This window comes from Glycomyces amatae, assembly GCF_020991375.1.
GTDB lineage: Bacteria > Actinomycetota > Actinomycetes > Mycobacteriales > Micromonosporaceae > Glycomyces > Glycomyces amatae.
This window is the reverse complement of record NZ_JAJLQZ010000003.1, coordinates 114,448-172,118: the sequence shown is the minus strand read 5'-3', so window position 1 is coordinate 172,118 and position 57,671 is coordinate 114,448. Positions and strand designations below refer to the sequence as shown.

Here is a 57,671-nt window from a genome sequence, read left to right as displayed (position 1 = left end):
GGGACGGCTCCGGGCACGCCGGAGGCCGGGCGGCGCCCGCCGCCCGGCCTCCGGACGCACCGGTATCACCCAGAATCGGCTTCCGCATGAGCCTGTTCGGCTCGGTGAGGCCGCCGGCGTTCACGAAGGCCGTCCTCGGGTTCGGATGAGCGGGATCGGGGAGTTCTGAGTGTTCCGAGGCTTCGATCGCCCGCCGTGTGCGAGGCTCAGGTGACAGTGGAGGTGGTACCGCCGCGGTCACCGCCGACAACACCGGGCGATCACCGAGGATGCTGATGGGCGAGGACGAGGACGCCGAACTGGCGTGGCCCAGCGGTGCCGAGCCGCAGTACCGCTGCACGCCCGGCGGTGCGGACGCGCCGCTGGTGCTGCTGCTCGGCGGCACCGGGTACATCGGCGGCAGACTGCTGCCGCGCCTGCTCAACGCGGGCTACCGGGTCCGCCTGCTCACCAGGAACCCGGAACGGGCGCACCGGCTCGCCGTGTCCGGAGCGGTGGAGGTGCTGAGCGGCGACGCCGCCGACCGGCGCGCGGTGGCATCGGCGATGCGAGGCGCGCAGGTCGTCTACCACCTGATCCACTCGATGACCGGCGGCCGGGACTTCAGGCGGCTCGACCGGATGATCGCGCGCAACGTCGCCGACGCCGCCGCGGCCGCCGGGGTCGGGCGAATCGTCTACCTCGGAGGCCTCGCGCCGCGCTCGGGGCCGCTGTCGGAGCACCTGGCGTCGCGCCGCGAGGTCGGCCGGATCCTCGCGCGGTCCGGAGTGCCGGTGCTGGTGCTCCAGGCGGGCGTGGTCATCGGATCGGGGTCGGCCTCGTTCGAGATGATCCGGCACTTGACCGAGGTGCTGCCGGTGATGCCCGCGCCGCGCTGGGTGCGCAACCGCATCCAGCCCATCGCGATCCGCGACGTGCTCCACTACCTGCTGCGCGCGGCCGCCGTCCCGGAAGCCGGGGTGTTCGACATCGGCGGGCCCGACGTCCTGCGCTACGACGAGATGATGAACGGCTACGCGCGGCTCCGGGGGCTGCCGAGGCGGCGGATCTGGGCGCTGCCGGTCCTGACCCCGCGCCTGGCGTCCCACTGGGTCGGGCTCGTGACGCCGATCCCGCGAAACCTGGCCCTGCCGCTGGTCGATTCGCTGCAGCACCACTGCGTCATGCACGACCACCGCATCGACCGGGTCGTCCCCCCGCCGGACGGCGGCCTCACCGGCTACCGGGAGGCGCTGCGGCTCGCGCTCGGGCGCATGGAGGTCGACCGTATCGAGACCAGTTGGGCCGACGTGAGCGTGGCCGGGGCGCCGAGCGACCCGCTGCCGAGCGACCCCGACTGGGCCGGGCGGGTCGTGTACACCGACGCGCGTGAGCTCGTCACGGCCGCGAGCCCGGAGGCCCTCTGGCGCGTCATCTCGGGCATCGGCGGCGCGAACGGCTGGTACTCGACCCCGCTGCTGTGGGCCCTCCGCGGCTGGGCCGACCGGGCCGTCGGCGGCGTCGGCCTCAGGCGCGGGCGCCGGAGCCGGGCGGACCCGCGGGTCGGCGACGTGATCGACTTCTGGCGCGTCGAGACGTGCGAGCCCGGCCGCCTGCTGCGACTGCGCGCCGAGATGCGGCTGCCCGGCCTCGCCTGGCTGGAGCTGTCCTGCGAGGAACGGCCCACGCGGTACCGGCAGCGGGCGGTCTTCTTCCCCCGCGGCCTCTCCGGACGGCTCTACTGGTTCGCGGTGCTCCCCTTCCACGGCGTCGTCTTCACCGGAATGGCCCGCCGGATCGTCGCCATGGCCGAACGCGAGCGCCGAGGCCCCGGAAGGGCGGGGCCGGGCAGCGGGGACGGACCCCGGACACGAAAAAATGCCTCCGGTTGAGCCGTCCGGAGACCTTCCGGCTCCGAATACTTCAAAGCAACTCCGTCATCGATGAGAAGGAGTGGTCAGGACCGATGGACCCAACCAGTGGAAGACCGGCCCGCCCGGCCGCTCGACGCCTGCGACGGGACGCGCGCCGCGGCCACGAGGGCGGCCGCAATGGCCGATGACGTCGTACTCCTCGACACGGCGGGGCGGCCCGCGGGCACCGCCCCGAAGGCGAGCGTGCACCACCGGGCGACGCCGCTGCACTTGGCGTTCTCCTGCCATGTGACCGATGCCGACGGCGCGGTGCTGGTCACGCGCAGGTCGCTGTCCAAGGCCGCCTGGCCCGGGGTGTGGACCAACTCGTTCTGCGGGCATCCGCGTCCGGACGAGGCGTTCGAGCACGCGGTGGTCCGGCACGCGGAACACGAACTCGGCCTGCGCCTCACCGCGATCGCACCCGTGATCCCCGACTTCCGGTACCGCGCGGTCGACGCGGGAGGCGTCGTCGAGAACGAGGTCTGCCCGGTCTACACCGCCGTCGCCGACGGCCCCGTCCGCCCCGACCCCGGCGAGGTCATGGAGTTCGCATGGGTGGCGCCCTCGGACCTGGCCGCCGCGATCGCAAGCGCCCCTTGGGCGTTCAGCCCCTGGCTCGTGCTGCAAGCAGTGCACTTGGACTTCTTGACGATGCAGAGGAGACCGAAGTAGATGTTGCTCCGAGAAGGCCGCCCGACCGGGCTCGACCACGCCGTCGACGCTCTGGTGGACGCCGCGCTGCGGCGCCTGGTCCACCGCAGCGGACCCCGCGCCAGACCCATCGCCGAGGCGGCCGCCCGGACCGCCATCGGCGGAAAGCGGTTCCGGCCCCGGCTGGTCCTCGAGTCCTATCTCGCGTTCGGCGGTGAGCGGCCGCCGCCCGACGCCGTCGCCGCCGTCGCCGCGGGCTTCGAACTGCTCCACACCGCCTTCGTGATCCACGACGACGTCATCGACAGGGACGTGGTGCGCCGCGGCAGGCCGAACGTCGCGGGGTCCTTCTGCGAACGGGCCGCCTCCGCGGGCGCGGGCGCGGCGGCGGCGACGCGGTTCGGCGAAGCGGCCGCGATCCTCGCGGGCGACATCCTGCTGTACGAGGCCACCCGCGTCATCGCGGGCGCGCGGGTGCCCGCCGCGACCATGGACGGACTGCTCGACCTCCTCGACCAGGCGGTCCTGACTTCCGCGGCCGGAGAGCTCGCCGACGTCGAGCACGCGACCCTGCCCGAGGCGCCGTCTCCGGACGCGGTCCTCGCCGCGGCCCGCGACAAGACCGCGGTGTACTCCTTCAGCGCCCCGCTGCAGGCCGGTGCGCTCCTCGCAGGGGGCGGCGAACCCGCGCTGGAGCCGCTCGCCGCCGCGGGCGAGTCGCTCGGGCTCGCGTTCCAGCTCGTCGACGACCTCATCGGCGCGTTCGGCACCGTCGAGCAGGCGGGACGCGCGCCCGGCGGCGACCTGCGGGAAGGCAGGCAGACGGTGCTGATCGCCCTGGCACGGCGCGGCGACCGCTGGACCGACGTGGCGGCGGCCCTGGCGGCCGCGGGCGACGGCGACCGCGGCCTCGCGACCGTGCAGGACGCCCTCGCGGCCAGCGGCGCGCGGGCCGAGGTCGAGCGGCTGGTCGACCGGACGCTGGCGCAGGCGCAGGAGCGGTGGTCGCGGCACCCGCTGCCCGAAGCCGTCGAGGCGATGCTCGCCCGCCTGGCTCACGGCATCCGGGGGCGGATGCCGTGAAGCGGGCCGGAGGACTCGACCTCTACAACCGCACCGCCTGCCGTGCGGCCGAAGCGGTCATCGACGAGTACTCGACCTCGTTCGGACTCGCGTGCCGGCTGCTGGGGCGGCGCGTGCGGCGGCACGTCCGCGTGGTCTACGCGCTCGTGCGGGTGGCCGACGAGATCGTCGACGGTCCCGCGGCCGAGTCCGGCCTGGACCGCGACCGGACCCGCGCCGTCCTCGACCGCCTCGAAGCCGAAACGCTCCAGGCGATCGCGGAGGGGTTCAGCGCCAACCTGGTCGTGCACGCCTTCGCGCTCACCGCGCGCGAATGCGGCATCGGCGCGGCGCTGGTGCGGCCCTTCTTCGCGTCCATGCGGACCGACCTGGTCGTCGACGAGCACGACGACCGGTCGCGCGGCGAGTACGTGCACGGGTCCGCGGAAGTCGTCGGCCTGATGTGCCTCCAGGTGTTCGTCAACGCCGGCAGCCCCGGCCCGGAGCCGCCCGACCCGGTCCTGCGCGAGGGCGCGCGCAGGCTGGGGGCGGCGTTCCAGGAGATCAACTTCCTCCGGGACGCCGACCACGACCGCGCCCGGCTCGGGCGCGACTACCTCGGCGCGGGCTCCTCACCGCGGGCGAAGGCGGAGGCGCTGCAACGCGTCGACCGCGATCTGCGGATCGCCTGCGAGACGATCCCGCTGCTCCCCGGGGACTGCCGGGCCGCGGTCGCGGTCGCGCACGACCTGTTCCAGGCGCTGGCGCTGCGGCTGCGCGCCGAGCGCGGCGGCCGGGTCCGCGTGAACAACTACCGGAAGGTCGCCATCGCGGCGCGCGCGGCGCTCGCCCGGGCTCCGAAAGGCAGTGCGGGCCATGAGTGAACGGACCGCCGTCGTGATCGGCGCCGGCATCGCCGGACTCGCCGCCGCGGGGCTGCTGAGCAGGGAGGGCCACCGCGTCACCGTCCTGGAAGCGAGGGCCGAGACCGGCGGTCGCGCCGGAACCTGGGAACGGGACGGCTTCCGGTTCGACACCGGGCCCTCCTGGTACCTGATGCCCGAGGTGTTCGAGCACTTCTTCCGCCTCATGGGAACCGACGCCGAGACCGAGCTCGACCTCGTGCCGCTCGCGCCGGCGTACCGGGTCTACGCCGAAGGCCGCGGCGACCCGCTGGACGTGGCCGCCGGCAGGGCGGCGACGGCGCTGTTCGAGCGCGTCGAGCCGGGGGCCGGAGCCCGACTGGAGTCCTATCTGGAGTCCGCGCGGGAGGCGTACGAACTCGCGGCGGGCCGCTTCCTGTACGACACGTACGCCTCGGCGTCCGGACTGCTCGACCCCGCGCTGCTCCGGCGCCTGCCGAGGCTGCTGCCGCTGCTGGCGCGCCCCCTCGCCTCGCACGTCCGGCGGCGCTTCGCCGACGAGCGCCTGCGGCAGATCCTCGGGTACCCGGCGGTCTTCCTCGGCAGCTCCCCGTACCGCGCCCCGAGCCTCTACCACCTGATGAGCCACCTGGACCTCGCCGAAGGCGTCCGGTACCCGATGGGCGGGTTCGGGACGGTGACCGCCGCGGTCGAACGGCTCGCGACCGCCGCCGGGGCGAGGATCGAGACCGACGCCCCGGTGGCGCGCATCCTGACCGCGAACGGCGCCGCGCGCGGCGTCCGGCTCGCCGACGGCCGGGAGCTGGCCGCCGACCTGGTCGTCTCCACCGCCGACCTGCACCACACCGAGACGGCGCTGCTCGGCGAGGGCGAGCGGACGTACCCGGAGTCGTGGTGGCGGCGCCGCGGACCCGGCCCCGGGGCGCTGCTGGTCATGCTCGGCGTGCGCGGGGCGCTCCCGCAGCTCGCCCACCACACGCTGCTCTTCACCGAGGACTGGCGCGAGAACTTCGACGCGATCTTCGGCCGCGCGCCCCGCATCCCCCGCCCCGCCTCGATGTACGTGTGCCGCCCCAGCGCCACCGACCCGTCCACCTCGCCGCCCGGCCACGAGAACCTGTTCGTGCTCGTCCCGGTCCCCGCCGACCCGGCGATGGGACGCGGCGGCGTCGACCGGGGCGGCGACCCGGCCGTCGAGGCGGCGGCCGATCTGGCGATCGCGCAGCTGTCGCGGTGGTGCGGGATCGACGACCTCGCCGAGCGGGTCGTGGTGCGCCGCACCGCCGCCCCGGGCGATTTCGCGGCCGACCTCCGCGCGTGGCGCGGCGGCGCGCTCGGGCTGGAGCACACGCTGCTCCAGAGCGCGATGTTCCGGCCGGGCAACGCGTCCCGGAAAGTGGCCGGGCTGATGTACGCGGGCGGTTCGGTCCTGCCCGGCATCGGCCTGCCGATGTGCCTCATCTCGGCCGAGCTCGTGGTCAAGCGGCTCCGCGGCGACCGCTCCGCGGGCCCGATCGCCGAACCGCCGCGCACCGAGGCCGCAGGCGGGCGGCGGTGACGCGCATGAGGGACGAGGCCGATGTCGTCGTCGTCGGGTCCGGCCCCGCGGGCTGGGCCGCCGCCGACCACTGCGCCCGGAACGGGCTCGACACGATCCTGGTCGCCCCCGACCCGGCGCGGGCGTGGACGCCGACCTACGGATTGTGGACCGCGCAGGCCAGCCCGCTCCCTCCAGGGGCCGCCCTCGTCGAACCGACGGCGCTCCGGGCCTCGGGCCGCCTGCTGGACCGCGGGTACGCGGTCCTCGACAACGCCGCCGCCGCGGCGGCGTACGCGGCGACCCCGGTGCGCGCGATGGCGGGCAGGGCCGTCGCCGTCGGCGGCACGGCGGTCGCGCTGCGAACGGGCCGCCTGCTGCGATGCCGCCTGGTCCTGGACGCGAGGGGACCGCTCCGGCACCCGGGCGACCGGATCGAGCAGACGGCGTACGGGATGGTGTTCCCGCAGGAGGCCGCGGCGCCGCTGCACCGGCCCGGCGAGGCGGTCTTCATGCGCTGGGACCGCCGACGGAGCGGGTGGCCGACGTTCCTGTACGCCGTGCCGCTGCCCGGGGGCCGGACACTGCTGGAGGAGACCTCGCTCGCGCGCAGGCCGGGCCTGCCGCTGCCGGAGCTGAAGCGGCGCCTCACCGCACGTCTGGAGACGGCGGGAGTGGACCCCGGGGACCGCCTCGGCGCCGAACTCGTGCGGTTCGCGATGGACGCGCCGCCGGTCGAGGAGCGGGACGGCGCCGTGCCGTTCGGGGTCGCGGCGGGGATGATGCACCCGGCCACCGGCTACAGCGTCGGGGAGGCGCTGGAGACGGCGCCGCTGCTCGCGGCCGCGGTCGCCGAGGCCCTGCCGCGCGGGACGCGCGCGGCGCGGGAGGCGGCCCGGACGCAGGTATGGAGTGCCGAGGCGCGCCGCGCGCACCGACTGCGCGCATGGGGGCAGCGGACGCTGCTGCGGCTGCCGCCGCCCCTGGTGCCGGAGTTCTTCGACGCCTTCTTCGCCCTCCCCGAGCACCGCCAGGACGCCTTCCTGCGCGGGCGCGGCGATCCTCAAGGGACGTGGAAGGCCATGGCGGCGGTCTTCGGCTCGGCTCCGCCCCGCCTGCGCCGGGCGATGGCGGCCGCGGGGCTGGGCGCGGTCGCGGCCCGGCCCCGGGAGGCGCGGACGTGAGCGGTCGCCGGGGCGCCCCGGACTCAGGCGCCCCCGCCCGGCCGCAGGCGCCGCGCGGCCCGGCGCAGCAGCGGCGACCGGCCGCGGTTCGCGACGGTCCAGAGGTCGTGGCCGGCCAGGTTCCAGTGGCCGAGCAGGGCGTTCGCCGCGCCGAACCCGGTCGTGGCCGCCCGTTCCATCAGCGCGACCGGCAGGTCCACGCGGATGCCGTCGCCCGCGAGCACCAGGGTCGGATCGGGACCGGTGACCGTGGGCCGCTCGGCGAAGGAGCCGGGGGCGAACAGCGGGCAGTCGTCCGCGAGCACGTGCTCCTCGTGCAGGACGCGCGCGTCCCGCAGCTCCGGGTAGACCGCGCCCATCTGCTCGACCAGCGCCCGCGCGAGGGCCTCCCGGCTCGAGCCGTGGTCGACCGCGTAGGCGTGCAGCTCGACGACCGATCCTCCGGTGCGCTCGCGCCAGGCCCGGGCCTCGTCCTCGAACAGGTCGAGCACGCTGATGTTGTCCAGCAGCGTGAAGCCCGTGGTCCCCAGGAACGGGGCGCGGTCCCCGCGGACCGCGCGGTCGAGCCACACGCGGCTGACCAGGAACGGGGGTGCGTTGCGCAGCGCAGCGACGCGCCTTCGCCATGCGGGGTCGCCGAGGCCGGGCGAGGCGTCGACGAGGCCGCGCAGCGCCCGGACGTCGGCGGCGAGCACGACCGCGTCCGCCTCGGCGGCGCGGCTCCCCGCGTGGACGCGGTAGCGGCCGCCGGTCCGCTCCACCCGCTCGACCGGAGTGCCCAGGTGCACTCGTGCGCCGAGGCTTTCGAGACGGCCGCGCAGCGGCCCCCACAGGGTGCGCGGGAACGGCCCGTCGGGCACGTCGAACAGCAGGCCCTCGCTCGAACCGAGGAAGTAGATGTGGAACATCGCGGCGAGCTCGGCGGCCGAGAACTCGCGCGGATCGGCGAAGAAGCTGCGGGAGAACACCTCGAACGCGAGATGGCGTGCGGCGCGCGGGAACCGGATGGCGTCGAGGTAGGCGGCCGCGTCGAGCGCGTCCAGGTCCTCATAGGTCCGCGGGACCGACACGTCGAACAGCGGCATGGCGGCGCGCGGGCGCATCCTCCGCAGGTCGGCGAGCGCGAACGTCCTGCTGCGCATCACGAAGGCCGCGACGCTCCACGGCGGCGTGAGCGGCAGCCCGGCGAAGGACTCGGCGGCGCCGTCGGCGTGGAGCAGCGGGTAGTCCGCGACCGGCCGCAGCATGCCGAGTCCGGGGTCGGCGCGGCGCAGCAGCGCCCGCAGGTTGTAGTACTGGCGGAAGAAGGCGTGGAAGCCGCGGGTCATCGTGGCGGCCGCGCCGCCCGCGGTGACCGGCCAGCCGCGCAGCCGCCCGCCGAGGTCGTCCTCGCGCTCGTACAGGTCGACCGACACGCCGCGCTCGGCCAGGGCGACGGCGGCGGCCACGCCCGCGATACCGCCCCCGACGACCGCGGTGCGCGGCCGCTCGGGCAGCCCGCCGGCGTCCGGGAGGCCGACCGGGCCCGCCAGCAGCGCCGCGGCGCGGTCGCGGCCCGGGCGGTCGACCGCGGCGCGGTCGCGGCCCGGGCGGTCGACCGCGGCGCGGCGCGGAGCCGTCACGGCACGGGTACGGATCATGGTCCAATGGTGCCAGTCGGCGCCCGGCATGTCCGCCGAGCGCGCCGGCCTCGGTGCCCGGGGAATCGAGGACGGACGGAGCGATCGGATGTCACTGTTCACGCGACGGGGCGAGGGCCTGCCGCTGACCCGGGTGGACCCGGGGGAGTGGGCGGGCCAGCGGCCGACCTACCGGGACGCCAGGCCCGACCTGATCGAGTCGGCGGCCGAACGCGCGGCCGCCCGCCCGTCCGGGAACTGGTTCGTGCTGGCCCCGAGCGGCGCGATCCGGTCCGATCGGCCCTACGGCGGCGCGATCGGGCGGCACGAGGTCGTGGCCTGGCGCGGCGAGTCGGGGCGGCTGATCGCCGGCCCCGGGGCCTGCCCGCATCTCGGCGCCCCGCTCGCGCAGGGCCGGCTCGACTGCGGCACGCTGCGCTGCCGCTGGCACGGCCTGGCCCTCGACGGCGACGGCGGGCCCGGATGGCGCCCGCTGCCCGCCCACGACGACGGCGTGCTGGCCTGGGTGCGGCTCGACGGGTTCGGCGGCGAGCGGCCCCTGCCGGAGCCGGTCATCGCCCGCCGCCCCGACCCCGCGGGGAGCGTCGCCGCGGTCGCGACGCTCACGGGGATCTGCGAACCCGGCGACGTCATCGCCAACCGGATGGACCCGTGGCACGGGGCCTGGTTCCACCCGCACTCGTTCACCAGGCTCACCGTCGTGTCCACTCCGGACGACGCCGCGGACGGGGACGCGGAGGCGGACCGGTTCGTGGTCGACGTGACGTTCCGCGTCGGCCGTCGCACCGGGGTGCCGGTCCGGGCCGAGTTCTTCAGCCCCGAGCCGCGCACCCTCGTCATGCGCATCGTCGAGGGCGAGGGCCGCGGCAGCGTGGTCGAGACCCACGCCGTCCCGTCCGCGCCCGGCGTCGACGGGCGGCCGCGCACCAGCGTGGTCGAGGCGGTCGTCGCCACCTCCCACCGGGCCGGGTTCAAGGCCGCGCGGCGCGTCGCCCCCGCCCTGCGCCTGCTGATGCGCCGCGCGGCGGTGCGGCTGTGGCGCGAGGACCTCGCCTACGCCGAGCGGCGCTACGCGCTGCGCTCGGGAGACCTAGGCGCGCAACGGCCCTGAATCGCCGGGCGCGGCCCCGGCGCACCGGAGGCCCGGTGGACCCGCCGGCCCTGGCGAACGGCACCGCCAGGGCCGCGGCCGCCCACCGCCTGGATCGACCGGTCGAGGTCCGATGTGGAGAATCACCGCCCGCCCACGACGCATCGCTCCGGCCCGTCAACTGCGACCGCACCTTCACCGGCATCGACCTGGACGCGTGGGCACGGCAGTTCCTGCGCGCGGTGGACGAGGTGCTGTCGGCCGACCGCGCCCCACGGTCGCGAGTCTCGACGCCGGCACCTACCAGGAACTGATGCGGGCCAAGAGCGTGCTCGCCCAGGCACTCGCCCGAGGCGTGCGACCCGTTCTGGAGGACCAGGCGGGCGGCGACCTCACCGAGGCCCGCGACCGTTTCGAGCAGTCCGTGCTGAACGCGCTCTCCTCCGCCTACGACATCTCCGCGGTCGGCGGGTGCCGTGATGCGCTCCCAGAGCCCGCCGCCGATCTCCCCGGAGGTGTCAGCCGCCGATGCGGGCCAGGGCGCCGGGGCCCAGATGAGCGGCCAGGAGGCGCAGCGCCTGCTTGACCTCGTCGAGCCGGTCGGGGTCCTCCAGCGCGGCGGCGAGCACGTGGTCGGCGTCGGCGGCGCGGACTTCGGCGACGCGGGCCGAGACGGCCGCCGCGGGGCGGATGAGGGTGCGGCGGCGATCGGCCGGGTCGGTGTCGGTCTCGACCGCGCCGGCCTCGCGGAGGCGGGCGACGCAGGCCGAGACCCTGCTCTGCGGGAACCCGGTCCGCGCGGCGACGTCCTTGACCGGCGTGCCGGGGTGGGCCCTGATGTCGGCGGCGACGATGACCACCGACTGCTCGCTGGTGCCGTAGGCGCCGAGGCCCTCGGTGGGGATGGCGGCCTCGCCGAGCTTCATGAGGGTGCGGCCCAGCAGGGCCAGTTCCATGCCGTTCACGCCCGCCATATTACATCAAGTCTGATGCATCACAGAGGTTGCATCAGACTTGATGTATCAGAAATGATGTATTAGGTTCGTGTGCGTCAACCACCCCCCGCGCAAGGAGGACCCGCCATGGCCACCGGCCTGCTTCCCGTCGACGGCGCCGCCATCCACTTCGAACGCCGCGGCACCGGCCCGCTCCTGCTCATCGCCCAAAGCGGCGAAGGCGACGCCGGGCGCTCGACCGACCTCGTCGACGCCCTCGAGAACGACTTCACCTGCCTCGCCTACGACCGCCGCGGCCTGTCCCGCAGCACCCTCGACGACCCGGCCCGCCCGGTCGCCATGGCCGACCACGCCGACGACGCCCACCGCCTCCTGGACCACCTCGCCGACGGCCCGGCCCTGATGCTCGGCTGCAGCTTCGGCGCGGTCATCGGCCTCCACCTCGCCGCCGACCACCCCGACCGGATCGAGGCCCTCATCGCCCACGAACCGGTCGCCCCCTGGCTCCTCGACGCCGAAGCCGGCGCCCACCGCGCCGAACTCGCCGACCTCCAACGGCTCTACGCGACCGACGGCCTGGCCGCGGCCCTCCCCGCGATCGCCGCCTCCCTCGGCATCGACCCGACCAACCCCGACGCCGAACCCGACCTCACCCCGCACCCCATGGACGCTCGGCGCAGAGCGAACTTCGCGCACTTCATCACCGCCGAGCTCACCGCCGTCCGCACCGACCCCGGCTGCCGCGACCGCCTGTCCGCCAACGCGAACCGCATCATTCCCGCCGCCGGGGTCACCACGCCCCGGACCGCCTTCGACCACCAGGCCGCCGTGCGCCTCGCCGAACTGCTCGACCGGCCGCTCACCGCCTTCCCCGGCGGGCACAACGGCAACCTCACCCACCCCCGCGCCTGGGCCGAACGCATCCGCACCGCATTCCACCCGAGGTAGCGGGACGCGGACGCCAAGGGGCTCGAGCCGACCGCTTGAGCCCCGACTGCTCGATCCACTCCTTGTTCCCCTGATGGGGCTGCATCGACGCCATCGCCCTCGAACCGGCCTCGCGGCCTTACGCATGGGACGGCGTGGCCCCGGGGGCGGCGCGGACGGCCGCCGGCGTCCCTCCGGTCCCGGGCGGTTGCGCCGGCGCTGCGGCCTGCCCCGCCGCATCGTGCGGATGACGTCGCCGCCACCGAGGATCGATAGGCTGGGAGCGTCGCGCGGCGCCGCGCGACGCTCCCAGTTCGCGAGGAGGACGGACCCGATGGAGGACGCGCGTGGCGAACACGAGTGCTGACAAGCCGAACATCCGGCAGGTCGCGCGGCTCGCCGGGGTCTCCCACATGACCGTGTCGCGGGTCCTCAACAACTACCCCCACATCAAGGACACGACCCGGCGCCGCGTCCTGGAGGTCATCGAGGAGCTCGACTACCGACCGAACATGGCCGCCCGCGCCCTCGCGACGCAGAAGAACCAGCGCATCGGCGTCCTCGTCGAGAGCGCCGTCGAGTTCGGCCCCACGAGCACGCTGCGCGCGCTGGAGTTCACCGCGCGCGCCGCCGGCTACGCCGTCAGCTCGATCGCCCTCAACGACGACGAGATCTCCCCGCAGGAGGCCGTCGACAACCTCACCACGCAGGGCATCGACGCGCTCTGCGTCGTCGCCCCGCGCTCGTCGTCGATCGCGGCCCTGCGCAAGATCTCGATCAGCATCCCCGTGCTGGTCGTCAAGCCCGACAAGGACCCGGCCTTCCTCACCGTCTCGGTCGACCAGCAGGGCGGGACGGCGCTCGCCGTCGACCACCTCGTCTCCCTGGGGCACCGCGACATCCTCCACCTGGCCGGGCCGCTCGACTGGCTCGACGCGCGCGCCCGCGAGCGCGCGTTCCACGCCCGCGCCAAGTCGTGGGGCGTGCGGGAGCGCCCGATCGTCGTGGGGGACTGGACCGCCGACTTCGCCTACGACTTCGCCAAGGGCATCCGGGACCTGCCCGACTACACGGCGGTGTTCGTCGCCAACGACGACATGGCGGTCGGATTCGTCCACGGCCTGCACGAGCGCGGCTTCTCGGTGCCCGGCGACCTCAGCGTCGTGGGCTTCGACGACGTGCCGCTGTCGGCGCACGTGCTGCCGCCGCTGACGACGGTGCGGCAGAACTTCCGCGCGCTGGGCGTCGCCGTCGTCGACCTCCTGCACGCCGCCATCGAGGAGCGCGAGATACCGAGGGTGACGAGGATCGCCGCGGAGCTCCTGGTGCGGTCCTCGACGGCCGCGCCCCGGGAGGCGGGGCGATGAGCGCGGGGCGGCCCGTCGTGGAGATGCGGGGCATCACGGTCGAGTTCTCCGGCGTGCGCGTGCTCGACGGCGTGGACCTCACGCTGCGCGCGGGCGAGGTGCACGCCCTCATGGGCGAGAACGGCGCCGGGAAGTCGACGCTCATCGGGGCGCTGACGGGCACGTTCCCGATCCTCTCGGGGGAGGTGCGCATCGAGGGCGAGGAGCGGATGCCCACCGGTGTGGCGCGCAGCCGCGCCGAGGGCATCGCGACGGTCTTCCAGGAGACGCACCTGAGCCCGCACCTCACCGTGGCCGAGAACGTGATGATCGGCAACGAGGTGCGCGGTCCGCTGGGCATCGACTGGAAGGCGAACCGCACGCGCGCGGCGGAGGTGCTCGCGCGCCTCGGGCTCGGCGACCTCGACCCCCGCAGCCCCTTGTCGGCGCTGCCGCCGGCGGTGAAGCAGCTGGTGGCGGTGGCGCGGGCGCTCGTGGTGGAGCCGCGGGTGCTCATCCTCGACGAGCCGACCTCGAGTCTCGACGCGGCCGAGGTGAACACGCTGCTGCGCGTCGTGCGGGGCCTGCGCGACCGCGGTGTGGCGATCCTGTTCGTCTCGCACTTCCTGGAGCAGGTCTTCGACGTGGCCGACAGGATGACGGTGCTGCGGGGCGGCCGGTTCATCGGGGAGTTCCGCTCCGGCGAGCTCGACCGCGCCGACCTCATCTCGAAGATGATCGGCGAGGACATCGAGGCGCTCAAGGCGCTGCGCTCGGAGCGGCTGGCGCACCACTACGCCGCGTCGGGCGACCCGACGCTGCGGGCCTCGGCGCTCGGTCGGCGCGGCACCATGGACCCCACCGACATCGAGCTGTCGCGCGGGGAGGTCGTGGGCTTCGCCGGGCTGCACGGTTCGGGCCGGACCGAGCTCGCCCGCCTCATGGGCGGCGCGGAGCGGGCCGACAGCGGCGAGATCTGGGTGGACGGCAGCCGCGTGCAGCTGCGGAGCCCCGGGGCGGCGCTGCACCGCCGCATCGCCCTGTCGACCGAGAACCTCCGCGAGGAGGGGGTGATCCGCGGCCTGACGGCGCGGGAGAACATCGTGCTCGCGCTCCAGGCGATGCGCGGGTGGTCGCGCCCGCTGTCCCGCGGCGAGCAGGGCGCGCTCATCGAGACGTACCTCGAGGCGCTCCACCTGGCCCCCGGGGACATCGACCGGCCCGTGGAGGAGCTGTCGGGCGGCACGCAGCAGAAGATCCTGCTCGCGCGCCTCCTGGCGACGCGGCCGCACGTGCTCATCCTCGACGAGCCGACGCGCGGGATCGACATCGGCGCCAAGCTCGACATCCAGCGGCGCGTGGCGCGGCTGGCGGGGGAGGGCGTCGCGGTCGTGTTCATCTCCTCGCAGCTCGAGGAGGTCGTGCGCCTGAGCGACCGGATCGTGGTGCTCAAGGACCGCGAGAAGATCGGCGAGCTCAGCAACGGCCCCGGCGTCACGGTCGACACGATCGTGGAGATGATCGCGGCGGACCTGAACGACGCCGACGACTGAGCGGATCACGATTGTGACACGGGTCTTGCCTCCGCAGTTTTGTTCCCGGTAACATAAATCTCGCGACGCAGCCCCTGCGTCGCTGCGATCGGCAGCGGACCCCCGCGGTCCGGGCCGCCGGACACCCCTGCGTCCGGCATCTCAAGGAGGAGAACCATGTCTGCACGGCAGCGCATCGCCAAAGCACTCGGCGCGGCGACCGTCGGCGCCCTCGCGCTCGGCCTCACCGCCTGCGGCGGCGACTCGGGCGGCGACGACCTGACGACCATCGGCTTCGTCGCCGTCGGTCCCGAAGGCGCCTGGCGAGAAGCGAACGAGACCAACATCCAGGACACGTTCACCGAGGAGGCCGGCTACGAGCTCAAGTACGCCCCCGCCACCAACCTCGACCAGAAGTCGCAGATCGACGCCTTCACGTCGTTCGTCGACGAGGGCGTGGACGTCATCCTGCTCTCGGCCACCGAGGCCACCGGCTGGGAGGACTCGCTCAAGCGCGCGCAGGAGGCCGAGATCCCCGTGATCCTCCTCGACCGCGGCATCGAGCCCGACGACACCGACCTCTACGTCACCCGCATCGCCCCCGACAACATCGAGGTCTCCACGGCCGTCGCCGACTGGGCCGTCTCGGCCTTCCCCGACGGGGCCAACTACTTCGTCCTCGAAGGCCCCGCCGGCGTCTCGGTCGTGAACGAGCGCAACGAGGGCTTCGACGCCGTGGCCAGCGGCCAGCCCGGCCTGGTCAAGGTCGGCGCGCAGACCGCGAACTGGTCCACCGAAGAGGCCAAGGGCGTCGTCGAGACCGTCCTGAAGTCCAACGACAACGACGTGCAGTTCATCTTCGCCCAGAACGACGAGATGGGCCTCGGCGCCGTCCAGGCCGTCCAGGAGGCCGGCCTCACCCCCGGCGTCGACGTCAAGATCGCCACGATCGACGGCACCAAGAACGCCCTCGAATCCCTCGCGGCCGGCGAGCTGAGCTTCGTCGCCGAGTACAACCCGCTCTTCGGCGAGACCGCCCTCGAGGTCGTGGAGAAGGTCCTCGACGGCGGTGACGTCGAGTCCAGCATCGTCGTCCCCAGCGCGACCTTCGACTCGCCCGAGGCGGCCGAGACCGCACTGCCCGACCGCAAGTTCTAGCCCCAGGAACGGCAGTCCCCGGCGCGGGGTCCCTCCCGGACCCCGCGCCCCAGACCACCCCCGCGGCGCGGCTGCGGCGACAGGATGTGGAGCACCCGATGCCAGAATCGCTTCCGATCGTCGAGATGGTCGGCATCTCGATCGCCTTCCCGGGCGTGAAGGCCCTCGACGAGGTCGGGCTCCGACTCTTCCCCGGCGAGGTGCACACGCTCATGGGGGAGAACGGGGCCGGGAAGTCGACGCTCATCAAGGCGCTCACCGGCGTCTACAAGATCGACGAGGGAGAGATCCGGATCGCGGGCGAGCCGCGGCGCCTCGGCGGGACGGCCGACGCGCAGAACGCGGGCGTCTCGACCGTCTACCAGGAGGTCAACCTCTGCCCCAACCTCACCATCGGCGAGAACGTCATGCTCGGCCACGAGGTCAGGGGCGCCGCGGGCATCAACTGGAGGGCGACCCACCGGGCGGCCCGCGAGACGCTCGCGAAGCTCGGCCTCGGCCACCTCAACCCGAAGCACTCGCTCTCGGCGCTGCCGCTGGCGCTCCAGCAGCTCGTCGCCATCAGCCGCTCCATGGTGGCCCGGTGCAAGGTCCTCATCCTCGACGAGCCGACCTCGAGCCTCGACGCCAACGAGGTCGAGCAGCTGTTCACCGTCATCCGCGGCCTGCGCGACCAGGGCGTGGCCATCCTGTTCGTATCGCACTTCCTCGACCAGGTCTACGCGATCAGCGACCGCCTCACGGTGCTGCGCAACGGCCGCTTCGAAGGCGAGTACCGCACCAGCGAACTCGACCGGGCCGACCTCATCTCGAAGATGATCGGCAAGGACATCGCGGCCCTGAAGTCCCTCGACGCGAAGGCGTCCCGCCGCGTGCGCACCGACGACGCGCCGCTGTACGCCGCCAAGGGCCTCAGCCGCAAGGGCGCGATCGAGGAGCTCGACATCGAACTCCACCGCGGCGAGGTCGTCGGCCTCGCGGGCCTCCTCGGCTCGGGCCGCACCGAACTCGCGCGCCTCGTGTACGGCGCCGACCGGCCCGACACCGGCGAGGTGACCCTGGGCGGCGAGAAGACCGAGATCACGACGCCCGCGAAGGCGCTCGCCCGGCGCATCGCCTTCTCCAGCGAGAACCGCAGGGACGAGGGCATCGTCCGCGACCTCAGCGTCCGCGAGAACCTCATCCTCGCGGTCCAGGCCCGCCGCGGCTGGGCGCGGCCGCTGCCGCGCCGCGAGCAGGACGCCATCGTCGCGAAGTACATCGCGGCCCTCGGCGTCCGCCCCGCCGACCCCGAGCGGCCCATCCGCCTGCTCTCCGGCGGCAACCAGCAGAAGGTCCTCCTCGGCCGCTGGCTCGCGACCGAGCCCGACGTCCTCATCCTCGACGAGCCCACCCGCGGCATCGACGTCGGAGCGAAGGCCGAGATCCAGGAGTACGTCTCCGACCTGGCCGACGAGGGCCTCTCGGTCCTCTTCATCTCCTCCGAGATCGAGGAGGTCGTTCGCCAGAGCGACCGCATCATCGTCCTCAAGGACCACCGGAAGATCGCCGAACTCGAAGGCGGCCGAGACGTGTCCGCCGAATCCATCGTCACCATCATCGCCGAGGACGGCCTCGGCGACCCGAGCGCGGACACCGCGGTCCGCGAGGAGGCCACCGCATGAGCGCGAACGCGCACCGCCCGGCCGAGGCGCTCAAGGGCCTCGTCCGGCGCCAGTACTTCTGGGGCATCGTGGCCATCGCGCTGCTGCTCCTGGTCAACCTGATCAAGGACCCCGGCTACCTCGCCTTCTCGATCGGGTCGTCCGGCAACCTCGTCGGCAACGTCATCGACATCCTGCGCGCCGCGGCCCCGATCATCCTGATCGCCGTCGGCATGTGCCTCGTCGTCGCCACCGGCGGCATCGACCTCTCGGTCGGCTCCGTCATGGTCGTGGCCGGGGCCGTCTCGATGGAGTTCCTCAGCGGCGCCCCCGACACCGTCGGCTCGGGACTGGCCGCGATCGGCCTCGTCATCGCCGTGAGCGCCGCCCTGGGCGCGGTCAACGGCGTGCTCGTCTCGGTCGTGGGACTCCAGCCCTTCATCAGCACCCTGGTCATCATGCTCGCCGGCCGCGGCCTCGCCAAGGTCATCACGGGCGGCCAGAACACCGCCGCCACCAACGAGTCCTTCCGGTGGATCGCGAACGGCTACGTCCTCGGCCTCCCCGTCGTCTTCCTGCTCGCCCTGCTCCTGGCGCTCGCCATGGGATTCCTGGTGCGCCGCAGCGCCCTCGGCCTCATGCTCGAGGCGATCGGCATGGACGCCAAGGCCGCCCGCCTGGCGGGCGTCAACCGCCGCGCGCTCCTGTTCACCGTCTACATCCTCGGCGGCGTCCTCGCGGGCTTCGCGGGCGTGTTCGCCACGGCGAGCGTCATGACCGTGGACGTCTCGCGCACCGGATACCAGCTCGAACTCGACGCGATCCTCGCCGTGGTCATCGGCGGCACCTCGCTCGCGGGCGGCAAGTTCAACATCACCGGCGCCGTCGTCGGCGCGATCCTCATCGCCACCCTCGACAAGACGGTCGTCTTCCTCGGCGTCTCGTCGTCCGCGACCCCGGCCTTCAAGGCCGTCGTCATCGTCGTGCTCTGCCTGCTCCAATCCGAGCGGGTGCGGCGCGCGTTCCGTCAGCGCCGGGCGGCGACCGCCCGCCCGGCCGAGCGAGAGGCCGTGGCCGCATGAGCACCCTCACCGCACCCCCCAGCGAGGCCAGGGGCGCCCGCGCCCTCGCCAAGCGACTGTCCCTCCACCTGGACACCCTGCCCACCGCGGCCGCCGTCACCATCTTCATCGGCATGATCGTCTACGGCGAGGCCGCGTACGGGCGGATCGTGCAGTTCAACACGCTGTCCAACCTGCTCATCAACAACGCCCACCTCATCATCCTCGCCGTGGGCCTGACGTTCGTGATCCTCACCGGCGGCATCGACCTCTCGGTCGGCGCGGTCATCGCCTTCAGCAGCGTCGCGGGCGTCATGCTCATGAACGCCGGCTGGGACCCGTGGCTCGCCATGGGCCTCATGGTCCTCATCGGCACCGCGTTCGGCGCCGCCTCGGGCGTGCTCATCCAGTACTTCCACGTGCAGCCCTTCATCGCCACCCTCGCGATGATGTTCCTCGGGCGCGGCCTCGCCTCGATCCTCAGCACCGTCCCCGAGCGCCTCGCCGACGACTCGCCCGTGCGCGAGCTCGGCACGCAGATCAAGCTCTACGACGGGCCGAAGGTCAACGACGTCGCCATCACCCCCGGCGTGATCATCGCGGCCGTGGTGGTCGCGGCGGCGTTCTTCGTCCTCCACCGCACCCGCACCGGTCGCACCGTCTACGCCATCGGCGGCTCCGAGCAGTCCGCGGCCCTCATGGGCCTCCCCGTCCCGGCGACGAAGATGTGGGTCTACATCATCAGCGGCACCCTCGCGGGCCTGGCCGCGGTCGTCTACACCGCCCGCCTCGGCAGCGCCCAGAACATCACCGGCATCGGCTGGGAGCTCGACGCCATCGCCGCGACCGTCATCGGCGGCACCCTCCTCACCGGCGGCGCCGGCTTCGTCCTCGGCTCGGTCGTGGGCGCGCTCGTCCTGGGGCTCATGAACGTCCTCATCACCCGCGACGGCGGCATCCCGCCCGAGGCGACCACGATCATCACCGGCGGCATCCTCCTCGTGTTCGTCCTCCTCCAGCGCGCGGTCCTCGCCCGCCGGCGCGAGTAGCCGCGCCGCCCGCGCCTCGGACCACCCGGTTCTCCGAGGCGCGGGCGGACCCCTCCGAACGATCCCGCCCGTCTCAACGACGAGAGGCAGCCCCTTGCAGAACCGTCTCGCCGCCGCCGGCGCCACCGCCGCGCTGGCCCTGGGCCTGGCCGTCACGGCCGCCCCCGCGCACGCCGCCGACGCGGCCCCGCTGATCCACTACTCCTTCGACCAGGCCCCCGCAGGCGGCACCGCGATCACCGACGAGTCCGGCAACGGCAACGACGGCGTGCTCCGCCAGTCCGGCGCGACGTTCGCGAACGGCGTGCTCTCGCTGCCGGGCGGCTCGGCCGCGAGCACCGCCGCGTACGTCGAGATCCCCACCGCGGACCTCGTCGGACTCCAGGACCTCACCGTCTCCGCCTGGGTCGCCGACCGCTCCGGGGCCGCCAACGTCGCGGCCGCCTTCATCGGCGCCCCCGTCGCCCCGGGCGCGTCCTACTCCAGCGGCTACTGGCTGCTCAACCCCTCCAACCCGAGCGGCCACGTCAAATCCGTCGTCACGAACACCGTGGACGCCTCGGCCCCGTGGGGCACCGAGACCGGTGCGGGCGCGACGGGAACGCCGACCGCCGGTGCGCGGACCCCCGCCGGGACCGCGCTCTACACCACGGTCGTCGACGGCACGAACGGCCTGCTCACCCTCTACGTCAACGGCGTCAAGACCACCGAGCACGCCATCGCCCGCGACGTCGCCGACTTCGGCGCGGACCTCGTCGCCTACCTCGGCCGCTCCACCTACCAGGACCCCTACTTCGCCGGCGACTTCGACGACTTCGCGGTCTACGGCGAGGCCCTCGACGCCGCCGCGGCCCAGGCGCTCTACGCCGAAGGCGCCCTCGACCGCGCCGTCGACGCCGTCTCGGTGCAGCCCACCGCGACCGAGGACTTCACGCTGCCGACGACCGCCTACGGCGCGACCATCGCCTGGGCCTCCGACGGCGACGCGGTCACGATCGACGGCGGCGCCGCGGCCGTGACCCGGCCGTCCCCCGGCTCCGGCGACGCCGTCGTCACCCTGACCGCGACCTTCACGGCCGCGGGCGACTCCCGCACCCGGGCCTACACCGTGACCGTCCCCGAAGACCTCACCGACACCGAGAAGGCGGACGCCGACCTCGCCGCGATCGCGATCCCCAACGCCGACGACGTGCGCACCAACCTCACCGTGCCCGCGAGCGGCGCCAACGGCGCGGCCATCGAGTGGACCGTTCCCGCGACGGCGCCCGCGACCCTCCGCGACGGCGCCGCCGAGGGCACCCTGACCCTCGTCGTCGACCGCCCCGCCGCGGGCGGGGACCCCGTGTCCGTCACCGCCACCGCGACGGCCCGCATCGGCGACGCCGTCCGCACCCGCGACTTCGAGCTGGTCCTCCAGCCCATGCCCGCCGCCGGGGCCGAGGAGGAGGCGTACGTCTGGGCGTTCTTCACCGGCGAGGGCGACGGCGCCGAGCGGGTGAGCCTCGCGGCCTCGCGCGGCAACGACGCCCTGAGCTGGAACACCCTCAACGACGGGCGGCCCCTGTTCACCTCGACCCAGGGCACTCAGGGACTGCGCGACCCGTTCATCATCCGCTCCGCCGAAGGCGACCGCTTCTACATGCTCGCCACCGACCTCAAAGTGGACGGCCTGGCGGGCGGCTTCGACACCGCGCAGCGCAGCGGGTCGCTCCACATCGAGGTGTGGGAGTCCAACGACCTCGTCAACTGGTCCGAGCAGCGCCACGTCAAGGTCTCCGGCGACTACGCGGGCAACACCTGGGCGCCCGAGGCGTACTGGGACGAGGAGCTCGACACCTACGTCGTCTACTGGGCCTCGAACCTGTACGACACGACCGACCCGGCGGACCGCACCGCGGTCACCTACAACCGCATGATGTACGCGACGACCGACGACTTCACCACGTTCTCCGAGGCGCGGCCGTGGGTCGACGTCAAGCGCGGCACCGGCCGCGGCACCATCGACGCGACCATCGCGCAGGTCGACGACACGTACTACCGGTTCATCAAGGACGAGGCCACGATGACGATCCGCCAAGAGCGCTCGGACGACCTCCTGTCCACCGTGACCGGCGCCCTGCCCGGCGCCACCGGCCACGCCGACGAGTGGACCCTCGTGAAGGACCAGGTCGCCACCGGCCTCCCCAACGGCGAGCCGGGCGGCGCCTTCACGCAGGGCGAGGGCCCGAGCGTCTTCCCCGCCAACGAGGGCGACGTCAACGGCTACGAGTGGTACCTCTTCATCGACCAGCCCTCGTACCACGGCGGCCCGGACCACTACATCCCGTTCGCCACCGACGACATCGCCGACGGGAACGCGTGGGAGCCGGTCGGCGCCGAGCTGCGCGAGCAGCTGCCGGAGAACGCCGACGGCGGCAAGCCCCGCCACGGCACCGTCGTCCCCGTGACGCGAGCCGAGTACGAGGCCGTGCTCGCGGCCTTCGCGCCGGACCTCGCCGTCGCCTCGGCCGATCCGATCGCCGTCACCACCCCCGCGGGCACGGCCCCGGTCCTGCCCGGCGCGCGGCTCACCAAGGCCGACGGGTCCGTAGAGGACGTCGCGGTCGCGTGGGACGCGATCGACCCGGCGCAGTACGAGCAGCCGGGGACCTTCACCGTCGCCGGCATCGCGCAGGACGATTCCCGCGCCCCCGTCACGGCCACGGTCACGGTCACCGCTCCGCTCACGGCCGCCGCGTCCGTGCGATGCGTCGCCGGCAAGGCGGTCGTGACCGTCACGACCACCAACACCGGAGACGCCGCTGTGGACATCACGCTGTCGTCCGACTTCGGAACGAAGACCGTCACCGGCCTCGAACCCGGAGCGGCCTCCTCCGTCGCGTTCACCACGCGGCTGACCGCCGTCCCCGCCGGAACGGTCACCGCCACTGCGGACGGCGCCGCCGTCGAGGCCGCCTACCCCGCCGCCGCCTGCGGCTGACCCGTGCGGCCCGGCCCCCGCCGGGCCGCACCCTTGTCCCCCCACCCCCGCCCCGATACACTCTGATACCGGTAACAAAGGTGTTGCCGCTTCCCCTCGAAGGAGAGCGCATGGTCGCCTCAACCCGCGCGAGCCGGTTCACGCTCCGCTCCCTCACCGCCGCAACGGCACTCGGCCTCGCGGTCACCGGCGCCGACTGGGCCCTGGCCGCGGCCGACGATCACCTCATCGCGCACTACGCCCTCGACGAGACGACCGGCACGATCGCCGCCGACGGCTCCGGCCACGGCCACGACGCCGTCATCGCGGGCGGCGCGACCCTCACCGGCGGCGAGGGCATCCGCCTCGACGGCGCCGACGACCACGTGAAGCTCCCGAACGACCTCCTCGCCGGCCTCACCTCGATCACCGTGAGCACCGAGGTCCTCGTCCGCGCCGAGCAGGGCACGCCCTACTTCGTCTACGGCCTCGGCAACCCCGCCACGTCGAGCTCCGGCACCGGCTACCTCTTCTCGACCGGCGACGCCTACCGCACCGCCATCACCACCGGCAACTGGTCGGGCGAGCAGAACACCACCAGCGGCGCGAACCTCGCACGCGGCGTGTGGAAGACGATCACCTACACGCTCGACGACGCGACGGACACCGCCACGCTCTACCTCGACGGCGTCCAGGTCGCGCAGAACACCGGCGTCACCACCACCCCCGGCCAGATCGGCGGCGGCACCACCACCGCCAACTACATCGGACGCTCGAACTACGCCGCCGACAAGCACCTCGCGGGCAGCGTCCGCGACTTCCGCATCTACGACACGGCCCTGTCAGCCGCCGAGGTCGCGGACCTCCAGCCGTCCGACGCCGTGAAGGTCCAACGCGACCTCGACACGATCGACCTCGGCGACCTCTCCGGCGTCACCGCCGACCTCGCACTCCCGACCGCGGCCCCCAACGGCTCCCGGATCACCTGGGCCAGCGGCGACGAGGACGTCATCTCCGACACCGGACACGTCACCCGGCCCGCGAGCGGCACCGCCGAGGTCACCCTCACCGCCACGGCCGCCAAGGGCTCGGCGACCGCCGCGCGCGAGTTCACCGCCACCGTCTCCGCCACGAGCGACGCCGACTACCAGGCCGACCTCGACGCCATCGCCATCCCGAACGCGAACGACGTCCGCGGCAACATCGACCTGCCCCAGACCGGCGCCGTCACCGGCAGCGCCATCGCCTGGACCGCCTCCCCCGAAGGCGTCGTGTCGACCGAGGCCGACGGCGACACCGCCCCCGGCGTGGTCACCCGCGGTGCCGCCGACCAGGACGCCGTCCTCACCGCGAGCGTCGGCGGCCTGTCCCGCGAGTTCCCGATCACCGTCCGCGCCGCCCGCGAGCAGGCCGAGTACGAGGGCTACGCCTTCGCCTACTTCACCGGCAACACCGTCGCGGGCGAGAACGTCCACTTCGCCGCCAGCGAGGGCAACAACGCCCTCGCCTGGAACGAGCTGAACGGCGGCCTGCCCGTCCTGTCCTCGCAGTACGGCGAGCAGGGACTGCGCGACCCGTTCATCATCCGCTCGCCCGAGGGCGACACGTTCTACCTCATCGCGACCGACCTCTCCATCGGCTCGGGCACCTCCTGGGACACCTCCCAGCGCCAGGGCAGCCGGTACCTCGAGGTGTGGGAGTCCCACGACCTCGTGAACTGGTCGGCGCAGCGGCACGTGCTCGTTTCGCCCGAGACCGCCGGCAACACCTGGGCCCCGGAGGCGTACTACGACACCGACCTGGGCGCCTACGTCGTCTTCTGGGCGTCCAAACTGTACGAAGAGGACGACCCGGCCCACACCGCGAGCACTTACAACCGCATGATGTACGCGACGACCCGCGACTTCGTCACCTTCAGCGAACCGCGGATCTGGCAGGACGGCATGTCCCGCATCGACTCCACGGTCATCCTGGACGACGGCGTCTACCACCGCTTCACCAAGGACGAGGGCGCCGGGACCACCGGCTGCTCCGACATCATCCAGGAGTCCTCGACCTCGCTGCGCGCCCCGCTCGACGAGTGGACCGCGATCGACTCCTGCATCGGCCGCGACGCCGGCACGAGCGCCGTCGAAGGCCCCTCGGTCTTCCAGGCCAACCCCGGCGACGTCAACGGCGGCGGCAGGCACTACCTCTTCGTCGACGAGTACGGCGGCCGCGGCTACATCCCGCTGACCACCGACGACATCGCGTCCGGCGGCTGGACCGTCGCGGAGGACTACGACCTCCCCGCCAGCCCGCGCCACGGCACCGTCATCCCCGTGACCGCCGACGAACTCGCGGGCCTCTACGAGGGCCGCCCCCCGATCTCCTCCAACGAGGACGGCGAGGTCGTGCGCTACGACTTCACCGACGGCTCCGGCACCACCCTCACCGACGCCTCCGGGAACGGCCGCGACGCGACGATCGACGGCGCCGCCTGGTCCGACGGCGCGCTCGTCTTCGACGGCACCGACGACCACGTGGACCTGCCCGACGACCTCATGGCCGGGCTCACCGACATCTCCGTCGACGCCGACGTGTGGGTCGACCCCGCCCAGTCCGGCAACTACTTCATCTGGGGCCTCGGCAACACCGACGCCGCCGGCAGCGGCCGCGGCTACCTGTTCACCACCGGCGACGGCTCCTACCGCACCAGCATCACCGCGAGCACGTACACCGCCGAGCAGACGGCCGGCTCCGGTTCGGCGCTCCCGCGCGGGCGCTGGGCCCACCTCACCTACACGCTCCAAGGCGACACGGCCCGCCTCTACCTCGACGGCGTGCTCGTCGCCGCGGAGGACGGCGTCACCGTCGACCCCGGCGACATCTCCGGCGGCGAGACCTGGGCGAACTACCTCGGCCGCTCCCTCTACGAACAGGACGGGCGCTTCAAGGGCAAGTTCCGGTCGTTCGCGGTCTACGACCGCGCCCTGAGCCCGGCCGAGGTCCTCGACATGGCGGGCGCGCCGGGCGCGGTCACCGACGTGTCCCTCACCGACCCCGACGCGCTCGCGACGAGGCCCCTCGTCGACACGGAGGCGCACACCGTCGTATTCCCCGTCGTCGAGGGCACCGACGTCTCGGCGCTCGCCCCGACCTTCACCACCGCCACGGGCGCCACCGCATCACCCGCCCCGGGCACCACCGTGGACCTGTCCGCACCCGTCGAGTACGCGGTCACGGCCGCAGGGGCGACCACGACCTGGACGTTCTCCGCCCAGATCGTGAACACCCCCGTGCTGCCCGGCCTCTACGCCGACCCCAACATCGCCGTGTTCGGCGACACCTACTACCTCTACGCGACCACCGACGGGTACCCCGGCTGGGGCGGCAAGGACTTCTACGTCTGGTCCTCGAAGGACCTCGTCGACTGGACGCGCTCCGAGGAGCCCGTCCTCACCCTGGACGGCGCGAACGGCGACGTCCCCTGGGCGAGCGGCAACGCGTGGGCGCCGACGATCATCGAGCGCGACGGGAAGTACTACTTCTACTTCAGCGGCCACAACACCGCGCTGAACCGCAAGACCATCGGCGTCGCGGTCGCCGACGGCCCCGAGGGCCCGTTCACCGCCCAACCGGAGGCGATGATCCTCAACGACGAGGCCGTCACCTCCGGTCAGGCGATCGACCCCGCGGCCTTCCACGACCCCGTGTCGGGGAGGTACTACCTCGCCTGGGGCAACGGCAGCGCCGCCAACGGCCCGGTCATCGCGGAGCTGAACGACGACATGGTGTCGATCAAGGCCGGCACCTACGAGCGGATCTCCGGCCTCACCGACTTCCGCGAGGGTCTCTTCCTCAACTACCGCGAGGGCCTGTACCACCTGACGTACTCCATCGACGACACCGGCTCCGAGGACTACCGCGTCGGCTACGCGACGGCGACGAGCATCGACGGGCCCTGGACCTACCGCGGGGTCATCCTCCAGAAGGACACGTCCCTCGGCATCAAGGGCACGGGCCACAGTTCGATCATCAACGTGCCCGGCACGGACGACTGGTACATCGCCTACCACCGCTTCGCCCTCTCGGGCGGCGACGGGACCCACCGCGAGACCACCGTCGACGCGCTCGAGATCGGCGAGGACGGCCTCTTCCAGCCCGTCGTCCCGACGCTCACCGGCGTCTCGCCGCAGCCCGTGCCCCCCTCGGGACCGCAGATCACGGTGACGGCGGAGTCTCGCTGCGTCGCGGGCAGGGCCGTGCTGACGGTCTCGGTCCGCAACGACCACGACGGGCCCGTCTCGCTCGTCGTGTCGACCCCCTACGGCGACAAGACGGTCACCGCACTGGCCGCCGGAGGCGCGTCGTCGTCCGCGTTCACCACCCGCGCGGCGCAGACCGCCGCGGGCACCGTGAGCGTGACCGCGACGGACGCGGACGGCGCGACCGCAGAGCGGGAAGCCGCCTTCCCCGCGTCGGACTGCGGCTGAGGCACCCGGGGCGGCGGCCGGCGCCCGCCGCCCGCACCGCGCCGGACGCTGGGCCGGCGGGGCACCCCGGACGACGCGCGTCGTCCGGTCCGGAGGGCGACGGTCGCCCCCGGACGGACTGAGAAGAGGACTCACTCATGAATCGTGGAATGGTCAAACGGGTCTCGGTGGCCGCGGCCGGCGGCGCCATGCTCGCGGGCGTCGCGGGTGCGGCGTTCGCGCAGGACCAGGTCGGCTCCGGCTCCGATGTGGATGTGAACGTCACGATCGACGACATCGAGGAGGGCGTGCTCGCGATGTCGGTCGACGGGACGACCGCGACCCTCGTCGAGGACGGCTCGACGGCGACGATCCGACAGTTCACCGGCGCGCTGCCGACGGTCACCGTCACCGACACGCGGTCGGCGGACGAGATCCCCGACGGCGCGTTCTGGTGGGTCGAGGGCACGGCGTCGAGCTTCACCGGCGACGCGGGCCAGGAGCCGATCGGGGCGGAGAACCTGGGCTGGTCGCCCACCCTGGTCGACGACGGGTCCGGCGCCGTCGCGGTCGGCCCCGACGTCGCCCCTGCCCTGGAGACGGAGGAAGACCCGAACAACGTGGGCCTCCAGGGCCGCGAACTGCTCGCCATGGCGCTCACCAGCGAGGAGGCGATCGGATCGTGGGAGGCCAGCGCGAACCTGACGCTCCAGGTCCCCGCCGAGGTCGAGCCCGGCACCTACACCTCCACCCTCACCCTCTCCCTGTTCGAGTGAGGCCGACCGGGCGGGCACCGAGCCGTGTCCGCCCACCGGCCGTGCGCTCCGGGACCCCGCATCCGACCCCCCGAAAGGCCGACGATGGCTTCCGCAACCAGTGGCGGCGCGGTTCGCGCCGCTCTCCTCGCCGCAGTGTCCCTGCCGCTCATGGCGGTCCCCGCCGGGCCCGCCGCCGCGCAGTCGAACGGCGGGGACGCGGGCACGGTGACGTGGTCGGTCCGACCGGCCGACGATTCGGGTGAGGACGGCCGGGCCTGGGTCGAGCAGGAACTCGACCCGGGCGAGACCGCGACCGAGCACATGGCGATCCACAACCTGTCCGATCAGGAGGTGACGTTCCGCCTCTCCGCCGCGGACGGCTACTTCGGGGACAACGGCCGGTTCGGCATGCTGCCCTCCGATCAGCCCTCGGTGGACGCGGGACTGTGGATCGAGGTGCAGGACGAGGTCACGGTCGGCCCGGACGAGACCGCCGTCGTCCCGTTCACGACGACGGTGCCGGAGAACGCGACCCCGGGCGACCACGCGGCGGGCGTGGCCGCCTCGGTCCTGTCGCAGCAGGTCGGCTCGGACGGGGCGACCATCGGCGTGGAGTCCCGGGTCGGCTTTCGCGTCATGACCCGCGTGACGGGGGAACTGGCGCCCGCGGCCGCACTGGAGGCCGTGGCCTCCTCCTACGACCTCTCGTGGAACCCGCTGGCCCCCGGAGTAGCGCAGGTGACCTTCGACGTGGTGAACACCGGCAACACGCGGCTCACGGTGACCGGGGCCGTCACGGTCGGCGGCCGGGAGGTCGCGTTCCCCCGAGCGGACGAGATCGACCAGGAACTCCTGCCGGGGGAGCAGCGGACCTTCACGGTCGCAGTGGAAGACGTGTGGCCGCTCGTGTTCGTGCCCGCGTCCCTCGAAGTGACGCCGGCCGTGGTCGGCGACGGCGACGGCACCTCGGTCGACGCCGCGACCGCCGACGTCGGCGTCTGGGCCGTCCCGTTCCCGCAGCTGATCGCGCTGGCGGGCGTCGCCCTACTCGTCTGGTCGGGCCTGTGGGGGCGCCGCAGGTCGCGCGTGCGGCTGGAGGAGAAGCTCGCGCAGGCCCGCGCGGAAGGGCGCCGCGCGGCGGCGGAGGAGCACGCCGACCGGGCGGTCGAGGCCGACACCGCCGAATCGCCCGGCTGAACGCGGACCCGGTGCGGGGAACGGCGCGACCGCGTTCTCCTCCTGATGTTGGAGCACTCGATCCGTTCCACCGCCGGGGCACGTCCCTCGGTCGCCGGGCGGGCCGCATACCCGTCCGCGGAGCGCGCGCGGAAGGCGGCTGCGAGGTCGAGAGGCGACGTGGACAGGGCCTGTCCCGCCCCGAGCCGGCCGGGAGCGCCTTCGTGAACCGGCCCTGGAGCCCGCTCCCCGCCGGAGGACTGCTCGACGGCGTTCACCCGGGAGGACCGCGCGGGCCGGCGGCTAAGGTTTGCGTTGTGGAACTGCATGTCGCGAAGTCCGGATCCGATACCGCCGCCGGCACCCCCGAGGCCCCGCTGCTCAGCATCGGTGCGGCCGCGGCGCTGGCGCAACCGGGGGACACCGTCGTCGTGCACGCGGGCGTGTACCGCGAGTGGGTGAATCCGCCCCGCGGCGGCACGGCCGCCGCGCCGATCACCTACCAGGCCGCGCTGGACGCGGAGGGCCGCTACGAGCCGGTCACGATCTCCGGCGCCGAGGTGATCGCCGACTGGCGCCCCCATCCCGGCTCGGCCGCCGTCTGGACGGCGACGGTGCCGAACACCCTGTTCGGGGACCGCAACCCGTACACCGAGCGCATCGGCGGGGACTGGTTCTTCGACCAGGTCAACACCTGGCACACCGGCGAGGTGTACCTCGACGGCAAGTCCATGTACGAGTCGCCGACCCTGGGCGGCGTCGAACGCCCCGCGGTCACCGAGGACTCGTTCGACCAGGCGGGCTCCCTGCTGACGTGGTACTGCGAGGCGGGCGACGACGCCACGACGATCTGGGCCAACTTCGGGGGCGCCGACCCGGCCGCGCACGAGATCGAGATCAACGTCCGCAAGTTCGTCTTCTGGCCCGAGGCCACGGGCGTCGACCACCTCGCGGTGCGCGGCTTCACGCTGACCAAGGCCGCCACGCAGTGGGCGCCGCCCACCGCGATGCAGGAGGGCCTGATCGGCCCGCACTGGTCCAAGGGCTGGGTGATCGAGGACAACACGATCACCGACTCGAAGAACGTCGGCGTCTCCCTCGGCAAGGAGGCCAGCACCGGACAGAACGAGTGGACCTCGGGATCGAAGGGCGCCAAGGGCGGCACGCAGCGCGAACGCGAGGTGATCCAGCGGGCGCTGGCCCTGCGCGGCCCCGACGCCGGCGAGCCGCACCCGTGGCACCGGGACCACGTCGGCTCCCACACGGTGCGCCGCAACACGATCCGGGACTGCGAGCAGGCGGGCATCGTCGGGCATCTCGGCGCGGCGTTCTCGACCATCGCCGACAACCACATCTCCCGCGTCCACGTGAAGCGGCAGTGGCACGGCGCCGAGGTGGCCGGCATCAAACTGCACGCCGCCATCGACACCGTGATCAGCGGGAACACCATCCACCACACGCATCGAGCCCTGTGGCTGGACTGGCAGGCCCAAGGCACCCTGGTGCGGCGCAACGTCTTCTACGCCTCCACCGCCGAGGACTTCATGGTCGAGGTCTGCCACGGCCCGTACCTCGTGGACTCGAACCTGTTCCTCTCCCCGTGGGCGGTCAAGGACATGTCCACCGGCGGCGCCTACGTGCACAACTACTTCGCGGGCCGCATCGCGAGCTGCACCGAGCACCAGCGGTACACCCCCTACCACCTGCCGCACTCCACGGCCGTCCACGGCGTCTCGAACATCCTCGGCGGCGACAACCGGTTCTACAACAACGTCTTCGTCGGCGACCGCGGGGAACGCGCCGAACCGCAGGCGGAGCCGGCGCTCGCGAGCTTCTGGTCCGGCGCGATCGACATCGACGGCGTGCCCGGCCAGGCCGCCTTCGTGCCGACCCCGGTGGGGACCTCGCAGTACGACGCATGTCCGACGCCGGAGGAGTACCCGAACGAGGACGGCAGCGCGCTGGCCGGGCCGCGCCTGCCGGTCCGGGTCGAAGGCAACCTGTACGCGGACGGCGCCGAGCCGTTCCGCGCGGAACCGCAGCCCCGTGTCGTAGGCGCGTCACCGGTGCGCGTCGAGGTGCACGACGCCGCGGCCGGCACCGTCCGCGTCGAGGTGGCCGGCGCCGCCTTCGCCGTCGCCCCGGTGACGACCGCGCGCCTCGGGACGAGCTACCAGGCCGAGATGGGCTACACCAACCCGGACGGGTCCGATCTGGACCTGAGCGCGGACATCACCGGTCTCCCGCGCGACGAGGTCGTGCCCGGGCCGTTCGCGGCCTCGGCCCCCGGCGTGCGGCTGCTCGCCGCTCCGGCCCCGCGCCGCCGGGGCTGAGGAGCCGCCGAAGCATCGCGATGCGAACGGGGGCAGCGCCGCAGGAGGATCACTCCTCGGGTCGGCGGCGGTTCGCCTCCCCCGGGCGGCGCAGGGGAGCGGTCGCCTCACCGCCGATGCCGCCCCCCGCGGTCGCAGCGGTGTCGTCCTGCCGCTGATCGCGCTCGCGCTGCGCTCGCTCGGTCCACCGGTTCTGGAGGCGGTTGCGCCGCAGGCGCGGGTCCTCGCTCATCGGACGGCCCCCTCGTCGGTCAGGGCGAGTCGCGAAGGCCGAGCGCCGCCGCGAGCCGCCCGTGCCCGGACATCGCGCCTCCGGCCGCGCCCGGGACGGGTTCGACGGCGATCCTCATCGGGACGCTGCATCGACGGCCTCTCTTTCGATGTTTCGAAAACATTTCGACATTATCATGAACATTCTTGCGGATCAACGCCATCGTGCTTTCGATCTGAACACGTATTGACAGCTCAAAGGCAGGACGTTAGCCTGACAGCGCTCGAATATGTTTCGAAAAATTTTCGATAACTGAAGACATGCGAGGCGGCGCGCCACCTCCTGAGCACCCATCGCCCGCAACGGCCCGCCGCGCCTCCCGATCCGCCACCGAACCGCGAACGAAACGAGAACATGGACAGCGACCGAACCGCGACCCCCGCGCTCACCGTCGACGGCCGCCCCGGCACCGACAGCCCCCTGCGCCACGTCTGGAGCGAATGCGCCGGCGCCGGACGCGCCAACGAGGCCCTCCGCGCCGACTGGCAGCGCCAGTTCACCGAGGCCGTCGACACCCTCGGCTTCCGCTACCTCCGCTTCCACGGCCTCTTCCACGACGACATGTTCGTCTACCGCGAGAGCTACGGCGGCGGATTCGGCCCCGACAGCCCGCTCCCGGAGCCCGTCCACACCTTCGGCTACGTCGACAAGGTCTTCGACTTCATCCTCGAGACCGGCGCCCGCCCCTTCGTCGAACTCGGCTTCATGCCGCGGGCGCTCGCCACCGTCACCGACACCCTCTTCTGGTGGCGCGCCCACTGCAGTCCGCCCAAGGACATGGGCAAGTGGGTCGAGCTCGTGACCCGCACCGTCGAGCACTGGATCGACCGCTACGGCCTCGACGAGGTCCGCCGGTGGCGGTTCGAGGTCTGGAACGAACCGAACCTGGTGCCCCACTTCTGGACCGGGACCCGCACCGAGTACTTCGAACTCTACGAGCAGACCGCGCTGGCGATCAAGCGGATCGACCCGCACCTGCGCGTCGGCGGCCCCTCCACCAGCGTCTTCGTCCCCGACGACCGCTACCGCGGCGAGACCGAGGACCGCGCCGCCTCCCACCCCACCGCCGCCGCGCCCGACGTCGACGCCCTCGACTGGCAGCCGGTGTGGATCGAGGAGTTCCTCACCTGGTGCGCCGAGCGCGACGTCCCGGTCGACTTCGTCACCACCCACCTCTACCCCACCGACTACGCCTTCGGCTCCGACGGCAACGGCGTCGCCCTCTCCCGCTACGCCGACGCCACCTACGACGACCTGCGCCTCCTGCGCAAACTCATCGCCGGCTCCGCCTACCCCGACGCCGAAGTCCACATCACCGAGTGGTCGACCTCGCCGTCCTCGCGCGACCGCATGCACGACACCCTCTTCGCCGCCACCGCCATCACCCGCGCCTACCTCCAGTGCGCCGCGCTCGCCGACTCCATCTCCTACTGGGCGTTCACCGACGTGTTCGAGGAGGGCGGCGCCGGCATCGGCCCCTTCCACGGCGGGTTCGGCCTCGTCACCGAGGACGGCGCGCACAAGCCGACCTTCCACGCGATGGCCATGCTCGAGCGGCTCGGCGACCGGCTGCTGCTGTCCACACCGCACGGCGCCCTCACCCGCGACAGCCGCACCTCCGCGGTCGCCGGAGTGTTCTTCAACTACCCTGACGAGCGGGGCACGCGGGCCGTCGGCTCGGCCGACTCCTACGAGCAGACCCGCGCCCTGGCCGACGAGGGCCCCGCCCGCCGGATCCGGCACGCCGTCGGCGGACTGGCGCCCGGCACCGTGTTCCTCGTCGAGGTCCTGGACTGGGAGCACGGCAACCCCGCCGAGGCCTGGTACGCGATGGGGAGCCCGCTCAACCCCAGCCGGGCGCAGAGCCGCCACCTGCACGACGTCGCGGACGCCCTGCACCGCTTCACCCTCACCGCCTCCGGCGAGGGCGTCCTCGACATCGACCTCGACCTCGCCCCGTGGGCGGTCGCCTCGGTGCGCCAGGCGGACTGACGCCGCCCCCCTCCGACACCGCAGATTGGATCCAGTGGAACTCCTCGACATCGAACACCGCGGGCGCACGCTCCGCGGCGCCCTGCACCTGCCCCCCGACACCGCCGCGCCCGTCCCGGCGGTCGTGCTCTGCCACGGATTCGGGGGCAACCGCGCCGAGTTCGGGTACACGTTCGTCCGCGCGGCCGAGGCGATGGCCGCGAGCGGGGTGGCCGCGTACCGGTTCGACTTCGCCGGCTGCGGCGACTCCGACGGCGACTTCGACGACCTCACCGTGTCCGACCAGGTCGCCCAGGCCGTCGCCGCCCTCGACGCGGTCGGCGCGCACCCGGCGGTCGACGCCGGGCGGCTCTCCCTGCTGGGCATGAGCCTCGGCGCGCTCACCGCCTCCCTGGCCGCGCCGCTGCGCCCCGTCCGGTCGCTGGTGCTGTGGGCCCCGGCCGCCCTCGCCGTCGCCATGGACGGGGAGGGCGCGCGGCGCCGGGCCGCGGCGATCGCCGAGTCCGGCTACGACGACTTCGGCGGCCTGCCCATCCACCGGGCGTTCGTCGACGACGCCGCGGGCATCGACCCGTTCGCCGACGCGGCCGCCTACACCGGGCCGGTGCTCCTGGCGGTCGGCACGGAGGACTTCGTGCTCGCGCCCGGCGTGCTCGAGGGCTACCGGGACGCCTACGGCGACCGGCTCGACCTCCAGCTCTTCGACGGTGTCGGGCACGGCTTCGAGACCGTGCCCGCCCGCGGGCGCCTCGTCGGGCTCTCCGCGGCGTTCACGTCGCGCCACGCCTGAGCGGGAGCGGCGCGGCCGACCGGCCGCGCCGCTCCCCTCAGGCGCGCGTCAGGACCAGGTCCAGCGCTGGTTCGACCCGCCGGTGCACGTCCACAGGTGCACCTTGGCGCCGTTGGCGGTCGCGGCGCCCGAGACGTCGAGGCACAGCCCCGAGACGGCGCTGGTGATCGTGCCGTCGGCGTTCCGGTTCCACCGCTGGTTCGCGCCGCCGTGGCACGACCAGATGATCGCGAGCGTCCCGCTGGCCGTCCCGCCGCCCGACGCGTCCAGGCAGCGCCGGTCCCCGCCGGCGTACACGGTGAGCTCGCCCGCGGAAGTGAACGTCCACTGCTGGTTCGCGCCGGTCCAGCAGTCCCAGATCTGCAGCTGGGTCCCGTTCTGGGTCGTCTGGTCGGGCACGTCCAGGCACCGGCCCGCGCTCACCGACCGCAGCGCCCCGGCGGTGGTCCCGCCGCCGTCGCGCGGGCCCGCGTCCGCGATGATCGCCGCCGCCGCGGCCGGGACCGCGTTCGCGTCGAACGTGGTGTTGCCGCCGACGGTGTTGCCCCGCTGGCCGTTCACGAGCCCGGTGATGGCCGGGTTGGTCGTGTAGTTGCCGGTCGCGGTCAGGTCCCCGGTGAGGTTGCTGTTCTGGTTGTTGGCGTGCGCCCACTGGCCGTACGTGTTGCGGAAGACGTTGCCCGAGAGGGTGAAGTACCGCGAGCCCTCGTCGAAGTACATCCCGAGCTGCCCGCTGTTCTCGCAGTGGTTCCCGCTGATCGTGCTGTTCGGGTGCGCCGACAGCGAGTAGATGCACCCGGCGTCGAACAGCGTCTCCACCACGTTGCGCACGTGGTTGCCGGTGACGTGGACGGCCTGCGAGGTCGTGGGCGTCTGGTAGATCGGCTGGAAGTCGTACAGCCCCCGGCTCAGGTACTCCGGGCTTCCTCCGGGATCGTTGGCGCCCCAGCCGAACCCGACGTTGATGCCGCTGTAGGGCATGTCCGAGACGTAGTTGTGCGCGATGGTGAGCCGGGTGGCGTAGGTGCCGAGGATCGCGGCGTTGTCGAGGTACTCCAGCGCGGTCTCGTACACGCGGTTGTCGCTGATCTCGATGTCGCTGTTGAGCATCCGCGAGTCCGAGGGGTGGTGCGCGTCGGGGCGGACCCCGCCGACGACGATCCCGCCGCCCGCGCTGGCGGTGAACGTGTTGCCCGTGACGAGGATGTTCCTGGCGCCGAGCCCGACGCCGGTGCTGTGCGCGTTCGCGTCGTTGCCGATGCCCAGCCCCACTGAGCCGAGATTGCGGAAGGTGTTGCCGGAGAAGGTGATCCCGTCAGCGGCCGAGACCTGCACGGCGGCCGGGGTCTGCGCCCAGTCGTTGCGGGCCGCCTCGAACCCGCGGCACCCGGACCTGCACGAGGTGAACGCGTCGCCCGGCCGCTCGCTCTGCACCCCGGTGATGAACGTCCCGGTCTGCTGGTTCGCGTACCCGTTGCCCGATCCCGGGTCGAGCCACGAGGTCCCGGTGAACGTGAGACCGGAGAACTCGAGCGCGCGGACCGGCTGCGCGTAGGTGCCGCCGATCTCCACGAGCGTCTCCAGGCGCGGCAGCTCGACCTTCGCGGCCGCCATGCTCTGCCCCGCGAGGGGCTTGTAGTAGAGGCGCCCGGCGGCCGTGTCGAGGTACCACTCGCCGGCCTGGTCGAGGAAGCGCTTGGAGTTGAGCAGGAAGAACTGCGGGGTGCGGAACGGGTTCTGGATCGCGTCGTACCCGTACGTGTTGTTGTTCCAGGACGGCTGCTGCATGGTCACCGTGCGCCCGCTGACGCTCTCGACGGGGGCGAACCTGTTGGTGAACGACAGGAGCGCCTGGAGTTCGATCCGCTGCTGGTCCGGCAGGGACGCGAGGTAGTCGAAGTTCCCGTTGTTCAGTGTGAACCCGGAGGCGGTGAGCGTCATGTCCGAGGGCGCGATGCCGGTGCGCGCCCGCTGGGCGGGCACTCCGTCCACATAGAGCTGGCGGGTGTCGAAGCCGGTGCCGACGTCGGCCCGGTAGACGCCCGTGGCGGCGTCGTCGAGGACCCAGCCGGTGACCGCCTGGGCCCCGGTGACGACCGGTGCGGCGCCGTCGGCGGCCCGCCAGGTCACGGTGTGCCCGTTGCGGCCCGAGTCGGCGGCGGTGAACCGGAGCGGACCGGAGAGCCGGTAGGTGCCGTCGAGGAGGGTGACGGTGACGTCGCCGTCGCCCGCGGCGGCGGCCTGCCGGGCGCGGGTCTGGGCCTCGGTCAGGGTCCTGAGCGGCCGGCCGGCCGTGCCGGAGCCGCCGTCGTCCCCGGCGGGGGAGACGTAGAGGTCGTGCTCGGTCTGGGCGTGTGCCGGGGAAGCGCCCGGGCCCGCGAGGGCCCCGGTGACCGCGAGGAGGAGTGCCGCCGCGAGTGCGGGCGCTCGGAGGCGCCCGGAGGGTGCGTGCCGCATGTCGGTGTCCTTTCTAGATTCGGCGAGGCTCCGTTCGGTGTCGGTCTTCGGCGGGCGCTCCCCGGCGCGCCGGCGGCGCCTCGGTGTCCGCCTGCGTCGGGGGAGCGGGGGATCGGAAGGTCTCGGGGCTCGCGGTGGCGAGCAGGCGCAGTCCGGCGCGCGCGGGTCGGACGCCCGGACCGGCGGGGTCGGCCGGGCCCGGCCGGCGGCCGAGCGCGGCGACGCGGTCCTCGGCGACCGTCACGCCCAGGCCGGGGGAGTCGCCGAGGACGAACGCGCCGTCCTCGATGTCGAGGTCGGCGGTGACGCCGACGGGCGGCCACAGGTCCTGGAGTTCGCTGACGAGGTGGTTGGGCACGGCGGTCGCGGCGTGCAGCAGGCCCACCGGGACGTTGCCGATCGGGCTCACCGGCAGGTCGTGCGCGTGCGCGAGCGCGGCGACCCGCAGGAAGTGCGTGACCCCGCCGACCGCGGCGGTCTGGACGACGTCGACCGCGCCCGCCCGCAGGAGCGGGCGGTACTGCTCCAGTCCGGTGAGGTTCTCGCCGGTCGCCACCGCGGCGCGGACGCCGCGCTGGACGACCGCCAGGCCCTCGGCGTCCCAGCGCCGCACCGGCTCCTCGACCCAGGCGAGGTCCACGGTGCGCTCGAGCTCGCGCACGTGGCGGACCGCCTGCTTGCGCGACCAGGTCTCGTTCGCGTCGAGCATGAGGCCGGGCCGGGCGCCGCCGCCGGCCTCGGCCAGGACCTCCCGCACGAGCTCGAGCCGCCGCCGGTCCGCCTCGACGTCGAGGCCCCCTTTGAGCTTCGCCGACCGCAGGCCGCGTTCGGCGTAGACGCCGTACGTCGCGACCAGGTCGTCGTCGCCGAGGCCGATGTCGAGCCCGGACGCGTACGCGGGCACGACCCGGTCGCGCCCGCCCAGGAAGCGCCAGAGCGGTTCGTTCGCGGCCTGCGCCTTGATGTCCCACAGGGCCGTGTCCAGCGCCCCCACGGTCCCGAACACGGCGCCGCCGTGGCCGGACTTGAAGACGTGCCGGAGCATCCGGTCGTACAGCGCGGTCACGCCCCGCGGGTCCTCGCCCTCGATGGCCGCGAAGGCGTCCGCGACGCCGGCGTGCGATCCCATGCCGACGCCGGTGATCCCCTCGTCGGTGTCCACCAGGACGACCGGGACGGCGGACACGCCGTCGGCGAGGACGCCGTTGGCGTCTCCGACGGGGCGCGCCCACTCCTGAACGGTCGTCAGCGTGCGGTACCCGGTGATCCGCATGTCATCCCTTCGTCGACCCGGCGGTGACGCCGGCGGTGATCTGGCGCTGGAAGCACAGGTAGAGAACGAGGACGGGCACGGCCGCGATGAGCACGCCGCCGGCGAACGTCGGGATGTCGGCGGAGTACTGGCCGCGGAGCGCGGTGACGCCGACCATGAGGGTGCGGTGTTCGGCCGAGGGCATCATCAGCAGTGCGATGAGCACGTCGTTCCAGCAGAACAGCGCGTTGAGGATCCCGACCGACAGCAGCGCGGGCCGTCCCAGCGGCAGCATGATCCGCCCGTAGACCCCGTACACCGAGTTCCCGTCGATGCGCGCGGCGTCGACGATCTCGGAGGGGATGCCGCTGTAGTAGCCGGTCATCAGGAACACCGTGAACGGCAGGAACTGCGCCGTGTAGGCGAGGATCAGCCCCGGGTAGGTGTCGATGAGCCCGACCTGCCCCATGGTGCGCGCGAGCGGGACCATGATCACCTGGAAGGGGATGAACAGCGCCGAGAGGCAGGCCAGGAACAGCAGCCGCGACCCGCGGAACCGCAACCGGCTCAGTGCGAACCCGGCCATCGACCCCAGCAGCAGCAGGAGCGCGACCGCACCGGTGACCGTGATGAGCGAGTTGGCGAGGTAGCGGCCCATGTCGGCGCTGGTCCAAGCGGTGGCGAACGCGTCCCAGCGCAGTCCTTCGGCCGGGGCGAAGCGGTCGAGCACGTACTCGTGCCGCGTCTTCATGGCGACGTTCGCGGTGAAGACGAGCGGGTAGACGGTGGCGATCGCCAAGGCGGCCATGGGGATCGCGGCCAGCCACCGTCCGGCGCGGAGCGGCGTCATCAGTCCTCCCTCCCGACCCGGCGCAGGACGGCGATCTGGGCCGTCCCCACGACGAGCATCAAGCCGAAGAGCACCGTGGAGGCGGCGGAGGCGAGGGCCGGGCGGCCCATCTGCCCCTGCTGGAACCAGATGTAGTACTCCGGCAGGTACGTCGAGCCCTCCGGGCCGCCGCCGGTCATGACGTACAGCAGCCCGAACATCGAGGTGAGCATCCCGATCATGGTGGTGACGAACACGAACTGGATCGTGCGCGAGAGCCCGGGGAAGATCACGTGCCGCACCACCCCGGGCAGCGAGGCGCCGTCGACGCGCGCCGCGTCGATGAGCGAGGCGTCCAGCGTGGCGAACCCGGCGAGGAAGACCACGAGCGACATCCCGAACGTGGCCCAGATGTGGACGCCCACGACCGCGAACATGGCGACGCCGGGGTCCCCGAGCCAGTCGACCGGCCCGGCCCCGACTGCGCCGAGCAGGGCGTTCACGGGGCCGTCGAAGGCCAGCAGCAGGTTGAAGATCGCGCCGATGATGACCGGGGACAGGACCGCGGGGAAGAAGTAGACGCTCCGGTACACGCGGTGCCCGGGCACGCGCAGGTACAGGAACGTGGCGAGCGCCCCCGGGATCGCCACGGCCACCGGCAGCAGCAGCACCAGCAGGCCCACGTTCCGCATGGAGGCGATGAAGAGCGGGTCGGCGAACAGTGCCGCGTAGTTGTCCCACCCCACCGCCCGCCCGTTGCGGTCGCCGTCGCCGGTGAAGGAGAAGTTGACGCCGAGCGCGAGCGGGTAGAGCCGGAACACGGCGATGACGAGGACCGCGGGAGCCACCAGCAGGTAGGGGGCGAGGCGTTCGGAGCGGGGGAACCGCCCACCCGCCCCGCGCCGGGGCCCCCGCGCCGCGCGGGGTGCCGCCGCCGGTGCGCTCGCCCCGGCCGGCCCCGCCGCGGCGGGGCCGGCCGGGGGCGGCGGGCTTCCGATCGGCATGTCCTAGCCCGCCTGGTCGCTCGCGGCGAGCTGGCCGAGCGCGTCGTCGACGGTCGCCGAGCCGCTGAGGAGCTGCTGGGACAGGCGCCCCATGAGCTCGAGGGTCTCGGCCGACAGCGCCACATGCAGCGCGGGCCGGCCGGTGGGGATCGCGGCCACGATCGCGGCCGCGGCCGGTCCGGCCCCGGAGGCGTCGATGGTGGTGTCGGAGGCGATGGCCCCGGCGTCGGCGTAGAACGCCTCGAGCGCGGCGGTCGAGGTGAGCGAGCGGACCAGGTCGGCCGCGAGCTCGGGGTCCTCGGTCCACTCCGCGACGCCGTAGCCGATGCCGCCGTCGTAGGGCAGGAACGGCGTCGCGTCGGGGTCCACCAGCGGGGCCGGCATGACGCCGACGTCCGCGGGGTCGAGGAACTCGCCGAACTCCTTCCAGTGGCCCACATCGGACATGAGGCCGATGACGTGGGCGGCCTCGCCGCCGTCGAAGAGCGCGAACTCGTCGTTGAACATCGCGGTCGAGTTGACGCCGTCGTTGTTGAGCCCGGCCTGCTCGGCCTCGACCCACAGTTCGAAGATCCGCTTCACGCCGGGGGAGGTCCAGTCGCGGTCCCCGGCGATCCAGGCGTCGTACTCCTGCGCGGTGAGCACGCCCGGACCGAGACCGGAGAGGAAGAACTGGATGCCGTAGCCCTCCTTGTTGCCCATGGCGAAGCAGTCGGCACCGGTGGCCTCCTCGATCTGCGCGCAGTCGGCGAGGAACTCCTCCCAGGTGGCGGCGGGGGCCTCGGGGTCGAGTCCGGCCTGCTCGTAGAGGGCCTTGTTGTAGTAGAGCGGGTGGCCCTGGAGGGTGACCGGGGCGGCGTAGACGTGGCCGCCGTCGGAGAACGCCTCCCATCCGGCCAGTCGCTCCATGTCCTCGGCGAGGTAGTCCTCGAGGGGCACGAGCGCGTCGGTGCGGTCGCGGAGCTGGCCGCCGCCGTTGAAGAGCATCACGTCGGGGCCCTCGCCGGACTGGATCGCGGTGCCCAGGAGGTTGTAGTACTGGTCGAACGGCTGGGCCACGAACTCGACCTCGACGCCGGGGCGGCGCTCGGCGAAGTCGGCCTTCGCCTGCTCGATATAGGACTCGGTGGTCGCGTCACCGGACTTCCAGTCCCAGACCACGAGGGTGTCGCCGCCTCCTCCGGAGGAGTCCGGTGCCGCGGCGCTGCCGCATCCGTACAGCGCCAGGGGCGCGATCAGGGCGGTCGACCACAGTGCTCGTCGCTTCATTGCAGATCACTCTCCGTGGGGGTGCCGGGGTGCGGCTCGAGGACGCCAGTAAACGTAACTCGTATGACGTCTTACGTCAATGGAGTGCCGTACACTGATCCGCGAGTCGCGGCCCGGCCGCGGCCGCGGACGGAGGACCGATGACGACAGCGCAGCGCCCGACCGCGGGCGAGCCCGCGGCCCCCGGCTGGGCGCGGCGGCCGGCCAACCTCGCCAGGGCCGTCACCGCCGAACTCGTGCAGCGCATCGTCCGCGGCGACTACGCTCCCGGCTCCGCGCTGCCCCCCGAACCCGCCCTGTGCGACCTGTTCTCGGTGAGCCGCACCGTGGTCCGCGAGGCGGTGAAGGTCCTTCAGGAGAAGGGCCTGGTCCAGATCCGGCAGGGCTCGGGCACCACCGTCCTGCCTTCGACCTCGTGGAACATGCTCGACGAGCTCGTCCTCGGCGCGGTCATCGACGAGGACGAGGCGCTGGCGGTCCTCGACGACCTCGTCGTCACCCGGCGCCTGCTCGAAGCCGACATGGCCCATGCGGCCGCCCGCGCCGCCGGATCCGACGCGGTCGCCCGGATGCGCGAGCTGGTCGACCGCATGGACGAGCTGGTCGGCGACCCCGAGGTCTACCACGAGCACGACCGGGCCTTCCACGACGCCGTCATGCGCGCCTCGGGCAACCGCATCGCCCGTGCCGTCGTCCGCTCGCTGGAGAGCCAGGTCGTCAACACCGCCAGCTACATGGGACGGACGGAGCGGGCCCTGTGCGAGGCCTCCAACCGCGGCCACCGCGCCGTCTGCGAGCGCATCGCCGCCGGCGACGCCGAGGGCGCGGCGGCGGCCATGTTCGCGCACATCACGGACGCGTGGCTCGTCCGGCGAGGCGAGCAGGGCGACCCGGACCGCCTGGCGCGCTGAATCAAGGCACGCAGATCCGATGTTTCCGCCCCGATGGGGCGGACATATTTCGCCATCGATGGAAAAACCTCCTCGTCTTGACCTCTCACATCCAATTTATATAGACTGATGTCAATATTTAAGGCATCGCGCGGCCGCCGCGCCGGTGAATCTGGGAGCGATCCCAGTCGGCGTCCGGCCACACCTCCGCAACGGGTCCCTCACGCGGTGCCGCCCCATCGCGCAGTCTTCGACGAGCTTGAACACGAGGAGTTCCCACCGATGTCGAGATTCAGATCCGCACTCGCGTGCCTGGCGGCCGCGATCGTGCTGGCGACCGCCGGCGCCGCCACGGCGCAGGCCGCCGACGCCCCCGCCTCCCCCTCGCCCGACGTGACCGCCGCCGCCAGCGGCGGCTGCGGCAAGGCCCCGACCCTCAGCAGCGGGACCCACACCATCCAGAGCGGCGGCCAGAACCGCAGCTTCATCCTCAAGGTCCCCTCCGGGTACGACCGGGACACGCCCCACAAGCTCATCTTCGGCAACCACTGGTGGGGCGGCACCGCCGGCGACGTCGCCGGCGGCGGCAGCGACGGCGCCGTCTACGCCCACTACGGACTCGACGCGCTGGCGGGCGGCTCGGCGATCTTCGTGGCCCCGCAGGGCCTGAACAACGCCTGGCCCGACACCAACGGCCAGGACGTCGCCTTCTTCGACGCCATGATCCAGCGGATCGAGGCCGACCTCTGCGTCGACCAGTCGCAGCGGTTCTCCCTGGGCTTCAGCTACGGCGGCGCGATCAGCTACGCCCTCGCGTGCGCCCGCCCGGACGTGTTCCGCGCGGTGATCGCCATCGCCGTCCCCGGGCCGGTCAGCGGCTGCAACGGGGGCACCGGCTCGGTGGCGTACATGGGCATCCAGGGCGTCACCGACAGCATGCCGCAGGCGCGCGCCATGCGCGACCGGTTCGTCGCCAACAACGGCTGCGCCTCCCAGAGCCCGCAGGAGCCGGCCGCCGGCAGCGGCAGGCACATCACCACCGCCTACTCGTGCCGCTCCGGGTTCCCCGTCGTGTGGGCGGCCTTCGACGGCGGCCATCAGCAGGGTCCCGTCGACGGCTGCACCGGCTGCGAGAGCGGCGCCCGGAGCTGGGTCAAGAACGAGGTCTGGCAGTTCATCTCCCAGTTCGACTCCGCTCCGCCGGCCGAGACCGACCAGGTGCGCAACACCGCCGCTGACCGCTGCCTCGACGTCTCGGCCCAGTCCCAGGCCAACGGCGCCGCGCTCCAGCTCTGGGACTGCCACGGCGGCGCCAACCAGCAGTGGGACGACTCCTCGTCCGGGCAGCTCCGCGTCTACGGCGGCAAGTGCCTCGACGCCGAGGGCGCCGGCACCGCTCCCGGCACGCGGGCGATCATCTGGGACTGCCACGGCGGCGCCAACCAGCAGTGGGAGGTGAACGCCGACGGCACCGTCACCGGCGTCCAGTCCGGGCTGTGCCTGGCGACCGCCGGCGGCGGCACCGCCAACGGGACCGCGGTGGTGCTCGCGAACTGCGACGGCTCGGCGGGGCAGCGCTGGTCCTTCGCCTGAGCGGCCGTCCGGTTCGCCGGACTCGGGTGGGCGGGCCTCCCGGGAGGGAGGCCCGCTGCTGCGCACTACCGGACGGCGCACCGCCACCAGTCCACGTTGAACAGATAACCGGAGCCGCCGGTGAACCGCAGGTACAGGTCCTGCGTCCCCGTCGCGCCGCTGACCGGGCAGGTGACGCTCGTCCACGTCTGCCAGCCTCCGGTGCCCGGGACCGAGCAGGCGCCCACCCGCGTCCCGTTCGGGCCGCCGAGCCGGAGTTCGAGGGTGCCGCCGGCGGTCGCCGAGGCCACCCGCGCCGTGAACGAGGAGGCGCCGGCGCCGAACGCGACGCCCTCGACCTTGATCCAGTCGCCGTTCTCGATCCAGCCGACGTTCATGCCGCCCTCGGAGGCCGGCTCGGTCTCCACCCCCGACTGCCAGGCGATCGTCTCGGCCTCCTGGCGCGCATAGGGGTCGAGGGTGCCCGACTGCGGCGCCCCGGCGGTGGTCATGTCGATCCTCGGGAAGGTCCCGTCGCCGTTGTAGGCGAACCGCTCGACGGCCACCGACCTGGTGAAGCCGCCGCCGCCCGGCAGCGCGCCGTTGTGGTAGAAGAAGTACGAGGACCCCTCGAAGTCGATCACGCCCGCGTGGTTGGTGAAGCTGCCGCCCTGGGTGGGCATGATCGTGCCCCGGTAGGTCCAGGGCCCGGTGGGGCCCGGGGCCGTGGAGTAGGCGATGAACTCCGAGCAGCACTGCGCGGAGAACACCATGTAGTACAGGGAGCCGCGCTTGTAGACCCACGGCCCCTCCTCGTAGAGGGTCGGCCGGTCGGTGCCGCCCGGCCGGGCGCCGAAGCCCTGGGCGGTGAGCGCGATCCGGGTCGCGCTCCCGCTGTAGGACACCATGTCCGCGTTGAGCTTCACGTACCACAGGTTCGGGTTGCCCCAGTACAGGTACGCCTGGCCGTCGGTGTCGATGAAGACCGTGGGGTCGATCTCGCCGTTCTCGACGAGCGGGCGGCCGATGGCGTCGCGGAAGGGCCCGGTGGGGCTGTCGGCGACGGCCACGCCGATCGCCATCCTGCCGGTGGCGTCGTTGACGACCGGGACGTACCAGTAGAACCTGCCGTTGCGCTCGACCGCCTGCCCGGCCCAGGCGTCCTGACGCGCCCAGGCGAAGGTGCCGACGTCGAGGGGCGAGCCGTGGTCGGTCCAGTTGACCATGTCGTCGGAGGACCAGACCCGCCACTCCTTCATGGTGAACCAGGTCGAGCCGTCCTCGTCGTGGCCCGTGTAGAGGTAGACGCGTCCGTCGTGGACCAGGGGCGCGGGGTCGGCGGTGTAGATCGTCTGGATGATCGGGTTGTCGGCCTGTACCGGGGAGGGCGACGGGTCGGCGGCCGGGCTGAGCGCGGCCGCCGCGAACGCGACGGCGAGCGCGAGCGCGGCGGTGCGCCTTCGGCTCCGAGGCGGTGTCTTCATGGGGAACCTCGTCTTCGAAAAGTTCGGAATAATCCTCGAAAATAAGAGGATGTCGAGTTCAGGGTAGTCGCGCGGCCGCCGCCTGTAAATAGACAGATATCGATTCCATGGGCAAAGATGGTATCAATGACCTACGAAATTAAGAATCTAATGGATAAAAACTGACAAAAGAGCGGTTCTTTACCGCTACAGGTATCGAATCTCAACGCAAACATCTGATCTTTTCTGTCTCGGAGTCTTGACTGGCGCGAGCACGCCAACTTACCGTGAACATTCACGAAGCCCGATCGCAAAGGAGCGAGCGTGAGTGTTCTGAACCCCGTGCCCCGCCGTTCGGCATCCAGGCGGAAGGGACCGAGGCGGTGACCGCCGCCGCAGCGGAGCGGACCGCCGCCCGCCGACGGCGCACCCGCAGGCGGAGCCTCCGCCGCCACTGGCAGCTCTACCTGCTGCTCGTCCTCCCCGTCGCCTACTTCGTGATCTTCCAGTACATCCCCATGGCGAACAACGTGATCGCGTTCAAGGACTACAACGTGGTCGACGGGATCTGGGGCAGCCCCTGGGCCGGCCTCGACCACTTCGAGCGGTTCTTCGCCAACCCCGTCGCCTGGGACCTCATCCGCAACACCCTGCTGCTGAGCCTCTACGGCTTCCTGGCCGGGTTCCCCATCCCGGTCATCCTCGCCCTGGCCCTCAACGAGGTGCGGGCGCGGTTCTTCAAGCGCACCGTCCAGATGGTCACCTACGCGCCGCACTTCATCTCGACGGTCATCGTCGTCTCGATGCTCATCCTGATCTTCTCGCCCCGGATCGGCTTCATGTCCGACCTCCTCGGCTTCTTCGGCATGTCGCAGAACCTCCTGGCCGACCCCGGCGCCTTCAGGAGCGTCTACGTCTGGAGCGACGTCTGGCAGACCGCCGGGTACTCCGCGATCATCTACATGGCCGCGCTCGCCGGCATCGACCCGAGCCTGTACGAGGCCGCCCGCCTCGACGGCGCCAACCGCCTGCGCAAGATCTGGCACGTCGACCTGCCCGGCATCGCGCCCACGGTCGTGGTGGTGATGATCCTGAGCGTCGGCAGCATCATGGCGGTCGGCTTCGAGAAGGCCTTCCTGCTGCAGAACCCGCTGAACCTCTCGACCTCGGAGATCATCGCGACCTACACCTACAAGGTCGGCCTGCTCAGCGCCGACTTCAGCCTCGCGACCGCGGTCGGGCTCTTCAACTCCGCCATCAACCTCATCCTGCTCCTGGCCGTCAACACCGTCTCCAAGCGCGTGACCGGCAACGGGCTGTGGTGAAAGGAGCGCACGCAATGACAGTCGAGACCCCGGCCGCGCGGCGCGCGCCGGACGCCGCACCCCGCGGCCCCCGGCCCCGCCGCGCCAGGCAGGTCCAGGACACGCCCGTCGACCGCGTCTTCATGGCCGGCGTCTACCTCCTGCTGTGCACCTTCCTGCTCGTCGTCCTCGTCCCGCTGGCCAACATCGTCGCGAGCTCCCTCTCCAGCCCCGCGGCGGTGTCGGGCGGGCGGGTGTTCCTGTGGCCGGTCGACTTCACGCTCATCGGATACGAGGCGGTGCTCACCAACCGCGCGATCCTCGTCGGCTTCGGCAACTCGCTGTTCTACGCCGGGGTCGGGACGGTCGTCAGCGTCGCCCTCACCGTCATGATCGCCTACCCGCTCTCGCGCAGCGACCTCGTGGGACGCCGCGTCCTCATCGGAGGCGTCCTGTTCTCGATGCTCTTCAGCGGCGGCCTCATCCCCACCTACATGGTCGTGCGGGCACTCGGCCTGCTCGACACCCGCTGGGCGATCATCCTGCCGTCGGCGATCGCCGCCTGGCAGGTCCTCATCGCGATGACGTACTTCCGCACCTCGATCCCCGGGGAGCTGTACGAGGCGGCCCAGCTCGACGGCGCCTCGGACCTGCGCTTCCTGTGGTCGGTCGTCCTGCCGCTGTCGAAACCGCTCCTGGCGGTCATCGCGCTCATGTACGGCATCGGGCAGTGGAACTCCTACTTCAGCGCCCTGATCTACCTGCGCAGCGAGGAACTCTATCCGCTGCAACTGGTGCTGCGCGACATCCTGATCGTCAACAACAGCGGCGGGACGAACCTCGCCGACCAGCTCGCGGCCGAGCAGATGGCGGACCTCATGAAGTTCTCGCTCATCGTCGTCTCCACCGTGCCGGTCCTGCTCGTCTACCCGTTCGTGGCCCGGCACTTCACGAAGGGCGTGATGCTCGGCTCCGTCAAGGGCTGACCCGCGACCCGCGGCGCGCCGCCGGGACCGGTCGGCGCGCCTCCCCTCGAACCGTGCAACTCCTCACCGAAAGGCAGCCAACGATGAACAGCAGATCCGCACGGGCGGCAGCGGCGGCGGCGGCGCTCGCCGTGTCCGCCGGCGCCCTCGCCGCGTGCTCGTCGGAACCGGAGACCACTCCGGACGACGTGATCACCATCTTCGCCCCCCAGGACGCCGGACAGGGACAGGACCTGGAGGACAACGCGTTCACGAAGCTCCTCGAAGACCGGTTCGACGTGGACCTCCGGTTCGAGACGACCACCTGGGACGGCACCGCGGCCGCGGAGAAGCGGCAGATCTCCCTCGCCAGCGGCGACTACCCGGACGCGTACATGCTCATCCCGTGGGTCGACCAGTTCAGCGCCGACGAGCTGGTGAAGCTCGGCGGCCAGGGCGTGATCGTCCCGCTCGACGACCTCATCGGCGAGGACACCCCGAACCTCACCGCCGCGTTCGAGAAGGAGCCCGGCTTCAAGGACCTGGCGACCTCCCCGGACGGCAGCATCTGGGGCATCCCGGCCTGGAACGACTGCTACCACTGCTCCTACCCCTCGAAGCTGTGGATGAACTCCGCCTGGCTCGACACCCTGGGCCTGGAGCAGCCCACCACGCCCGACGAGCTGCGGACGGTCCTGGAGGCGTTCAAGACCCAGGACCCCAACGGCAACGGCGAGGCCGACGAGATCCCCCTCTCCGGAGCGGGCGGCGCCTCGCTCCTGTCGTACCTGCTGAACCCGTTCGTCTACACCGCCGAGATGTACTCGAACGCCGAGGGCGTGAACCCGGCCAGCCTCGGGACCCGCAACGGGCAGGTGACCCTGCAGCCGACCCGGGACGAATGGCGCGACGGGATCTCCTACGCGGCCTCCCTCTACGCGGACGGGCTGATCGACGAGGGCACCTTCACGCAGAACGGCGAAGCGCTCACCGCCAAGGGCGCCAGCGCGGAGGGCGTCATCCTCGGCGCGGTCGGGGTCATGCACCCCTGGTTCGTCACCGCCGACCAGGAGGACGGACGCTACACGCAGTACGACGCGGTCCCGCCGCTGACCGGGCCGAACGGCAGCGACACGTTCTGGAGCGGCGGCGGCGCGGGCGCCGCCCCCGGGGCGACCTTCGTCATCACGAACCGCTCCAGCGAGGCCAAGCAGGAGAAGCTCATGCAGATCCTCGACTTCATGGTCTCCTACGACGGCCACCTCCAGGGGGAGTACGGCATCGAGGGCGTGAACTGGATGCGGCCCGAGGAGGGCGACGTCGCCCTCGACGAGGCCCTCGAGCCGAACTTCAAGACCATCACGCTGCCCACCGAGGAGATCCTCCAGAACTCCTGGGGCCCGATCGCGCAGTTCTTCAGCGACGCCGAGTTCCGCAACAGCCAGGTCACCGCGACCGACATCTACACCCCTGAGGGCTACGAGCGCCGCCTGTTCGAGGCCACGGTGCCCTACGAGGGCCACGAGTCCGACGAGCTGTTCCCGTACTGGGAGGTCTCCGTCACCGGCGAGACCGCCACCGAACTCGCCACGATCCAGACCAACGTGGAGAACTTCGTCGTCCAGGCGAGCGCCGAGTTCGTCACCGGCGTCAGGGACATCGACAGCGACGAGGACTGGGCCGAGTTCCAGCAGAACCTCACCGACCTCGGCGCCGACCGGTACGTCGAGATCTACCAAGAGGCCTGGGACGCCTCGAAATAGCGGCCGGACCGCCCTGAACCGCGGGCCGCCCCCGATCCTGGGGCGGCCCGCCCCCGCGACCGAGAGGCCACGACCACATGATCCGCGAACAGCGATTCGTCAACGCCGACTGGACCTTCGACTACGGCGAGCACCCGGGCGCCGAGACCGCGCCGCCGGACCCCGACTGGTACGACGTCGGCCTCCCGCACTCGTTCGGCCTCCCGGACTTCCGCGAGCCCCGGATCTACACCGGATTCGGCTGCTACCGGCGAGCCCTCGGCATCGACCAGGCGTGGCTCGGCCGGTGGATCGCACTGGAGTTCCTGGGCGTCTTCCAGATCTGCGAGGTCTTCGTCAACGGCCGCCTCGCCGGCCGGCACGAGGGCGGCTACACCCCCTTCACCGTCGACGTCTCCGACCTCGTCCACGCCGGCGAGAACGACGTGTTCGTGCGGGTCGACAACCGCTGGAACGCCCGCCTGGCGCCGCGCGCGGGGGACTACAGCTTCAACGGCGGCGTCTACCGCGACGTCGGCCTCCTCGTCGCCGACCGCGTCCGCATCGCCTGGCACGGCGTCGGAGTCACGACCCCGGAGGTCGACCGCGCGTCGGCGTCGATCGCCGCCTCGGTCGAGGTCGTCAACGACGGGCCCGACCCCGCCGACGCCGTGGTCGCCGCGCTCGCCACCGGCCCGGACGGCACGGCCGTCCACCTCGGACCCGTGCGCCGCACCGTTCCGGCGGAGTCCACCGCGGTGGTCGAACTCGAAGGGGCCGTGACGGACCCGCTGCTGTGGCACCCCGACCACCCGCACCTCTACGAGCTCACCGCCTCGGTCGCCGTCGACGGCGCCGTGCGCGACGCCCAGACGACCTCCTTCGGGTTCCGCCGGTTCGAGTTCACCGCCGACCGCGGCTTCTTCCTCAACGGCGAGCACCTCGACCTCCACGGCGCCAACGTCCACCAGAACCGCGGCGGCTGGGGCGACGCCGGCACCCGCGCCTCGATCCGCCGCGACATCGCGATGGTCAAGGACCTCGGGATGAACATCATCCGCGGCTCCCACTACCCCCACCACCCGTACTTCGCCGAGGAGTGCGACCGCCAGGGCCTGCTGTTCTGGTCCGAACTCCACTTCTGGGGGACCGGCGGCGAGAACGTCGAAGGCCACTGGTTCGCCAGCGCCTACCCCGTCCACGAAGCGGACGAGGCCGAGTTCGAGGAGAGCCTGCGCACGGCCCTGCGCGAGATGATCCGCACGCAGCGCAACCACCCGAGCATCGTCACCTGGAGCATCGGCAACGAGGCGTTCTTCTCCGACGACGCCGTCATCCCCAAGGCCAAGGCCCTCACCGTCGAGCTCGTCGCCCTCGCGAAGCGGCTCGACCCGACCCGGCCCGCGGCCGTGGGAGGCGTGCAGCGCAAGGGCTTCGACCGCCTCGGCGACATCGCCGGATACAACGGCGACGGCGCCGAGCTCTACCTCGACCCCGGCATCCCCAACCTCGTCACCGAGTACCACGGCGTCATGGGCAACGGGCCCGGCGAGTACGAGGTGGAGTGGGCGCACGGCGTCGAGACCGACCACCCCTGGCGCTCGGGAAAGATCTTCTGGTGCGCCTTCCACTACAAGACCATCGCGCCCGGCGCCGGACTCCAGGGCCTCGCGGACTACTTCCGCCGGCCCAAGCGCGCCTACCACTGGTACCGCGAGAAGCTGCTCGGGATCGCCCCGCCCGCCTTCCCCGAACCCGGGACGGCCGCGGCGCTGCGGCTGCGCACCGACACCGAAACGATCCCCACCGACGGCACCGCCGACGCCCGCATCGAGGTCGAGATGCTCGACGAGCACGGCGTCCGCGTCGCCGACGACCGGGACGTCCTGCTCACGGTGGTCGAGGGCGACGCCCTGCTCCCCTCGGGGCGCAGCTTCGCCCTCTCCGCTGCGACGCACAGCCTGTGGGACGGCGCCGGCGCCATCGAGGTGCGGTCCTACACGCCCGGGCCGCAGCGCATTCGGGCCACCGCGGCGGGCCTCGCCCCCGTCGAGCTCGTCCTGACGGCGGTCGGCCCGGCAGCGCCCCGGCCCGACCGCGAGCGCCGCCTCCCGCCGCCCGCGCCGTACCTGACCGAGCCGCCGCGAGGGAAGGGCTGGATGTCGCTGGCGGCCTACCGCCCCGTCGCCGCCAGCAGCGCCGCACCCGGGCGCCCGGGCGGCAACGCCACCGAGCCGGGGCCCGCGGCCTGGCGCGCGGAGGGGACGGGGCCCGGCGAATGGATCGCGCCCAGCCTCGAATACCCGTATGAGATCAACAGGATCGAGATCGACTTCGCCGAGCCGCCCGCGTACCCGTGGCTGCTCGAATCCGCGGTCGACGGACGCACGTTCGCCCCGATCCACCAGGCCGGTCCCGGCGCCGACCAGTTCGTGCGCATCGAGTTCGAGCCGCGCACGGCCCTGGCCGTGCGACTCTCCTTCCCCGAGGCGCCCATGGAGATCGAGGAGATCCGCGTCCACTGAGACCGCGCGCGGGCCGCCCGCCGAGCGGAGACGTCGTCGGACGGGAAGCCGGCGTTGACGGACGAGCCGTACGCCCTGCCGGAGAACGCGACCTGTCCCCTTTCGGGTGACATCCGCGGCGCGCGGGCCCGATTCTGTCGGACCCGCGCGCAAAGCCGGGGTCTACGTTCCCCTTCTGGGTGGGCGGGGGCTGGGGATGGTATACGGCCTTCAGCTTTTAACGGCCTTTGCGCAGGGACTTCGCGTCCCGAGTCCGTCCCGGGCCCGTGGGCCGAGCGTGGACCTCATGGCCACCGAGATCGAGTGCTTCGAGCCCGTCCCGGGCCCGTGCGCCGAGCGCCATGGCGGCACACCCGCCGCGGGCTCATTCGGCGCTGACCGTGAAGATCCGGGCGCTCGGCCCCGCCGGGACCTCGATGACCGGCGCGCCGCTCCCGCCGCGGACCTTCCACTCCGGCAGCGCCGCGGGGTACACCTGCTCCAGCCGCCGGCCCTCCAGCCCGGGGAGGACGACCTCCGCCGCGGCGCCCCGGGACCAGACCGCCATGAGCGATCCGGGACCGGCGTCGAGCATCAGCGCGATCACCTCGTCGTCCCATCCGGGCAGGCCCAGCGGCCAGACCGGGTGCGACACGGCGATATCGGCGCGCCGGTCCCGGTGCAGCGCGACCGCCTCCGACACGAGCGCGGACCGCTCGTCGCCGAGCTCGTGCAGGAACCCCGAGAGGTACATCCGCCCCATGACGCCCGCCGTCATCGCGAACGCCGTCTCCTCCAGGGACATCGACGCGGCCGGGTACGCCCAGTTCCCCGCCTGCTCGGGCAGGACGCTCGCCGGCGCCGCCGCCGCGACCGGCGGGTACAGCAGGAAGTCCTGCTGGTCGCTGGTGGACTGGAGGTGCGCCACCGACAGCAGGCCGTAGTCCATGCGCATCCCCCCGGACGAGCAGCTCTCGATGAGGAGGGCGGGATGGCGCTCCTGCACCCCGAGCAGCCAGTCCCGGAGCGCGCGCGTGTGCCCGAGCAGCCCCGCGCCCGCACCCGCGACCCCCACCTCGGTCCCCGCCCCGATGTCGACGTTGTAGTCGAGCTTGAAGTACCCGAGGCCGAACTCGTCCACCAGCCGGTCGACGGTCTCGTCCAGGTGGGCCCGGGCCGCCGGGTGGCGCAGGTCGAGCTGGTAGTGGTTCCCCTCCACGACACGCTGCCCGAACCGCTGGAAGAACGCCTCGTCCGGAAGCCGCTCGGCCACCGGCGAGGCCACGCCCACGCCCTCGGGTTCGAGCCACAGGCCCGGCCGCATGCCGGCGCGGCGGATCGCGTCGGCGACCGACACGAGCCCGCCGGTGAACCGGCCCGGGGCCTCGCGCCACTCACCGGCGCTGTGCCACCAGCCCCGCGGGCCGGCGAACCAGCCGGCGTCGACGCAGAAGTACTCGGCGCCCGCCGCGGCCGCCGACTCGACGAGCGGCAGCAGCTTCTCGGTCGAGGGGTCGCCCATGAGCGTGTTCATGTAGTCGTTGTAGACGACCGGGAGCCGGTCGTCCACGGGCCGCCGCACCCGGATGGCGCGGCGGTAGTCCGCGAGCGCCGCGAAGGCGGCGTCCCGGCCCCCGTCGGCCACGGCCAGGCCCGCGGGCACCGACGTGAACGCCGTTCCCGGAGCCAGCCGCTCGGCGAACTGGTGCTCGGCGTCCGTCGGCCCCAGGGCGCCCAGGACCACGCCCTCCCGCAGGCGCGACAGCTCCCAGTGCCAGCCCGCGCTCGTCTCGACCTGCCATGCGACCGAGGGCCCCTCCGATCCCGCGAGCACCCCGGTGGGCAGCACGTCCCCGCTGGACCAGGAGCCGTGACTGGTGACCTTGAACCGGCCCCGCCCGTCCTGGCGGTGGAGGTCCAGGTTCAGGTCCGGGAGGACGTCGGCCAGCGGGTGCCGCCTCCAGCGGCCCTCGCCCAGCCATTCGCTCCGCCCCCACAGCAGGTCGTACGCGGTTCCCTTGAGCGCCAAGAGCACCGAGGTCACGGCCGTCAGCACGACGTCCTCAGCGGAGGTGTTGCGGACCGTGTGCGAGATCTGGAGTCCCGGCCCGGCCGCCCTGAACCGGCTGAGGACCTCGACCCCGGTCGACTCGTCGCGCTGGCGGATCCGCACCTCCTGCGCGTCGGCCTCGTGGTCGACGTGGCGCAGGCGCACCCCGGCGACCGTGTGGCGGTAGATCTGGGTGTTGCGCTCGCGCCGGCGGCCGCCGGTGGTGAGTTCGACGATCGGGAAGGGCACCGCGATGGAGGGGGCGCCGGGCCCGGTCGCCAGGGCGACGAGCTCGACCGGGCCGTCGTCGCCGTAGGCGAACCGCAGGTGCAGGCCGGGGCGGTTCCACTCGATCTCATCGGCGGCGTTCATCACTGGACTCCTCGGAGGTGGCGAGGCGCGGTGCGACGGGGGTGTCGGCCGCTGCACTCGGACCGATACACAAGCTAACCGCAGCGGAGAGGCGTTGCAAGAGCACGGCGGCTAAAAGTCTGATGTTTCTTGCGATCGGGGAGCGGGACAAGGTGACACCGGAGAATCCGTCCATGAGAATACGGCGTGTTCAAGGATAAAAGGGAACATCGATCAACAGGCCGTTCGGATCAGATCTGATCAATTCGACCGATGTTCGGGTCAGTCGTCGGCGTCGTCCGAGTCGGCGTCCGGGTCCGGGTCCGGAAGCGTCGCGGCGCCGCCGAGGGCCAGGGACTCCTCCACGCCGAGCAGGTGGTTGGCCATGCGGACCTCGGCCGCTTGGGAGTCGCGGGCTCTGAGGGCCCGCAGGATGGCGAGGTGCTCCTCGTGGGTGCGGCGGTCGGCGCCCTCCTCGCGGAGGCTCCGCCACAGCCGCTCCCGCGCGGTGCGGCTGGCGAGCGCCTCGATCATGCCGGCCAGCACCTGGTTGTCGGAGTGGACGGCGATGATCCGGTGGAAGGCGATGTCGATCTCGATGATGCGCTCATGCCGCTCGGGCTCGCTGTCGAGGATCGACCTGGCCTCCTCCAGGAGCGCCTCCGCCTCGTCGAGCGCCTCGTCGGTGATGCTGTGGGCCGCGAGGCGGGCGGCCTCGCACTCCAGGAGGCGCCGCACCGTGTGGACCTGCCTGGTCTGCCCCTCCACCTGGAGTTCCACCACGAATCCCACCGGCGCCAGGAGGAGGGAGAGGTCGAGGGGGGTGACGTAGGTGCCGTCGCCGCGCCGGGTGTGGAGGACGCCGAGCACCGACAGCGCCCGGACCCCTTCGCGCAGCGAGCCGCGGGAGACGCCGAGCATCGCGGCGAGCTCCTTCTCGACCGGCAGGCGTTCGCCCGGGGCCAGCTCGCCGTTGAGGATCATGCGCTTGATGCCGTTGACGACATCGTCTGTGCGGGACATACCGGCAAGTATGTCCGAGCGGGCCGCGGGCCGGACGGGGACACCCGGGCCGCACGGGGCCGCCTGCGCTCCGGATCCCGTCCGCCGCGCCGCATGCGGCTTGTCCCGCACGCCGTCGGTGAGTATCGTGAAGGTTCACGAAACCGATCCGAGAACGAGCGCCGGGACGGGCCCGCCGCGGTTCGGACGCGGGGAGCCTCCTCCGGACCACCGGTCGGCGCCGAACCGCGCGAGCGCGTGAGAACGAAGGAGGAGCCGTGTCCAAGCGGGTGACGATTCTCGACGTGGCCGCGGCCGCGGGCGTCTCGCGCCAGACCGTCACCCGTGCGATGAACGGCATGAGCGATATCAGCGAGACCACGCGGGCCAGGGTCCTGGCCACCGCCGAGCGGCTCGGCTACCGGCCCAGCCGCTTCGCGAGGAACCTGGTCAACCGCAAGAAGACCCATGCGATGGGCCTCGTGGTCGCGTCGTTCCGGAACCCGTACTTCACCGAGATCGCCGCCGACCTGCTGTCGGTCGCCGGCGAGCGCGGCTGGCAGATGGCGATGGCGGCCTCGGAGGGCAGGGCCGAGGACTCGATAGGCGTGCTCACGAACCAGGTGGACGTCATCGTCGGCCACTTCACCGGGTCCGACGCGGTGCTCCGCGCGGCGAGCGGAGGCCTGCCCGTGGTGCGACTCGAATCGCGCGGCACCGAGCTCGGCGTCCACTCGGTCGAGCTCGACCTCGAGTCGGGCGTCGTCGAGGCGGTGTCCGCGCTGCGGGCCCGCGGCGCGCGCCGCTTCGGCATGGTCGACTCGACGAGCTCCCGGAACGCGCTCGGCGAGTACACGCCCTCGCTGCGGCGGATCTGGTTCGAGCAGGCGGCCGGCGACCAGCTCGCCGGCGGCGTCGTGGGCGAGGAGACCATCGCCGGAGGCGCCCAGGCGTTCGCGCGGCTGCTCGAGGCGCACCCCGAGACCGACGCGGTCCTGATGTTCAACGACCTCATGGCGCTCGGCGCGGTCCAGCACGCGCATGCCCACGGGATCGACGTGCCCGGCCGGGTCCGCATCGTCGGCGTCGACGGCCTCTCCCTGGGCGAGGCCGTCGACCCGCGGCTGACCTCGATCGCCCTCGACCGCCTCGGGCTGGCCTCGCACACGCTCGACATCGTCGACGAGCTCGCCGCCGCCGATTTCGCCGACGTCCCCTCGATCCACCGGGCGGTGCGCTCGAAGCTCCTGTGGCGCGACTCCGCCTGAGGGGGACCGGCGCTCCCGGGACGCCGAGGCGACCGTGGCCGGACTCGGCGGCAGGCGCCGCGGCCGGTCCCGGCCTCACCGCCCCTCGACCCGCGCGACGACACCGCCGTCCTGCGGACCGGGGGCGCGGGACCGGTCGCCGGCCGCGCCGCCGCCACGGGCATCGCCGCGTCCGCGCCGCGGGATCCGTGACGAGTTCCCGTCCTTGGCCGCCGTCAGCCTCCCGAGAGCGTGTCGTAGAGGTCGTCGGGGTCGATCTGCGCCCGGTACCTGAACATGAGGGAGACCTCGCCGCCGAAGGAGCCGAGCGTGTCGGACGGGTCGACGGCGAACTTCGGCTCGGCCCACTGCTGCGCGATCACGGCCGCGGGCCTGCCGTTCACCTCCAGGACCCACGTCGCCCGCCCTCCCGCGATCGGCGCGAGGTACTTCCGCTGCCGCAGATAGGCCACGGCCTCGGCGATCGTGCTCGACTCTGGCAGATCGACCGTCTCGGCGTGCGGCCGGATGTCGTCGCCCATCGCGACGCTCGAGCGGTCCACATTGATGATCATCGTTCCCTCCTCGGCTCGGCACCGATTATCCCGCCCTCGGCCGCGCTCCGGGGCCGACTCGAATTTCGCGCCGCGAACCGAGCCCGCCGCCTCCGGGCGGATCGGACGGCTTCGGCGAGCGGCACCGCATCGACGGGCGGCGTCGTCGACCGGTGAAGCAGGACTCCGGCAGCATCCGCCACGTGCGAGGGCCTCGGCTGCGATCGGCCCGCCGCCGAGCGCCTGCCGGCCGTCATCGGTAGTAGCGGTAGACCGCCTGCGCGACGCAGGCCGGTTTGGCGCCGTGTTCGATCTCGACGGTGAAGTCCACGCCGAGCTGGGCTCCTCCTCGGACCTCCGTCGCGTCGGCCACCTCGGCGTGCAGGCGGATCCGGTCGCCGACCTTCACCGGGGACGGGAAGCGCACCCGGTTCAGCCCGTAGTTGACGCTCGCGGTCACCCCGTCGATCGCCAGGAGTTCGCCGAACATCGGGATGACCAGCGAGAGCGTGAGGTAGCCGTGGGCGATGGCGGCGCCGAACGGTCCCGCGGCGGCGCGCCGGGGGTCGGTGTGGATCCACTGGTGGTCGTCGGTGGCGTCGGCGAACCGCTGCACCCGGTCCTGGTCGACCACGCGCCATTCGGTGCGGCCGAGGTCGGTTCCGGCCAGCGCGACGATCGCCGCGACGCCGTCGGCTCGATGGCTCATCGGTGCTCCTTTCTGAGGATGTCTCGGATGATCTTGCCCGCGGGGGAGCGGGGGAGCGCGGCGGTGAACACCACCGTCTTCGGGATCTTGTACCCGGCGAGCCTGCCGCGCAGGAACGCCAGGAGCGCGGGTCCGTCCGGGCGGGCCTCGGCGGCCGGG

The 57,671-nt window shown here is 72.7% G+C and carries 43 protein-coding genes (1 of these 43 running past the window's edge); 29 read left to right on the top strand and 14 right to left on the bottom strand.

Annotated elements, in window-relative coordinates:
- Positions 1-275 precede the first annotated feature (275 nt).
- From LO763_RS05970 to LO763_RS05945, 6 genes are all read left to right on the top strand, one after another.
- On the top strand, positions 276-1,871 hold the full coding sequence (locus LO763_RS05970) for an SDR family oxidoreductase (protein ID WP_230601051.1): 1,596 nt from the start codon (positions 276-278) through the stop codon (positions 1,869-1,871).
- Positions 1,872-2,030: 159 nt separating this feature from the next.
- On the top strand, positions 2,031-2,567 hold the full coding sequence (gene idi / locus LO763_RS05965; protein WP_230601050.1) for an isopentenyl-diphosphate Delta-isomerase: 537 nt from the start codon (positions 2,031-2,033) through the stop codon (positions 2,565-2,567).
- Positions 2,568-3,629, top strand: a complete 1,062-nt coding sequence (locus LO763_RS05960) for a polyprenyl synthetase family protein (protein WP_230601049.1) — start codon at positions 2,568-2,570, stop codon at positions 3,627-3,629.
- Positions 3,626-4,492 (top strand): phytoene/squalene synthase family protein, encoded by an 867-nt coding sequence (locus LO763_RS05955; RefSeq protein WP_230601048.1) that lies wholly within the window; start codon positions 3,626-3,628, stop codon positions 4,490-4,492. The genes LO763_RS05960 and LO763_RS05955 overlap by 4 nt, the downstream gene beginning before the upstream one ends.
- Positions 4,485-6,050: a phytoene desaturase family protein gene (gene crtI / locus LO763_RS05950; protein WP_230601047.1), complete on the top strand. Its 1,566-nt coding sequence runs from the start codon at positions 4,485-4,487 to the stop codon at positions 6,048-6,050. Before LO763_RS05955 ends, crtI begins: the two co-directional genes overlap by 8 nt.
- A gap of 5 nt (positions 6,051-6,055) precedes the next feature.
- Complete coding sequence (locus LO763_RS05945; RefSeq protein ID WP_230601290.1) at positions 6,056-7,213, top strand: lycopene cyclase family protein; 1,158 nt, start codon at positions 6,056-6,058, stop codon at positions 7,211-7,213.
- A 23-nt stretch (positions 7,214-7,236) separates the two neighbouring features.
- On the opposite strand, the gene LO763_RS05940 is transcribed toward LO763_RS05945, so the two are convergent.
- The gene (locus LO763_RS05940; RefSeq protein ID WP_304608792.1) at positions 7,237-8,853 is read right to left on the bottom strand and encodes an FAD-dependent oxidoreductase; all 1,617 of its coding nucleotides are present in this window, start codon (positions 8,851-8,853) and stop codon (positions 7,237-7,239) included.
- A gap of 88 nt (positions 8,854-8,941) precedes the next feature.
- On the opposite strand from LO763_RS05940, the gene LO763_RS05935 reads away from it, so the two are divergent.
- Positions 8,942-9,964: a Rieske (2Fe-2S) protein gene (locus LO763_RS05935; protein WP_230601046.1), complete on the top strand. Its 1,023-nt coding sequence runs from the start codon at positions 8,942-8,944 to the stop codon at positions 9,962-9,964.
- Positions 9,965-9,999: 35 nt separating this feature from the next.
- Positions 10,000-10,257 (top strand): hypothetical protein, encoded by a 258-nt coding sequence (locus LO763_RS05930; RefSeq protein WP_230601045.1) that lies wholly within the window; start codon positions 10,000-10,002, stop codon positions 10,255-10,257.
- 204 nt (positions 10,258-10,461) lie between these two features.
- Here LO763_RS05930 and LO763_RS05925 read toward each other — a convergent pair whose 3' ends face one another.
- Positions 10,462-10,899: a MarR family winged helix-turn-helix transcriptional regulator gene (locus tag LO763_RS05925; protein ID WP_230601289.1), complete on the bottom strand. Its 438-nt coding sequence runs from the start codon at positions 10,897-10,899 to the stop codon at positions 10,462-10,464.
- Positions 10,900-11,025: 126 nt separating this feature from the next.
- On the opposite strand from LO763_RS05925, the gene LO763_RS05920 reads away from it, so the two are divergent.
- The 12 genes from LO763_RS05920 (at position 11,026) to LO763_RS05860 (ending at position 31,295) form a co-directional block, all read left to right on the top strand.
- Positions 11,026-11,847 carry an alpha/beta fold hydrolase gene (locus tag LO763_RS05920; RefSeq protein WP_230601044.1) on the top strand — a complete coding sequence of 274 codons (822 nt, stop codon included), beginning with the start codon at positions 11,026-11,028 and terminating at the stop codon, positions 11,845-11,847.
- 326 nt (positions 11,848-12,173) lie between these two features.
- Entirely contained in the window at positions 12,174-13,193 is a 1,020-nt protein-coding gene (locus LO763_RS05915) for a LacI family DNA-binding transcriptional regulator (RefSeq protein ID WP_230601043.1), read from the top strand.
- Positions 13,190-14,725, top strand: coding sequence for a sugar ABC transporter ATP-binding protein (locus LO763_RS05910; protein ID WP_230601042.1), 1,536 nt, complete (start codon positions 13,190-13,192; stop codon positions 14,723-14,725). Before LO763_RS05915 ends, LO763_RS05910 begins: the two co-directional genes overlap by 4 nt.
- A 156-nt stretch (positions 14,726-14,881) precedes the next feature.
- Positions 14,882-15,862: an ABC transporter substrate-binding protein gene (locus tag LO763_RS05905; RefSeq protein ID WP_230601041.1), complete on the top strand. Its 981-nt coding sequence runs from the start codon at positions 14,882-14,884 to the stop codon at positions 15,860-15,862.
- A gap of 98 nt (positions 15,863-15,960) precedes the next feature.
- Positions 15,961-17,526: a sugar ABC transporter ATP-binding protein gene (locus tag LO763_RS05900; RefSeq protein WP_230601040.1), complete on the top strand. Its 1,566-nt coding sequence runs from the start codon at positions 15,961-15,963 to the stop codon at positions 17,524-17,526.
- Entirely contained in the window at positions 17,523-18,587 is a 1,065-nt protein-coding gene (locus LO763_RS05895) for an ABC transporter permease (RefSeq protein WP_230601039.1), read from the top strand. Before LO763_RS05900 ends, LO763_RS05895 begins: the two co-directional genes overlap by 4 nt.
- A complete protein-coding gene (locus LO763_RS05890) occupies positions 18,584-19,615 on the top strand; it encodes an ABC transporter permease subunit (RefSeq protein WP_230601038.1) in 1,032 nt (343 codons plus the stop codon). Before LO763_RS05895 ends, LO763_RS05890 begins: the two co-directional genes overlap by 4 nt.
- Positions 19,616-19,709: 94 nt before the next feature.
- Positions 19,710-22,595: an immunoglobulin-like domain-containing protein gene (locus tag LO763_RS29355; protein ID WP_304608791.1), complete on the top strand. Its 2,886-nt coding sequence runs from the start codon at positions 19,710-19,712 to the stop codon at positions 22,593-22,595.
- 110 nt (positions 22,596-22,705) lie between these two features.
- Positions 22,706-27,049, top strand: a complete 4,344-nt coding sequence (locus LO763_RS05875) for a family 43 glycosylhydrolase (protein ID WP_230601037.1) — start codon at positions 22,706-22,708, stop codon at positions 27,047-27,049.
- Between the two features lie 137 nt (positions 27,050-27,186).
- Positions 27,187-27,804, top strand: a complete 618-nt coding sequence (locus tag LO763_RS05870; protein ID WP_230601036.1) for a hypothetical protein — start codon at positions 27,187-27,189, stop codon at positions 27,802-27,804.
- 135 nt (positions 27,805-27,939) lie between these two features.
- Positions 27,940-28,983 (top strand): WxL protein peptidoglycan domain-containing protein, encoded by a 1,044-nt coding sequence (locus LO763_RS05865; RefSeq protein ID WP_230601035.1) that lies wholly within the window; start codon positions 27,940-27,942, stop codon positions 28,981-28,983.
- Between the two features lie 296 nt (positions 28,984-29,279).
- Positions 29,280-31,295, top strand: coding sequence for a right-handed parallel beta-helix repeat-containing protein (locus LO763_RS05860; protein WP_230601034.1), 2,016 nt, complete (start codon positions 29,280-29,282; stop codon positions 31,293-31,295).
- A gap of 49 nt (positions 31,296-31,344) precedes the next feature.
- On the opposite strand, the gene LO763_RS05855 is transcribed toward LO763_RS05860, so the two are convergent.
- Positions 31,345-31,527 carry a hypothetical protein gene (locus tag LO763_RS05855; protein WP_230601033.1) on the bottom strand — a complete coding sequence of 61 codons (183 nt, stop codon included), beginning with the start codon at positions 31,525-31,527 and terminating at the stop codon, positions 31,345-31,347.
- Between the two features lie 393 nt (positions 31,528-31,920).
- Here LO763_RS05855 and LO763_RS05850 point away from each other — a divergent pair, with 393 nt between their 5' ends.
- Both LO763_RS05850 and LO763_RS05845 read left to right on the top strand, forming a co-directional pair.
- Positions 31,921-33,558 carry a GH39 family glycosyl hydrolase gene (locus tag LO763_RS05850; protein WP_230601032.1) on the top strand — a complete coding sequence of 546 codons (1,638 nt, stop codon included), beginning with the start codon at positions 31,921-31,923 and terminating at the stop codon, positions 33,556-33,558.
- 34 nt (positions 33,559-33,592) lie between these two features.
- On the top strand, positions 33,593-34,348 hold the full coding sequence (locus tag LO763_RS05845; RefSeq protein ID WP_230601031.1) for an alpha/beta hydrolase family protein: 756 nt from the start codon (positions 33,593-33,595) through the stop codon (positions 34,346-34,348).
- A gap of 48 nt (positions 34,349-34,396) precedes the next feature.
- On the opposite strand, the gene LO763_RS05840 is transcribed toward LO763_RS05845, so the two are convergent.
- The 5 genes from LO763_RS05840 to LO763_RS05820 are packed head-to-tail and all read right to left on the bottom strand — an operon-like array spanning position 34,397 to position 41,159.
- Positions 34,397-36,805, bottom strand: coding sequence for an RICIN domain-containing protein (locus tag LO763_RS05840; protein WP_230601030.1), 2,409 nt, complete (start codon positions 36,803-36,805; stop codon positions 34,397-34,399).
- A 13-nt stretch (positions 36,806-36,818) separates the two neighbouring features.
- On the bottom strand, positions 36,819-38,078 hold the full coding sequence (locus tag LO763_RS05835) for a mandelate racemase/muconate lactonizing enzyme family protein (RefSeq protein WP_230601029.1): 1,260 nt from the start codon (positions 38,076-38,078) through the stop codon (positions 36,819-36,821).
- 1 nt (position 38,079) lies between these two features.
- On the bottom strand, positions 38,080-38,907 hold the full coding sequence (locus tag LO763_RS05830) for a carbohydrate ABC transporter permease (RefSeq protein ID WP_230601028.1): 828 nt from the start codon (positions 38,905-38,907) through the stop codon (positions 38,080-38,082).
- On the bottom strand, positions 38,907-39,890 hold the full coding sequence (locus tag LO763_RS05825) for a carbohydrate ABC transporter permease (protein ID WP_230601027.1): 984 nt from the start codon (positions 39,888-39,890) through the stop codon (positions 38,907-38,909). Before LO763_RS05825 ends, LO763_RS05830 begins: the two co-directional genes overlap by 1 nt.
- A 3-nt stretch (positions 39,891-39,893) precedes the next feature.
- The gene (locus LO763_RS05820; protein WP_230601026.1) at positions 39,894-41,159 is read right to left on the bottom strand and encodes an ABC transporter substrate-binding protein; all 1,266 of its coding nucleotides are present in this window, start codon (positions 41,157-41,159) and stop codon (positions 39,894-39,896) included.
- A gap of 140 nt (positions 41,160-41,299) precedes the next feature.
- Between LO763_RS05820 and LO763_RS05815 the strand changes: the two genes are divergently transcribed.
- Entirely contained in the window at positions 41,300-42,070 is a 771-nt protein-coding gene (locus tag LO763_RS05815; protein ID WP_230601025.1) for a FadR/GntR family transcriptional regulator, read from the top strand.
- A 261-nt stretch (positions 42,071-42,331) separates the two neighbouring features.
- A complete protein-coding gene (locus tag LO763_RS05810; RefSeq protein ID WP_230601024.1) occupies positions 42,332-43,642 on the top strand; it encodes a ricin-type beta-trefoil lectin domain protein in 1,311 nt (436 codons plus the stop codon).
- A 65-nt stretch (positions 43,643-43,707) separates the two neighbouring features.
- Here LO763_RS05810 and LO763_RS05805 read toward each other — a convergent pair whose 3' ends face one another.
- Entirely contained in the window at positions 43,708-45,105 is a 1,398-nt protein-coding gene (locus LO763_RS05805; protein WP_230601023.1) for a glycoside hydrolase family 43 protein, read from the bottom strand.
- A gap of 362 nt (positions 45,106-45,467) precedes the next feature.
- Between LO763_RS05805 and LO763_RS05800 the strand changes: the two genes are divergently transcribed.
- The 4 genes from LO763_RS05800 to LO763_RS05785 all read left to right on the top strand — a co-directional run bounded on the left by LO763_RS05800 (position 45,468) and on the right by LO763_RS05785 (position 51,620).
- Entirely contained in the window at positions 45,468-46,409 is a 942-nt protein-coding gene (locus tag LO763_RS05800; protein ID WP_230601022.1) for an ABC transporter permease, read from the top strand.
- 14 nt (positions 46,410-46,423) lie between these two features.
- Complete coding sequence (locus LO763_RS05795) at positions 46,424-47,374, top strand: carbohydrate ABC transporter permease (RefSeq protein WP_230601021.1); 951 nt, start codon at positions 46,424-46,426, stop codon at positions 47,372-47,374.
- 83 nt (positions 47,375-47,457) lie between these two features.
- Complete coding sequence (locus LO763_RS05790) at positions 47,458-49,116, top strand: type 2 periplasmic-binding domain-containing protein (RefSeq protein ID WP_230601020.1); 1,659 nt, start codon at positions 47,458-47,460, stop codon at positions 49,114-49,116.
- A gap of 77 nt (positions 49,117-49,193) precedes the next feature.
- A complete protein-coding gene (locus tag LO763_RS05785; protein WP_230601019.1) occupies positions 49,194-51,620 on the top strand; it encodes a glycoside hydrolase family 2 protein in 2,427 nt (808 codons plus the stop codon).
- 364 nt (positions 51,621-51,984) lie between these two features.
- On the opposite strand, the gene LO763_RS05780 is transcribed toward LO763_RS05785, so the two are convergent.
- On the bottom strand, positions 51,985-54,021 hold the full coding sequence (locus LO763_RS05780) for an alpha-galactosidase (protein WP_230601018.1): 2,037 nt from the start codon (positions 54,019-54,021) through the stop codon (positions 51,985-51,987).
- A 261-nt stretch (positions 54,022-54,282) separates the two neighbouring features.
- Positions 54,283-55,023: a FadR/GntR family transcriptional regulator gene (locus LO763_RS05775; protein ID WP_230601017.1), complete on the bottom strand. Its 741-nt coding sequence runs from the start codon at positions 55,021-55,023 to the stop codon at positions 54,283-54,285.
- Positions 55,024-55,280: 257 nt separating this feature from the next.
- Here LO763_RS05775 and LO763_RS05770 point away from each other — a divergent pair, with 257 nt between their 5' ends.
- Positions 55,281-56,270 carry a LacI family DNA-binding transcriptional regulator gene (locus tag LO763_RS05770; RefSeq protein WP_230601016.1) on the top strand — a complete coding sequence of 330 codons (990 nt, stop codon included), beginning with the start codon at positions 55,281-55,283 and terminating at the stop codon, positions 56,268-56,270.
- A gap of 215 nt (positions 56,271-56,485) precedes the next feature.
- Here LO763_RS05770 and LO763_RS05765 read toward each other — a convergent pair whose 3' ends face one another.
- The 3 genes from LO763_RS05765 to LO763_RS05755 all read right to left on the bottom strand — a co-directional run.
- Positions 56,486-56,824 carry a hypothetical protein gene (locus tag LO763_RS05765; protein ID WP_230601015.1) on the bottom strand — a complete coding sequence of 113 codons (339 nt, stop codon included), beginning with the start codon at positions 56,822-56,824 and terminating at the stop codon, positions 56,486-56,488.
- Between the two features lie 232 nt (positions 56,825-57,056).
- Positions 57,057-57,512 (bottom strand): MaoC family dehydratase, encoded by a 456-nt coding sequence (locus tag LO763_RS05760; protein WP_230601014.1) that lies wholly within the window; start codon positions 57,510-57,512, stop codon positions 57,057-57,059.
- Positions 57,509-57,671 carry the end of an acyl-CoA synthetase gene (locus tag LO763_RS05755; protein WP_230601013.1) on the bottom strand. It continues 1,319 nt past the right edge of the window, so the window shows 163 of its 1,482 coding nt (coding positions 1,320-1,482); the start codon falls outside the window, past its right edge; the stop codon is at positions 57,509-57,511. The genes LO763_RS05760 and LO763_RS05755 overlap by 4 nt, the downstream gene beginning before the upstream one ends.

Excerpts from the sequence above, each read along its gene's own strand:
- LO763_RS05970 (WP_230601051.1), top strand. The coding sequence starts at position 276 with ATGGGCGAGGACGAGGACGCCGAACTGGCGTGGCCCAGCGGTGCCGAG.
- idi (WP_230601050.1), top strand. The coding sequence starts at position 2,031 with ATGGCCGATGACGTCGTACTCCTCGACACGGCGGGGCGGCCCGCGGGC.
- LO763_RS05960 (WP_230601049.1), top strand. The coding sequence starts at position 2,568 with ATGTTGCTCCGAGAAGGCCGCCCGACCGGGCTCGACCACGCCGTCGAC.
- crtI (WP_230601047.1), top strand. The coding sequence starts at position 4,485 with ATGAGTGAACGGACCGCCGTCGTGATCGGCGCCGGCATCGCCGGACTC.
- LO763_RS05945 (WP_230601290.1), top strand. The coding sequence starts at position 6,056 with ATGAGGGACGAGGCCGATGTCGTCGTCGTCGGGTCCGGCCCCGCGGGC.
- LO763_RS05940 (WP_304608792.1), bottom strand. The coding sequence starts at position 8,853 with ATGATCCGTACCCGTGCCGTGACGGCTCCGCGCCGCGCCGCGGTCGAC.
- LO763_RS05935 (WP_230601046.1), top strand. The coding sequence starts at position 8,942 with ATGTCACTGTTCACGCGACGGGGCGAGGGCCTGCCGCTGACCCGGGTG.
- LO763_RS05925 (WP_230601289.1), bottom strand. The coding sequence starts at position 10,899 with ATGGAACTGGCCCTGCTGGGCCGCACCCTCATGAAGCTCGGCGAGGCC.
- LO763_RS05920 (WP_230601044.1), top strand. The coding sequence starts at position 11,026 with ATGGCCACCGGCCTGCTTCCCGTCGACGGCGCCGCCATCCACTTCGAA.
- LO763_RS05910 (WP_230601042.1), top strand. The coding sequence starts at position 13,190 with ATGAGCGCGGGGCGGCCCGTCGTGGAGATGCGGGGCATCACGGTCGAG.
- LO763_RS05905 (WP_230601041.1), top strand. The coding sequence starts at position 14,882 with ATGTCTGCACGGCAGCGCATCGCCAAAGCACTCGGCGCGGCGACCGTC.
- LO763_RS05900 (WP_230601040.1), top strand. The coding sequence starts at position 15,961 with ATGCCAGAATCGCTTCCGATCGTCGAGATGGTCGGCATCTCGATCGCC.
- LO763_RS05895 (WP_230601039.1), top strand. The coding sequence starts at position 17,523 with ATGAGCGCGAACGCGCACCGCCCGGCCGAGGCGCTCAAGGGCCTCGTC.
- LO763_RS05890 (WP_230601038.1), top strand. The coding sequence starts at position 18,584 with ATGAGCACCCTCACCGCACCCCCCAGCGAGGCCAGGGGCGCCCGCGCC.
- LO763_RS05875 (WP_230601037.1), top strand. The coding sequence starts at position 22,706 with ATGGTCGCCTCAACCCGCGCGAGCCGGTTCACGCTCCGCTCCCTCACC.
- LO763_RS05870 (WP_230601036.1), top strand. The coding sequence starts at position 27,187 with ATGAATCGTGGAATGGTCAAACGGGTCTCGGTGGCCGCGGCCGGCGGC.
- LO763_RS05855 (WP_230601033.1), bottom strand. The coding sequence starts at position 31,527 with ATGAGCGAGGACCCGCGCCTGCGGCGCAACCGCCTCCAGAACCGGTGG.
- LO763_RS05850 (WP_230601032.1), top strand. The coding sequence starts at position 31,921 with ATGGACAGCGACCGAACCGCGACCCCCGCGCTCACCGTCGACGGCCGC.
- LO763_RS05840 (WP_230601030.1), bottom strand. The coding sequence starts at position 36,805 with ATGCGGCACGCACCCTCCGGGCGCCTCCGAGCGCCCGCACTCGCGGCG.
- LO763_RS05835 (WP_230601029.1), bottom strand. The coding sequence starts at position 38,078 with ATGCGGATCACCGGGTACCGCACGCTGACGACCGTTCAGGAGTGGGCG.
- LO763_RS05830 (WP_230601028.1), bottom strand. The coding sequence starts at position 38,907 with ATGACGCCGCTCCGCGCCGGACGGTGGCTGGCCGCGATCCCCATGGCC.
- LO763_RS05825 (WP_230601027.1), bottom strand. The coding sequence starts at position 39,890 with ATGCCGATCGGAAGCCCGCCGCCCCCGGCCGGCCCCGCCGCGGCGGGG.
- LO763_RS05820 (WP_230601026.1), bottom strand. The coding sequence starts at position 41,159 with ATGAAGCGACGAGCACTGTGGTCGACCGCCCTGATCGCGCCCCTGGCG.
- LO763_RS05815 (WP_230601025.1), top strand. The coding sequence starts at position 41,300 with ATGACGACAGCGCAGCGCCCGACCGCGGGCGAGCCCGCGGCCCCCGGC.
- LO763_RS05810 (WP_230601024.1), top strand. The coding sequence starts at position 42,332 with ATGTCGAGATTCAGATCCGCACTCGCGTGCCTGGCGGCCGCGATCGTG.
- LO763_RS05805 (WP_230601023.1), bottom strand. The coding sequence starts at position 45,105 with ATGAAGACACCGCCTCGGAGCCGAAGGCGCACCGCCGCGCTCGCGCTC.
- LO763_RS05795 (WP_230601021.1), top strand. The coding sequence starts at position 46,424 with ATGACAGTCGAGACCCCGGCCGCGCGGCGCGCGCCGGACGCCGCACCC.
- LO763_RS05790 (WP_230601020.1), top strand. The coding sequence starts at position 47,458 with ATGAACAGCAGATCCGCACGGGCGGCAGCGGCGGCGGCGGCGCTCGCC.
- LO763_RS05785 (WP_230601019.1), top strand. The coding sequence starts at position 49,194 with ATGATCCGCGAACAGCGATTCGTCAACGCCGACTGGACCTTCGACTAC.
- LO763_RS05780 (WP_230601018.1), bottom strand. The coding sequence starts at position 54,021 with ATGAACGCCGCCGATGAGATCGAGTGGAACCGCCCCGGCCTGCACCTG.
- LO763_RS05775 (WP_230601017.1), bottom strand. The coding sequence starts at position 55,023 with ATGTCCCGCACAGACGATGTCGTCAACGGCATCAAGCGCATGATCCTC.
- LO763_RS05765 (WP_230601015.1), bottom strand. The coding sequence starts at position 56,824 with ATGATCATCAATGTGGACCGCTCGAGCGTCGCGATGGGCGACGACATC.
- LO763_RS05760 (WP_230601014.1), bottom strand. The coding sequence starts at position 57,512 with ATGAGCCATCGAGCCGACGGCGTCGCGGCGATCGTCGCGCTGGCCGGA.